The 54,752-nt window shown below is 60.9% G+C and carries 64 protein-coding genes and 1 tRNA gene (2 of these 65 only partly in view); 42 read left to right on the top strand and 23 right to left on the bottom strand.

Annotated features, from left to right (window positions below; all coding sequences use genetic code 11):
- Together CHC01_RS03080 and CHC01_RS03075 are read left to right on the top strand one after the other, a co-directional pair.
- A protein-coding gene (locus CHC01_RS03080; protein ID WP_089262355.1) for an efflux RND transporter permease subunit crosses the window boundary here: on the top strand, positions 1-1,562 show its final stretch. Its footprint begins 1,636 nt before the window's first position; only the last 1,562 of its 3,198 coding nucleotides appear in the window; the start codon falls outside the window, past its left edge; its stop codon occupies positions 1,560-1,562.
- On the top strand, positions 1,552-2,760 hold the full coding sequence (locus tag CHC01_RS03075) for an efflux RND transporter periplasmic adaptor subunit (RefSeq protein ID WP_089262353.1): 1,209 nt from the start codon (positions 1,552-1,554) through the stop codon (positions 2,758-2,760). The genes CHC01_RS03080 and CHC01_RS03075 overlap by 11 nt, the downstream gene beginning before the upstream one ends.
- A 65-nt stretch (positions 2,761-2,825) precedes the next feature.
- Here CHC01_RS03075 and CHC01_RS03070 read toward each other — a convergent pair whose 3' ends face one another.
- Genes CHC01_RS03070 through CHC01_RS03060 form a run of 3 tightly spaced genes read right to left on the bottom strand, consistent with a single transcriptional unit; the run spans position 2,826 to position 5,956 of the window.
- Positions 2,826-3,281, bottom strand: a complete 456-nt coding sequence (locus CHC01_RS03070; RefSeq protein WP_089262351.1) for a PaaI family thioesterase — start codon at positions 3,279-3,281, stop codon at positions 2,826-2,828.
- A gap of 6 nt (positions 3,282-3,287) precedes the next feature.
- The gene (locus tag CHC01_RS03065) at positions 3,288-4,805 is read right to left on the bottom strand and encodes an acetyl-CoA acetyltransferase (RefSeq protein WP_089262349.1); all 1,518 of its coding nucleotides are present in this window, start codon (positions 4,803-4,805) and stop codon (positions 3,288-3,290) included.
- A 17-nt stretch (positions 4,806-4,822) separates the two neighbouring features.
- Positions 4,823-5,956: a nitronate monooxygenase gene (locus CHC01_RS03060; protein WP_089262347.1), complete on the bottom strand. Its 1,134-nt coding sequence runs from the start codon at positions 5,954-5,956 to the stop codon at positions 4,823-4,825.
- A 211-nt stretch (positions 5,957-6,167) separates the two neighbouring features.
- Here CHC01_RS03060 and CHC01_RS03055 point away from each other — a divergent pair, with 211 nt between their 5' ends.
- The gene (locus tag CHC01_RS03055; protein WP_089262345.1) at positions 6,168-7,829 is read left to right on the top strand and encodes a flavin-containing monooxygenase; all 1,662 of its coding nucleotides are present in this window, start codon (positions 6,168-6,170) and stop codon (positions 7,827-7,829) included.
- Positions 7,830-7,952: 123 nt separating this feature from the next.
- Here CHC01_RS03055 and CHC01_RS03050 read toward each other — a convergent pair whose 3' ends face one another.
- Complete coding sequence (locus tag CHC01_RS03050) at positions 7,953-8,744, bottom strand: SDR family NAD(P)-dependent oxidoreductase (RefSeq protein ID WP_089262343.1); 792 nt, start codon at positions 8,742-8,744, stop codon at positions 7,953-7,955.
- Between the two features lie 218 nt (positions 8,745-8,962).
- Between CHC01_RS03050 and CHC01_RS03045 the strand changes: the two genes are divergently transcribed.
- From CHC01_RS03045 to CHC01_RS03035, 3 genes are read left to right on the top strand one after another with little or no spacing between them, the layout of a single operon-like run.
- Positions 8,963-9,757, top strand: a complete 795-nt coding sequence (locus CHC01_RS03045) for an enoyl-CoA hydratase/isomerase (protein WP_068733289.1) — start codon at positions 8,963-8,965, stop codon at positions 9,755-9,757.
- Positions 9,758-9,760: 3 nt separating this feature from the next.
- Positions 9,761-10,759, top strand: a complete 999-nt coding sequence (locus CHC01_RS03040; RefSeq protein WP_089262341.1) for a phosphotransferase family protein — start codon at positions 9,761-9,763, stop codon at positions 10,757-10,759.
- Between the two features lie 58 nt (positions 10,760-10,817).
- On the top strand, positions 10,818-11,192 hold the full coding sequence (locus tag CHC01_RS03035) for a DUF6285 domain-containing protein (protein WP_089262339.1): 375 nt from the start codon (positions 10,818-10,820) through the stop codon (positions 11,190-11,192).
- Between the two features lie 11 nt (positions 11,193-11,203).
- Here the strand turns inward: CHC01_RS03035 and CHC01_RS03030 are convergent, their stop codons facing one another.
- Positions 11,204-11,983, bottom strand: a complete 780-nt coding sequence (locus CHC01_RS03030; protein ID WP_089262337.1) for an enoyl-CoA hydratase-related protein — start codon at positions 11,981-11,983, stop codon at positions 11,204-11,206.
- 146 nt (positions 11,984-12,129) lie between these two features.
- Here CHC01_RS03030 and CHC01_RS03025 point away from each other — a divergent pair, with 146 nt between their 5' ends.
- Positions 12,130-13,404: an acyl-CoA dehydrogenase family protein gene (locus CHC01_RS03025; RefSeq protein ID WP_089262335.1), complete on the top strand. Its 1,275-nt coding sequence runs from the start codon at positions 12,130-12,132 to the stop codon at positions 13,402-13,404.
- 98 nt (positions 13,405-13,502) lie between these two features.
- Here CHC01_RS03025 and CHC01_RS03020 read toward each other — a convergent pair whose 3' ends face one another.
- From CHC01_RS03020 to CHC01_RS03005, 4 genes are all read right to left on the bottom strand, one after another.
- Positions 13,503-14,138, bottom strand: a complete 636-nt coding sequence (locus tag CHC01_RS03020) for an HAD family hydrolase (protein ID WP_089263623.1) — start codon at positions 14,136-14,138, stop codon at positions 13,503-13,505.
- Between the two features lie 15 nt (positions 14,139-14,153).
- A complete protein-coding gene (locus tag CHC01_RS03015) occupies positions 14,154-14,528 on the bottom strand; it encodes a TIGR02301 family protein (RefSeq protein WP_089262333.1) in 375 nt (124 codons plus the stop codon).
- Between the two features lie 79 nt (positions 14,529-14,607).
- Positions 14,608-15,030, bottom strand: coding sequence for an NUDIX hydrolase (locus CHC01_RS03010; protein WP_244558193.1), 423 nt, complete (start codon positions 15,028-15,030; stop codon positions 14,608-14,610).
- A 4-nt stretch (positions 15,031-15,034) separates the two neighbouring features.
- Positions 15,035-15,550 (bottom strand): hypothetical protein, encoded by a 516-nt coding sequence (locus CHC01_RS03005; RefSeq protein ID WP_068733299.1) that lies wholly within the window; start codon positions 15,548-15,550, stop codon positions 15,035-15,037.
- 61 nt (positions 15,551-15,611) lie between these two features.
- Between CHC01_RS03005 and CHC01_RS03000 the strand changes: the two genes are divergently transcribed.
- Entirely contained in the window at positions 15,612-16,367 is a 756-nt protein-coding gene (locus CHC01_RS03000; protein ID WP_089262329.1) for an SOS response-associated peptidase, read from the top strand.
- A 1-nt stretch (position 16,368) separates the two neighbouring features.
- Here the strand turns inward: CHC01_RS03000 and CHC01_RS02995 are convergent, their stop codons facing one another.
- From CHC01_RS02995 to CHC01_RS02985, 3 genes are read right to left on the bottom strand one after another with little or no spacing between them, the layout of a single operon-like run.
- A complete protein-coding gene (locus CHC01_RS02995; RefSeq protein ID WP_089262327.1) occupies positions 16,369-16,797 on the bottom strand; it encodes a GNAT family acetyltransferase in 429 nt (142 codons plus the stop codon).
- Positions 16,794-18,251, bottom strand: a complete 1,458-nt coding sequence (locus CHC01_RS02990; protein ID WP_089262325.1) for an FAD-binding oxidoreductase — start codon at positions 18,249-18,251, stop codon at positions 16,794-16,796. Before CHC01_RS02990 ends, CHC01_RS02995 begins: the two co-directional genes overlap by 4 nt.
- A 40-nt stretch (positions 18,252-18,291) precedes the next feature.
- A complete protein-coding gene (locus tag CHC01_RS02985; protein WP_089262323.1) occupies positions 18,292-19,287 on the bottom strand; it encodes an L-threonylcarbamoyladenylate synthase in 996 nt (331 codons plus the stop codon).
- A 93-nt stretch (positions 19,288-19,380) separates the two neighbouring features.
- Between CHC01_RS02985 and CHC01_RS02980 the strand changes: the two genes are divergently transcribed.
- Together CHC01_RS02980 and CHC01_RS02975 are read left to right on the top strand one after the other, a co-directional pair.
- Positions 19,381-19,457: transfer RNA gene (locus tag CHC01_RS02980), tRNA-Pro, on the top strand.
- Positions 19,458-19,532: 75 nt separating this feature from the next.
- A complete protein-coding gene (locus tag CHC01_RS02975) occupies positions 19,533-20,207 on the top strand; it encodes a hypothetical protein (RefSeq protein ID WP_089262321.1) in 675 nt (224 codons plus the stop codon).
- On the opposite strand, the gene CHC01_RS02970 is transcribed toward CHC01_RS02975, so the two are convergent.
- The 9 genes from CHC01_RS02970 to CHC01_RS32215 all read right to left on the bottom strand — a co-directional run bounded on the left by CHC01_RS02970 (position 20,208) and on the right by CHC01_RS32215 (position 26,119).
- Positions 20,208-21,479, bottom strand: coding sequence for a site-specific integrase (locus CHC01_RS02970; RefSeq protein ID WP_089262319.1), 1,272 nt, complete (start codon positions 21,477-21,479; stop codon positions 20,208-20,210).
- A gap of 229 nt (positions 21,480-21,708) precedes the next feature.
- Positions 21,709-22,140, bottom strand: coding sequence for a hypothetical protein (locus tag CHC01_RS02965; protein ID WP_089262317.1), 432 nt, complete (start codon positions 22,138-22,140; stop codon positions 21,709-21,711).
- Complete coding sequence (locus CHC01_RS02960) at positions 22,140-22,625, bottom strand: hypothetical protein (protein ID WP_141137036.1); 486 nt, start codon at positions 22,623-22,625, stop codon at positions 22,140-22,142. Before CHC01_RS02960 ends, CHC01_RS02965 begins: the two co-directional genes overlap by 1 nt.
- 67 nt (positions 22,626-22,692) lie before the next feature.
- Complete coding sequence (locus CHC01_RS02955) at positions 22,693-23,250, bottom strand: hypothetical protein (protein WP_089262313.1); 558 nt, start codon at positions 23,248-23,250, stop codon at positions 22,693-22,695.
- The gene (locus CHC01_RS02950) at positions 23,247-23,996 is read right to left on the bottom strand and encodes a phage regulatory protein/antirepressor Ant (protein WP_089262311.1); all 750 of its coding nucleotides are present in this window, start codon (positions 23,994-23,996) and stop codon (positions 23,247-23,249) included. The genes CHC01_RS02955 and CHC01_RS02950 overlap by 4 nt, the downstream gene beginning before the upstream one ends.
- A 79-nt stretch (positions 23,997-24,075) precedes the next feature.
- A complete protein-coding gene (locus tag CHC01_RS02945) occupies positions 24,076-24,867 on the bottom strand; it encodes a hypothetical protein (protein WP_141137035.1) in 792 nt (263 codons plus the stop codon).
- A gap of 445 nt (positions 24,868-25,312) precedes the next feature.
- Positions 25,313-25,537 carry a hypothetical protein gene (locus CHC01_RS02935; RefSeq protein WP_089262305.1) on the bottom strand — a complete coding sequence of 75 codons (225 nt, stop codon included), beginning with the start codon at positions 25,535-25,537 and terminating at the stop codon, positions 25,313-25,315.
- A gap of 89 nt (positions 25,538-25,626) precedes the next feature.
- The gene (locus tag CHC01_RS02930; RefSeq protein ID WP_089262303.1) at positions 25,627-25,845 is read right to left on the bottom strand and encodes a hypothetical protein; all 219 of its coding nucleotides are present in this window, start codon (positions 25,843-25,845) and stop codon (positions 25,627-25,629) included.
- A gap of 109 nt (positions 25,846-25,954) precedes the next feature.
- The gene (locus CHC01_RS32215) at positions 25,955-26,119 is read right to left on the bottom strand and encodes a hypothetical protein (RefSeq protein WP_176454483.1); all 165 of its coding nucleotides are present in this window, start codon (positions 26,117-26,119) and stop codon (positions 25,955-25,957) included.
- 277 nt (positions 26,120-26,396) lie between these two features.
- Here CHC01_RS32215 and CHC01_RS02925 point away from each other — a divergent pair, with 277 nt between their 5' ends.
- The 8 genes from CHC01_RS02925 (at position 26,397) to CHC01_RS31790 (ending at position 31,068) form a co-directional block, all read left to right on the top strand.
- Positions 26,397-26,810, top strand: coding sequence for a hypothetical protein (locus CHC01_RS02925; protein ID WP_141137034.1), 414 nt, complete (start codon positions 26,397-26,399; stop codon positions 26,808-26,810).
- A 56-nt stretch (positions 26,811-26,866) separates the two neighbouring features.
- Positions 26,867-27,079: a hypothetical protein gene (locus CHC01_RS31795; protein ID WP_141137033.1), complete on the top strand. Its 213-nt coding sequence runs from the start codon at positions 26,867-26,869 to the stop codon at positions 27,077-27,079.
- Positions 27,079-28,113, top strand: coding sequence for a hypothetical protein (locus CHC01_RS02920; RefSeq protein WP_089262299.1), 1,035 nt, complete (start codon positions 27,079-27,081; stop codon positions 28,111-28,113). The genes CHC01_RS31795 and CHC01_RS02920 overlap by 1 nt, the downstream gene beginning before the upstream one ends.
- Entirely contained in the window at positions 28,064-28,840 is a 777-nt protein-coding gene (locus tag CHC01_RS02915) for a hypothetical protein (RefSeq protein WP_141137032.1), read from the top strand. The genes CHC01_RS02920 and CHC01_RS02915 overlap by 50 nt, the downstream gene beginning before the upstream one ends.
- 17 nt (positions 28,841-28,857) lie before the next feature.
- Positions 28,858-29,061, top strand: coding sequence for a hypothetical protein (locus tag CHC01_RS02910; protein WP_089262295.1), 204 nt, complete (start codon positions 28,858-28,860; stop codon positions 29,059-29,061).
- Between the two features lie 68 nt (positions 29,062-29,129).
- Positions 29,130-30,029, top strand: coding sequence for a hypothetical protein (locus CHC01_RS02905; protein WP_141137031.1), 900 nt, complete (start codon positions 29,130-29,132; stop codon positions 30,027-30,029).
- Positions 30,026-30,448 (top strand): hypothetical protein, encoded by a 423-nt coding sequence (locus CHC01_RS02900; protein WP_089262291.1) that lies wholly within the window; start codon positions 30,026-30,028, stop codon positions 30,446-30,448. The genes CHC01_RS02905 and CHC01_RS02900 overlap by 4 nt, the downstream gene beginning before the upstream one ends.
- A 14-nt stretch (positions 30,449-30,462) precedes the next feature.
- Entirely contained in the window at positions 30,463-31,068 is a 606-nt protein-coding gene (locus CHC01_RS31790) for a hypothetical protein (protein ID WP_141137030.1), read from the top strand.
- A gap of 186 nt (positions 31,069-31,254) precedes the next feature.
- Here CHC01_RS31790 and CHC01_RS31785 read toward each other — a convergent pair whose 3' ends face one another.
- Positions 31,255-31,560 carry a hypothetical protein gene (locus CHC01_RS31785; RefSeq protein ID WP_141137029.1) on the bottom strand — a complete coding sequence of 102 codons (306 nt, stop codon included), beginning with the start codon at positions 31,558-31,560 and terminating at the stop codon, positions 31,255-31,257.
- A gap of 89 nt (positions 31,561-31,649) precedes the next feature.
- Between CHC01_RS31785 and CHC01_RS33430 the strand changes: the two genes are divergently transcribed.
- The 23 genes from CHC01_RS33430 to CHC01_RS02785 all read left to right on the top strand — a co-directional run bounded on the left by CHC01_RS33430 (position 31,650) and on the right by CHC01_RS02785 (position 52,539).
- The gene (locus CHC01_RS33430; protein ID WP_089262289.1) at positions 31,650-32,015 is read left to right on the top strand and encodes an HNH endonuclease signature motif containing protein; all 366 of its coding nucleotides are present in this window, start codon (positions 31,650-31,652) and stop codon (positions 32,013-32,015) included.
- A 217-nt stretch (positions 32,016-32,232) separates the two neighbouring features.
- Positions 32,233-32,676 (top strand): P27 family phage terminase small subunit, encoded by a 444-nt coding sequence (locus CHC01_RS02890; protein WP_244558245.1) that lies wholly within the window; start codon positions 32,233-32,235, stop codon positions 32,674-32,676.
- The gene (locus CHC01_RS02885; RefSeq protein ID WP_089262285.1) at positions 32,606-34,486 is read left to right on the top strand and encodes a terminase large subunit; all 1,881 of its coding nucleotides are present in this window, start codon (positions 32,606-32,608) and stop codon (positions 34,484-34,486) included. The genes CHC01_RS02890 and CHC01_RS02885 overlap by 71 nt, the downstream gene beginning before the upstream one ends.
- On the top strand, positions 34,486-35,712 hold the full coding sequence (locus CHC01_RS02880) for a phage portal protein (RefSeq protein ID WP_089262284.1): 1,227 nt from the start codon (positions 34,486-34,488) through the stop codon (positions 35,710-35,712). Before CHC01_RS02885 ends, CHC01_RS02880 begins: the two co-directional genes overlap by 1 nt.
- Complete coding sequence (locus CHC01_RS02875) at positions 35,709-36,572, top strand: head maturation protease, ClpP-related (protein ID WP_089262283.1); 864 nt, start codon at positions 35,709-35,711, stop codon at positions 36,570-36,572. Before CHC01_RS02880 ends, CHC01_RS02875 begins: the two co-directional genes overlap by 4 nt.
- A gap of 25 nt (positions 36,573-36,597) precedes the next feature.
- A complete protein-coding gene (locus tag CHC01_RS02870; protein WP_089262281.1) occupies positions 36,598-37,809 on the top strand; it encodes a phage major capsid protein in 1,212 nt (403 codons plus the stop codon).
- A gap of 61 nt (positions 37,810-37,870) precedes the next feature.
- A complete protein-coding gene (locus tag CHC01_RS02865) occupies positions 37,871-38,131 on the top strand; it encodes a hypothetical protein (RefSeq protein WP_141137028.1) in 261 nt (86 codons plus the stop codon).
- Between the two features lies 1 nt (position 38,132).
- A complete protein-coding gene (locus CHC01_RS02860; RefSeq protein WP_089262278.1) occupies positions 38,133-38,495 on the top strand; it encodes a hypothetical protein in 363 nt (120 codons plus the stop codon).
- Positions 38,496-38,501: 6 nt separating this feature from the next.
- Complete coding sequence (locus CHC01_RS02855; protein WP_089262276.1) at positions 38,502-39,020, top strand: hypothetical protein; 519 nt, start codon at positions 38,502-38,504, stop codon at positions 39,018-39,020.
- 14 nt (positions 39,021-39,034) lie between these two features.
- On the top strand, positions 39,035-39,406 hold the full coding sequence (locus tag CHC01_RS02850) for a hypothetical protein (protein ID WP_089262274.1): 372 nt from the start codon (positions 39,035-39,037) through the stop codon (positions 39,404-39,406).
- Positions 39,406-39,873, top strand: a complete 468-nt coding sequence (locus tag CHC01_RS02845) for a hypothetical protein (protein WP_089262272.1) — start codon at positions 39,406-39,408, stop codon at positions 39,871-39,873. Before CHC01_RS02850 ends, CHC01_RS02845 begins: the two co-directional genes overlap by 1 nt.
- A 30-nt stretch (positions 39,874-39,903) precedes the next feature.
- Positions 39,904-41,154, top strand: coding sequence for a phage tail tube protein (locus CHC01_RS02840; RefSeq protein ID WP_089262270.1), 1,251 nt, complete (start codon positions 39,904-39,906; stop codon positions 41,152-41,154).
- A 112-nt stretch (positions 41,155-41,266) separates the two neighbouring features.
- A complete protein-coding gene (locus tag CHC01_RS02835) occupies positions 41,267-41,746 on the top strand; it encodes a hypothetical protein (RefSeq protein WP_089262268.1) in 480 nt (159 codons plus the stop codon).
- A 44-nt stretch (positions 41,747-41,790) separates the two neighbouring features.
- Positions 41,791-42,084: a hypothetical protein gene (locus tag CHC01_RS02830; protein WP_089262266.1), complete on the top strand. Its 294-nt coding sequence runs from the start codon at positions 41,791-41,793 to the stop codon at positions 42,082-42,084.
- The gene (locus CHC01_RS02825; protein WP_089262264.1) at positions 42,084-42,812 is read left to right on the top strand and encodes a hypothetical protein; all 729 of its coding nucleotides are present in this window, start codon (positions 42,084-42,086) and stop codon (positions 42,810-42,812) included. The genes CHC01_RS02830 and CHC01_RS02825 overlap by 1 nt, the downstream gene beginning before the upstream one ends.
- Positions 42,813-46,646, top strand: coding sequence for a coiled-coil domain-containing protein (locus CHC01_RS02820; RefSeq protein ID WP_089262262.1), 3,834 nt, complete (start codon positions 42,813-42,815; stop codon positions 46,644-46,646).
- An 8-nt stretch (positions 46,647-46,654) separates the two neighbouring features.
- Positions 46,655-47,044 (top strand): phage tail fiber protein, encoded by a 390-nt coding sequence (locus CHC01_RS02815; protein ID WP_089262260.1) that lies wholly within the window; start codon positions 46,655-46,657, stop codon positions 47,042-47,044.
- A gap of 58 nt (positions 47,045-47,102) precedes the next feature.
- Positions 47,103-47,573, top strand: coding sequence for a hypothetical protein (locus CHC01_RS02810; protein ID WP_089262258.1), 471 nt, complete (start codon positions 47,103-47,105; stop codon positions 47,571-47,573).
- A gap of 5 nt (positions 47,574-47,578) precedes the next feature.
- A complete protein-coding gene (locus tag CHC01_RS02805) occupies positions 47,579-47,845 on the top strand; it encodes a hypothetical protein (RefSeq protein ID WP_089262256.1) in 267 nt (88 codons plus the stop codon).
- A 7-nt stretch (positions 47,846-47,852) separates the two neighbouring features.
- Positions 47,853-49,085: a hypothetical protein gene (locus tag CHC01_RS02800; RefSeq protein WP_089262254.1), complete on the top strand. Its 1,233-nt coding sequence runs from the start codon at positions 47,853-47,855 to the stop codon at positions 49,083-49,085.
- Between the two features lie 3 nt (positions 49,086-49,088).
- Positions 49,089-50,678: a hypothetical protein gene (locus CHC01_RS02795; protein ID WP_089262252.1), complete on the top strand. Its 1,590-nt coding sequence runs from the start codon at positions 49,089-49,091 to the stop codon at positions 50,676-50,678.
- Positions 50,678-51,415 carry a hypothetical protein gene (locus CHC01_RS02790; RefSeq protein ID WP_089262250.1) on the top strand — a complete coding sequence of 246 codons (738 nt, stop codon included), beginning with the start codon at positions 50,678-50,680 and terminating at the stop codon, positions 51,413-51,415. The genes CHC01_RS02795 and CHC01_RS02790 overlap by 1 nt, the downstream gene beginning before the upstream one ends.
- Complete coding sequence (locus CHC01_RS02785; protein WP_089262248.1) at positions 51,415-52,539, top strand: hypothetical protein; 1,125 nt, start codon at positions 51,415-51,417, stop codon at positions 52,537-52,539. Before CHC01_RS02790 ends, CHC01_RS02785 begins: the two co-directional genes overlap by 1 nt.
- 86 nt (positions 52,540-52,625) lie before the next feature.
- On the opposite strand, the gene CHC01_RS02780 is transcribed toward CHC01_RS02785, so the two are convergent.
- A complete protein-coding gene (locus CHC01_RS02780; protein ID WP_089262246.1) occupies positions 52,626-53,822 on the bottom strand; it encodes a class I SAM-dependent methyltransferase in 1,197 nt (398 codons plus the stop codon).
- Positions 53,823-54,267: 445 nt separating this feature from the next.
- On the opposite strand from CHC01_RS02780, the gene CHC01_RS02775 reads away from it, so the two are divergent.
- Positions 54,268-54,752 carry the 5' portion of an amidase gene (locus tag CHC01_RS02775; protein WP_176454481.1) on the top strand. Its footprint extends 298 nt past the window's final position, so 485 of the gene's 783 nt are visible here — the first part of the coding sequence; the start codon lies at positions 54,268-54,270; its stop codon lies beyond the right edge, outside the window.

The raw sequence follows: 54,752 nt of genomic DNA, 5'->3' as shown, positions 1-54,752 counted from the left end.
GCGTCGTCGGCGTGTCGTTTCTGCTGGTGCCGTTCCTTGGCCGCAACTTCTTCCCATCGGTCGATGGCGGCGCCATCCTGATGCATGTCCGCGCCCAGGTCGGCACCCGCATCGAGGAAACCGCGAACCAGTTCGCCGATATCACCAAGGCGGTGCGCAAGATCATCCCGCCGGATCAGATCGAGACCATGACCGATAATATCGGCATGCCCGTCTCCGGCATCAATCTCACCTATAACAACACCGGCGTGATCGGCCCGCAGGATGGTGACTTCCAGATCAAGCTGAAGGAAGGCCACAGGCCGACCGAGGAATATGTGCGGCAATTGCGCGAGCAACTGCCGCGGCAGTTCCCGGGCGTCAGCTTTGCCTTCCTGCCCGCCGACATCGTCAGCCAGATCCTGAACTTCGGCGCTCCGGCCCCGATCGACCTGCAGATCCGCGGTGCGAATCTCGCGGCGAATTTCGAATATGCCAACAAGCTGCTCGGCAAGATCCGTCGCATTCCCGGCATTGCCGATGCACGGCTCCAGCAGTCGCCGAACAATCCCGGCTTCAACATCGATGTCGACCGCACCCGTGCGCAATATGTCGGCCTGACCGAGCGCGATGTCACCAACAGCCTCGTGGTCAACCTCGCAGGTTCGTCGCAAGTCGCGCCGACCTATTATCTCAGCCCTGATAACGGCGTGTCCTATTCCATCGTGATGCAGACGCCGCAATACAAACTGGATTCGCTGGGTGCGCTGGAAACGCTGCCGATCACGGCCGTGAATGCCAGCAACAACTCCCCGATGCTCGGCGGTATTGCCAGCATCAATCGCTCGACCTCGAATGCCGTGGTGTCGCAATATGACATCCAATCGATGGTGCAAATCTATGCCACCACGCAGGGCCGCGATCTCGGCTCCGTGTCCAACGATATCTACAAGGTGCTGGAAGAAACCAAGGCGGATGTGCCGAAGGGCAGCAATGTGGCGCTGCTCGGTCAGGTGCAGACCATGAACAGTGCCTTTGCCGGCCTGTTGTTCGGCCTGCTCGGTGCCATCGTGCTGATCTATCTCTTGATCGTCGTGAACTTCCAGTCCTGGTCCGATCCGTTCGTGATCATCACCGCGCTGCCGGCGGCATTGGCCGGCATCGTCTGGATGCTGTTCACGACGCAGACCACGCTGTCGGTTCCGGCATTGACCGGTGCCATCATGTGTATGGGTGTCGCGACGGCCAATTCGGTGCTGGTGATTTCCTTTGCCCGCGAGCGCTACGCGATCCTCGGCGATCCCATCAAGGCTGCGTCCGAAGCCGGTTTCGTCCGCTTCCGCCCTGTGCTCATGACCGCTTTGGCCATGATCATCGGCATGGCGCCGATGGCGCTGGGCCTCGGCGAGGGCGGCGAGCAGAATGCGCCACTTGGCCGCGCTGTCATCGGCGGCCTGATTTTTGCTACCATCGCCACGTTGATGTTCGTGCCGGTGGTGTTCAGCATGGTTCACAAGAAACAGCAGCCCGAAAATCAGCCTGCGGCTGACGTGGCTACCTCGGAGACTTTGCATGCCCACTGAGCAGACCCCCCCGGTGTCACGCCGCAAGCTCGGCTTGGTCGGAGTGATTGGCCTGTGCGCCGCTGGCGCCATCGTCGTCACCGGCATCATGGCCCGCGCCAAGACCGAGAGCGATTTGAAGGCCTGGACCGACGATCAGGCGATCCCGACGGTCGCTGTCGCTCCGCCGGATGCCCGCGTCCTCAACGCGTCGCTCGATCTGCCCGGCCGGCTCGAAGCCTATTACCGCGCGCCGATTTTTGCCCGCGTCTCGGGCTATCTGAAGAGCTGGAGCGCCGATATCGGTGCACAGGTCAAATCCGGCCAGGTGATCGCCGAGATCGAAGCCCCGGACCTCGATCAGCAGTTGCTGCAGGCCCGTGCTGACCTTGTCAGCCAGCAGTCCAGCGCCAAACTGTCGGAAGCAACGCTGAACCGCCGCAAGACGCTGGTGGCGTCGAACTTCGTCTCGGCGCAGGAAATCGACGAACGCACCGCCGATCTGAACAACAAACGCGCCGCCGTGAATTCCGGCCAGGCCAATGTTGAGCGTCTGGAAGCGCTGGCCGGTTACAAGAAGATCACCGCGCCGTTCGATGGCGTTGTGACCCAGCGCAACACCGATGTCGGCGCGCTGATCTCGGGCGGCACCGGCACCGGCGCCGCGATGTTCGTGGTGTCCGACATCAAGAAGCTGCGCGTCTATGTCGACGTGCCGCAGAGCTATGTGCCGGCGATCAGGTTAGGTGCCAAGGCGATCATCAGCGTGCCCGATCATCCGAACAAGACGTTCCCGGCCACGGTGGAGGCCTCGTCGCAATCGGTCGATGTGGCGTCGGGCACCACGCGCATGCAGCTCGTGCTCGACAACCCCAATGGCGAATTGCTGCCGGGTGGCTATGCCAATGTGAAGATGAGCCTCGCGCGCGATTCCGCGCCGCTGCATGTGCCGGCTTCGGCGCTGATCTTCAACAAGAGCGGCCTGCGCGTCGCGACCGTTGGAGCGGACGACAAGATCCTGTTCAAGACCGTGACCATCGCCAGGGATCTCGGCCGCGACATCGAGCTCGCATCCGGCATCGCCGCCGACGACCGCATCGTCATTGCCCCGCCGGACGGCCTCAACGACGGCGACAAGGTCCGTATCACTGGCGGCAGCGGTACTCCGAAAAACGGCAAGCCGACGGCCGAGACGGACAAGAAGGAAGTGAAGGGGTAGGGCGTTGACGCCGCGCTATGCCGGACTCGTATGCCTGGCATAGCGCCCCCTCCGTTTACGATTATCTAGTGCATGATGCCTTCGCGATCGAACAGCGCCATCAAGGTGCAGCTCATTGTTGCGATCAGCTTCTCCTCGCCTTGCTCCACCGCAAAGGCCTGGCCCTCGCAAACCGTTATGGTTCTGCCGGGCTTGAGCACGCGGGCCCGAAACAGGAACTGCTCGCCGCGGGCCGGGGCCAGAAAATTGGTCTTGAATTCGACGGTCAGAACCGCGGCATTGTCGGGCATCAGCGAGAAGGCGGCATACCCGCAGGCTGTATCCAGCGCTGTCGTGATGATGCCGGCATGAATGAACCCGTGCTGCTGCGTAAAGGCGGTGTTGTACGGCATTTTGAGTTCGACTTCGCCGGCGGCCTGGCGAGCAACTTTGATGCCCAGTGTCGCCATCGCCGTTTGGCGGGCGAAGCTCGCCTGGACGCGGGCCTCGAAGTTTGCATCCTTTGGAATGAATCTGGTCATTTCGCTTTATCGCGCCTTTCGCCACTCCAGCACGCCGTCACCTGCCGTGCTGATCGGCCCCGACGCTCCCACCGGCGTCTTGTCCTGATCCATCAAAAACGCCAGCGTCGCCTGGTCCTGCACTGGCACACGCGCCAGCGCGCGTTCATTGGCCGCGGTGCGCAGGATCACCACGCCGTGTTCGATCTCGCCACCGCGGCCGTAGATCACCGTGAAGCTTTCGACAGTGCCGTTGCCCGAGGCCTCGGTGACATATGTCGGGACCGGCTTGCGGTTGCGGTCGGCGTCCGCCTGCACATTGGTGTCCTGCGCGAGCGTCTCCTTTGGTGCCTCCTTCGACACCACCAATGCGTGGTGCTTGGTGACGAAGCCGCCCTGCGCGTAGAGCAGGCCCGTCTTGGTCCCCGCGCGGATTTTGCGGACCATCGCGCAGGCGGCATGCGCCATGTAGTCGTTCAGCGGCGCGCCAAAGAAGGTGAGACCGCCGGTCACGGTTGGTTGCACGTCGCTGCCAAGGCCGAGGGTGCGGCGGGCCATCTTGGGCACGCAGGGGAAACAGCTATAGAGCTCGATGGCGCCGAAATTCTTGCCGGAGCCGCCGACCAGATCCATGGCCACCTTCAGCACCGCATTCTGCGCGTGGCTCTCCACATACTGGTCGCGGTCGAGATAGTCGCGCGGCTCCTCGGCTGAAGCGCCGCCCCAGACATGCACGATGCGATCCTCGGGCACGCCGGCAGCGCGCGCCTTGGCAAGGCTGGTGACGAGGATGGCGGCCGACTGGTTCACCATCGGATTGGCGACCATCAGCTTGGTATAGGGCCAGGCGATCAGCCGATTGTCAGGCGTCGGCGTTGTGATCTCGTCGGGCGTGAAGGCCTTCTTGTTCCACGCTTCCGGATTGGTCGCCGCGACGCCTGCATAGCGCGACCACAATTCTCCAGACTCTCGATGGGCCTCGCGCGGCGTTTGGCCCCAATGCGCGGCGGAGGCGGCTTCATAGAACGGGTAGACCGTGACCGGTTTGGCCACCCCTAGTTTGGTCGCCATCGGCTTCTGATAGTTGGCGCCGCGCAGCGGCTCCGGCGCGTCCTTGGCGAATGGTGTCCAGGGCAGATCCACCTTGGCGCGTTCAGCCTTGGTCGCGGTGCCCTGCGATTCCGCGCCCGTGATCGCCGCGACCTGAGATTCGCCGCGCGCGATACGCTTGGCTGCTTCATGAATGTAACGGATCGGGCTCTCGCCGCCGACCGGGCCGTAATAGGCGTGCTTCGGCACGATGCCGAGCTTCTCGCTGAGCTGCTTCTCCGGAGCCGTGTAGCGCCAGCTCAGGAAGTTCACGATGTCGAGCGAGTCGATATCCCCAAGCAGCTTGCCGCCTGAATCCTGTTCCGCGCGCTTCAACGCCTCAATCATCAGCGCGAGTGGCTCGAGACCTTCCGTGAGCTCCCTCGGATGATCGGAGAATTCGCCAACGCCGACGATGACGGGGATGCGGTCTTCAGCTTGGTTCGACACTGCCATTGTTCTTGCTCTTGCCTCTATTCGGAAACCAGCATGGTGAGGTGCTCTGCCGCTTCGGCAAAGTCCTCCTTGAATTCCTGCACAACTGCGCCTGCCGACTTGACGCTGTCAATCAGGCCGACGCCTTGCCCGACGAAATAGCTGACCAGATCCCGTGCCTGCGCATTGCCCGCGGCTGCGGAACGATCAATCGAGGCGAAGGCGTCGCGGCTGATCAGGCTCTGCAGTGGCATCGGCAGCGCGCCTGGGCTGTCTTCGACGCGATCCCAGGCATCGGTCCAGACCGAGCGCAATTGCCGTGCGGGCTTGCCGGTACGGCCCCTGGAACGGATCGCATCGCGCGACGAGGCGGCAATCATTTTCTCGCGAAAGATTTCGGAGGTTTCGGATTCCGTGGTCGCGAGCCACACCGAACCGGTCCAGACACCTGCCGCGCCCATCGTCATGCAGCCGGCCATCTGCCGCCCGGTCATGATGCCGCCGGCGGCGAGCACCGGGACCTCGCGCATCGGCTTGATGGCCTTGATCACCTCCGGTACCAGCACCATGGTCGAGACCTCGCCGCAATGGCCGCCGGCCTCGGTGCCCTGCGCCACGAGAATATCGACGCCGGCCGCAACCTGCCGGATCGCATGTTCCTTGGCACCGACGAGCGCCGCCACCGGCACGCCATGCGCCTTGCCCATCTCGATCATCGCCTTCGGCGGCACGCCGAGTGCATTGGCGATCAGCCGGATCGGATGATTGAAGGAGACGTCGAGCAGCCGCAGTGCAGTCTCGCCATCGAATGGCTGCGGCTGATCGGAGGAGACTTCGGTGATCTTGAGATCGACGCCGTATTTCTTCAGCAGGCTCCTGGTGAAAGCGCGATGTTCCGGCGTGATGTGGCGCTCCAGCGACTTCCAGGTGACATCCTTCTCGCCTGCGGTGGAGATGTTCTCCGGGATCAGCACGTCGATGCCGTAGGGCTTGCCGTCGACGTGATCGTCGATCCACCTCAGTTCCTGCTCTAGCGTTTCCGGCGAATGCGCGGTGGCGCCGAGCACACCGAAGCCGCCGGCGCGGCTGACGGCGGCAACCACGTCGCGGCAATGGCTGAAAGCGAGTAGCGGAAACGCGATGCCCAGCATCTCGCAGATCGGCGACTTCATCGGCGTGTCTCCCTGAATCTCTTGTGACCCGCTTCATGTGGCGAGTTCGTGATGAACGCTAGCGTATGGGGAAGGGCGATGCCAAGCGGACGAGGGGCATTCCGCCTGGCAAAATACCGGGGCAACGACGCCCGATTTCCTACTTGCGCTTTCGCGTCATGCGGGAAATGCTGCGTGTAACAAGCAAAGCAAAAACTACGGGAGTGAACGCATGGCCGGTGCACAGCCGCAATCTGTCTCACATCACAACGCACGCATCGATGTCGTGGTCGTCGGCGCCGGGTTCGCGGGGCTTTATCTGCTGCACAAGTTGCGCGGCCTCGGTCTCCATGTGAAAGTTTTCGAACAGGGCGGCGATGTCGGCGGCACTTGGTACTGGAACCGCTATCCCGGCGCGCGCTGCGACGTCGAGAGCATGCAGTATTCGTTCTCGTTCGATAACAAATTGCAGCAGGAATGGGACTGGAGCGAGCGCTATGCGCCGCAGCCCGAAATCCTGCGCTATGCCGGCCATGTTGCCGATCGTTACGATCTGCGCAGAGACATCCAGTTCAACACGACCGTCAAATCCGCAGTTTTTGATGAGCGCGCCAATCGATGGACGGTAACGACTTCCGATGGTCAGGCCACCATCGCGCAGCATGTCGTACTCGCGACGGGTTGTCTGTCGAACGCCCGCACGCCCGAATTCAGGGGCATGAAGGATTTCAAGGGCAAGGTCTATCACACCGGCAACTGGCCGCATGAGACAGTCGATTTCACCGGCCTGCGCGTCGGCGTCATCGGCACCGGATCGTCAGCAATCCAGTCGATCCCGCTGATCGCCGAGCAGGCGAGCCAGCTCACTGTGTTCCAGCGCACAGCAAATTTCAGCGTGCCGGCGCGCAACGCGCCGCTCACCGATGATGAGCGCAAATCGTTTCGCGACAATTATCCGGAAATTCGCCGGCAGGCGCGTGAGGATTTCAAGAACGGCATCGTGCAGCCGATTCCGGATCGCGGCGCGCTCGACGATCCGGAACATGAAAGGCGTGAGAAGTATCATGCGCGATGGACATCGGGCGGGCTTACCTTCATGGGCGTCTACAATAACCTGGTCCTGGATCAGCGCGCCAACGATACCGCTGCCGATTTTATCCGCGAGAGAATTTCAGAGATCGTCAGCGATCCGGTCACAGCGAAACTTCTGCAGCCGAAGGATCATCCAGTCGGATCCAAGCGTATCTGCGTCGACACAGATTACTATGCGACCTTCAATCGCCCGCATGTGACGCTGGTCGATATCAAGGCCCATCCGATCGAGCAGATTCTGCCGAATGCCGTGCGCACCGGCGGCAAGGATTACGAGGTCGACGCGCTGGTGCTCGCCACCGGCTTCGACGCGATGACCGGCTCGGTCGCCAAGATCGACATTCGCGGCCGCGGCGGCCAGACGCTGAATGACAAATGGGCAGAAGGCCCGCGAACCTATCTCGGCCTGATGAGTGCCGGCTTCCCGAATCTCTTTATCGTCACCGGTCCCGGCTCGCCCTCGGTGCTGTCAAACATGATCGTGTCCATTGAGCAGCATGTCGACTGGATCACCGACTGCCTGAGCTATATGCGCGACCGCGGCGCCGAGGTGATCGAGGCAACGCATCCCGCGGAGGACAAATGGGTCGCGCATGTCAACGAGGTGGCGGCCGGCACGCTCTATCCCCAAGCCAATTCCTGGTACATGGGTGCGAATATTCCCGGCAAGCCGCAGATATTCATGCCCTATATCGGCGGCGTCGGTGTCTACCGGCAGATCTGCAACGATATTGCCGCGAAGGACTATGAGGGATTTGCGATGACGGTGGGGGCGCGGCCAAAGGAGGCCGTGGCGTCGTAGAGGGGGCGAGAGACTGCGCTCCCCCGGTTGTCATGGCCGGGCTTGACCCGGCCATCCATCTTCATTGGCTGCAGGGGCAAAGATGGATGCCCGGATCAAGTCCGGGCATGACAGCGTTTGTGGTTAGAACGCCGTATACCCGCCATCGATCACGAACGTATCCGCCGTGTGATACGATGACGCCTTGCTCATCAGATAGACCGCGATGCCGCCGAAATCCGATGGTTCGCCGAAACGGCGCACCGGAATGCGCGGCATGACATTGGCGACGAATTTCTCGTTACCCATGATCCCGGCGGTCATGTCGCTCTTGATCCAGCCGGGCAGGATCGCATTGGCTGTCACGCCCTGACGGGCCAATTCGACGGCCAGCGCGCGCACCAGTGCATTGATCGCGGCCTTGGTCGCCGCATAGTGTTCGTTACGGGCAGTGCCGAAGATCGAGGCAAGACTCGATGTCGCAACCAGGCGGCCGAATTTGTCGCCGGCCTCCGCGCGTTCGGTCATATGCCGTGCGGCCACCTGGAAGGCATGGAAGACGCCGTCCAGATTGGTCGCGAACATGGTGCGCCACTGCTCTTCGGTGCGGTCGATGAAATTGTGCCGGCCGCCGCCGCCGATGCCGGCATTGGCGAAGCAGCCATCGACACGGCCGAATGTCTTGAGCGTGGCATCCATCGCCGACTTCACCGAGGCGGTGTCGGTCACGTCGCAGACCAGCGTATCGACCATGCCAGTGCAGTCCGCCATGGTGGCAGCTGCGCTCTTGTTCTTCTCGGCGTTGCGGCCCCAGATCGAGACGTTGCAACCGGCGGTGGCCAGCGCCTGCGCGATGCCGAGGCCAATACCGCCATTGCCGCCGGTGATGACGGCCACGCGGCCGCTGAGGTCGAATATCTGTGTAGACGTTGCCATGTCAGCGTTTCCATGTTTGGCGCACGTTATGCCGTGCGTCCGTCGGTGGGCTGGTGTTCCCCAGGAAGCATGGACAAGCGCGTCCGAAAAATCAAATATGCCGCCTGACATACAATCGCATGATCCCGAAAAGTGGATGCCGCTTTTCGGATCAGATCATGCCCAGACAGAGCTTCCACACCGCGGAATAAACACGCGGATCATCCCGTGAGGAAACCATGCAGTTCAAACACGTCACGCTCGATTTCGACGGTAATGTCGCCATCCTGAAGCTCGATCATCAGGAGGTCATGAACGCGGTGTCGGTCGACATGCTCGGCGGCCTCGGCGAAGCGCTGGACGAGATCGATGATCGCAAGGCGGACGTGCGCTGCGTGGTCCTCACCGGCGCCGGCCGTGCCTTCTGCACGGGCGCCAATCTTCAGGGGCGCAACAATCAGCTCACAAAGGCGCGCAGCAACGCCGGCGCCACGCTGGAGACTGCCTTCCATCCGTTCCTGCGCCGGCTGCAGAACCTGCATTGCCCGATCGTTACTGCGGTGAATGGTCCCGCCGCCGGCGCCGGCATGAGCTTCGCGCTGATGGGAGATCTCATTTTGTGCGCGCGCTCGTCCTATTTTCTGCAGGCGTTCCGTCGTATCGGGCTGGTGCCGGATTGCGGCTCGACCTGGATCCTGCCGCGCTTGATCGGCAAGGCGCGTTCGGTCGAACTGTCGTTGCTTGGTGAAAAGCTGCCGGCCGAGAAGGCGCTGGAATGGGGCCTCGTCAATCGCGTCTATGACGATGCGGCGCTGATGGATGAAGCCATGAAGCTCGCCCATGAACTCGCCAACGGCCCGACCATCGCACTGTCGTTGATCCGCAAGCTCTACTGGGAAAGCCCGGAGAATTCCTTCGAGGACCAGATCAATCTCGAGGTCAAATCGCAGCGCGCCGCCGGTGCTTCGCCGGACTTCAAGGAAGGCGTCGCGGCGTTCCTGGAAAAACGTCCGGCCAAGTTCACGGGCCAGTAAGCCTTGAGCACGGCGTCCGTCGCGGAGCTTTTGGCGCGCAGTGCGGCGGCGTGGTGTCCCGGCGCGGCGGGCGTGACATCCGCAGCGCGGCTGTCCGGCGGCGCTAGTCAGGAGACGTGGTCGTTCGATATCACGCATCCCGATGGTGCCATCGGCGCCATCCTGCGTCGCGCGCCGTCGGGTTATGGCGCTGCGCCCGGCCGTGCTGCGGGCCTCGATGCGGAAGCGGTACTCATGCAACTCGCGCATGACGCCGGTCTGCCGTCGCCGAAGGTGCTTCACGTTCTCAAAGCGGATGACGATCTGGGAACGGGTTTCATCATGCAGCGAGTCGCCGGCGAAACCATCCCGCGCAAGATCTTGCGTGACGATGAATTCGCCGACGCGCGGCCCAAACTTGCCCGGCAATGCGGGGAGATCCTCGCCGGGATCCACGGACTGCGTGCTGCGAGCCTGCCGCAGCTTCGTCGCATGACTGCCGCAGCAGAAATCGCCGAATTACAGCGCGAGATCGACGGCTTCGACTGGCCGCGCCCGGTGTTCCAGCTGGCTTTGCGCTGGCTGCGCGATCACGATCCCGGCCCGTCAGAGCGCGTCACTTTGGTGCATGGCGATTTCCGACATGGCAATCTGATGATCGGTCCTGACGGCATCCGCGCGGTGCTGGATTGGGAGCTGGCGCATCTCGGCGATCCCATGGAGGATCTCGGCTGGATCTGCGTCAATTCCTGGCGCTTCGGAGCGATCGACAAACCGGTCGGCGGTTTTGGTACCTATGAAGAATTGTTCACTGGCTACGAAGCGGCCAGCGGCATCGCCGTCGATGTGGCACGCGTGAAATTCTGGGAAGTGATGGGTACGCTACGTTGGGGCGTGATGTGCGTTGGGATGATGCAGCGATTTCGTTTGGGGCCGGATCATTCGATGGAGCGTGCGATGATCGGACGGCGCTCGTCGGAGACGGAGATCGATCTGTTACGGCTATTGGCGCCGCGCGCATGATCCCGAAAAGTGGTGACCGGTTTTCGGATCAGATCATGCGCAAAAACAAGGTGATGACATGCAGGACGAACCGAGGCCCGATGAACTGGTGAAGGCCGTCGCGGATTTTCTCCGCAACGACATTGCGCCTCAGATCTCAGGCCATGCCGCCTTCAAGCTGCGTGTCGCGATCAACGCTCTCGATCTGGTGAGCCGGCAACTGACGTTCGCCGGCGACAGCGATGCCGCCGAGCTGCATGGATTGACAATGCTGCTCGGTGTTCACGGCACGCTGGAGGGATTGAACCAGGATCTCGCCGACTGTATCGCGCAAGGTGATGTCGATCTGACAACACCCGGTGTGAAGGAGCATCTGTGGCAGACGACACTGGCGAAGCTCGCCGTCGATCAGCCGAACTACGGTTCCTACAAGCGCGAGCTGGAACCGAAGTAAGCGCCGCGGCGCTACTTCCCCTTCCAGTTCGGCTTGCGCTTCTCCGAAAACGCCTTCGGACCTTCCACATAATCCTCCGACGCCGCCATCGCCTTCACCGCCGGATATTCGCGCTGCTCGGTGATCGCCTGTTCCAGAGACTCCGCCATGCCCTTCTGGATCGCCTGCTTGGAGGCGCGGATCGACATCGGCGAGTTCTGGCAGATGGTCTCGGCCCAGCGCAGCGCGGCATTCAGGGCCTCGCCCTGCGGTACCACTTCATTGACGAAGCCGAGTTCATAGCCTTCCTGCGGCTTCACATGACGTGCGGTGAGGATCATGCCCATGGCGCGCTTCATGCCGATCTGGCGCGGCAGGCGCTGTAGGCCGCCAGCGAGTGCGGCGAGGCCGACGCGAGGCTCGGGCAGGGCAAAGGTCGCATTTTCCGCAGCGATGATGAGGTCGCAGGCCAGCGCAATCTCGAAGCCGCCGCCCATGGCGACGCCGTTCACCGCAGCGATGATCGGCTTGTCACAATCGAAGCGCGCGGTGAGGCCGGCGAAGCCCGACGTGTTCCAGCCGCGCTTGCCGCCGGCGGCCTGCCATTTGAGGTCATTACCAGCGCAGAACGCTTTGTCGCCGGCGCCGGTGACGATCGCAACCCATTGGTCGGGATCACTGGCGAAGTCGTTGAACACCTCGTGCAACTCGTTATGCGCGTCGGTGTGCAGTGCGTTGTAAACTTCCGGACGCGACAGCGTCACGATGGTGATCGGTCCCTTGCGGGTCACAGTTGAGAATTGCAGAGCCATCGCGGCCTCCCTTTTGTTTTTCGTTACGCAGAATTTATGACGCCAAAGCGTACTTGACTTGCCGCGCTTGACTTGATCGGACGATGCCATCTTAATCGCTCGATTAACAAGAGCAACAAAGCTCGGAAAACAATCGGGAGAGCGCCTTGGATTTTTCCCTGCCGGCCGATCTGGTCGCCTATCTCGCTGAACTCGATTCATTCATCCTGCGCGAGATCAAGCCGCTCGAAGAGCGGGATGACAATATCCGTTTCTTCGATCATCGCCGCGAATGGGCGCGCACCGATTTCGACAATGGCGGGCTGCCGCGACATGAATGGGAAGCGCTACTACGTCAGGCGAAGAATCTCGCCGACGGCGCCGGCCATCTGCGCTTTGCAATCCCAAAGCGCTATGGCGGCAAAGATGGCAGCAATCTCTGGATGGCTGTCATCCGCGAACATTTCGCCGCCAAAGGCCTCGGCCTGCACAACGATCTGCAGAACGAACATTCCATTGTCGGCAATCTGCCGCTGGTGACGATGCTGGATCGCTATGGTCGCGATGATCAGAAGGAAATGATCGAAGGATCAATCACCGGAAAATATCGCATCACCTTTGGGTTGACCGAGCCCGAGCACGGCTCCGATGCCACGCATATGGAGACGACGGCCGTCGAGGCGACGCGTGCCGGCGTCAAGGGCTGGGTCATCAATGGCGAGAAGATGTGGACCACCGGCATGCATGTGGCCACGCATTGCGCGCTGTTCGCGCGCACGTCGGGGGACGACGGCGATGCGCGCGGCATCACCTGTTTCCTGGTGCCGGCTAAGGCCGCAGGCGTAAAGATCGAAGAATATATGTGGACCTTCAACATGCCCACGGACCATCCGCGCGTGTCATTCACCGATGTGTTCGTGCCGGATGATGCACTGTTCGGCGAGATCGGTCGCGGTTTGTCACTGGCGCAGTGCTTCGTGCATGAGAACCGCATCCGTCAGGCGGCGAGCTCACTCGGCGCCGCAGTCTATTGCATCAATGAAAGCGTGAAATATGCGCGCGAGCGAAAACCGTTCGGCGAGGAGCTGGCGCGCAACCAGGGAATTCAGTTTCCGTTGGTCGAGCTGGCGACGCAGGCGGAGATGCTACGGCTCCTGATCCGCAAGACCGCATGGGAGATGGACCAGCTCACCCAGGCGCAGGTCGAACACACGCTGTCCGACAAGGTGTCGATGTGTAACTACTGGGCCAACCGGCTGTGCTGCGAGTCCGCCGATCGCGCGATGCAGGTGCATGGCGGCATGGGCTATTCACGCCATAAGCCGTTCGAGCACATTTATCGCCATCACCGCCGCTACCGCATCACCGAAGGCAGCGAGGAAATCCAGAAGCGCAAGGTCGCGGGATTCCTGTTTGGCTATATGGGCGCGGGGAAGCATTGAAATCGCGATTATCGTAGGATGGGTAGAGCGCAGCGAAACCCATCTTTTTGTCGTGTGTGATTGATGGGTTTCGCGAAGACGCTCTACCCATCCTACGACTAGTTGATATGACCCGGAATCTCCGCAGGCGAAGCCACCAGATGCTTCGCCCCGGCGCTCGTCAGTTCCTCGCGGCCGCCATAGCCATAGAGCACGCCAATCCCCGGAATGCCGTTATTCGCTGCGCCGATGATGTCGTGCTTGCGGTCGCCGATCATGATCGCACGTGCGGGATCGGTCGAGGTTTCATCGAGCGCGTAGCGCAGCAGGTCGCTTTTGTCGACGCGGGTACCGTCGAGTTCCGAGCCGAACACGCGCGTGAAGTATTTGCGCAGGCCAAAGTGGTCGACGATGCGATTGGCGAACACATGCGGCTTGCTGGTTGCAACGAACAGCCGTCGTCCCGGCGCGGTCACCGCCGTTAGCGTGTCTGCGATGCCGGGATAGAGTGTGTTCTCGAAAAGGCCGATGGTGCCAAAGCGCTCGCGATAGAGTTCGACACCGCGATCGGCATCCTTCTCGCCGCCGAGCAGCGCCACGAAGCTGGCACGCAGCGGCGGGCCGATGCACCAGGTCAGTTCGTCCTGTGTCGGGACGGGAAGCCCGAGCTTGCCGAGCGCGTACTGGATTGAGCCCGTGATGCCGATCTTGGGATCGGTGAGCGTCCCGTCGAGATCGAAGAAGATGGTGTCGATCGCATGTGGTTTCATCTAGTTCGCATACCTTGCGGTGAGGTCGCGCGAGATCCGCGAGCCTTCGTCGATATAGCGGCGGATTGCGATGGTGGCGGCAGGCGTGCAGGTCCGGTAGGTCTGCTGGAAACCGTTATAGCCGCGGTTGAAACCGGCGATCATACGGGTGCGGCGCTCGCCCGACGGCGTCTCGGCATCGACCAGCGCCTGCATCTCGTTGCGCCACTTGTTGCCTTCGTTATTGCCGCAGATGCCGCGCAGGTAATGCAGCGCGCCGAGAATCTCCGACATCCGCTGCAGGTCATTGTCGAACGGCGCAGCCGCATCCTGCGCCCGGGCAGAGCCAGCGCCGATCGTCACAACCGTCAGAATGATGAGCAGATGCTTCAACATGAATGGTCCCTGAACCCGGCTGATATGCCTTTTCAAGGCGTCTGAAGCAAGGCGGGCTGCTGATATGCCAAGGTGCTGCCTATGGTCCAACCAGATCTTCCGCCATGGCGAGGATCGGACCGAGGCCATCGGTGGTCTTGAAGGCGCCGAGATCGTCCGGCGCGACCCACTGGAAATCGTCAAGTTCGTCATTCAGCTCGGGCTCGCCAGCCACCCAGCGCGCGGCAAAGGCCATGATCAGGTAGTGGCCGGCCACCTTGTCGTTCGGCAGCACTTCGCGAAAGCCGGATAGGCCGACAATGTCTATGGTCAGTCCGGTTTCCTCCATCACCTCGCGCGCGAGCGCGACGGCGAGGGATTCGCCGAATTCCACGCGTCCGCCGGGCAGTGAATAGAAGCCCTTGCCCGGCGAACGGGCGCGACGGACCAGCAGCACCTTGCCGTCCCGGAAGATGGCGGCGCTGGTGGCGAGTTGCGGATGGGCGGGAGGCGTGTCGGTCACGAGGTCATTGCGCCATGATGCTGTCGACGTCGGATTCCTGATCACGGCCATTGATGATGCCGCCGGCCGTTCCGACCATGGGCTTGACCCAGCCGGCGGCCTGTTCGGCCAGCATGGCACGGGTCCGGTCCTGCTGCACGGTGCGCATGGCTTCGCCGACAGTCGTCAGGATTTGCGTCATGTTCGCGACCAGCGCATCGAATTCCGCGCGGATGGCCGGGCGTGCAGCCTCATAGGATGCGATGGCGAGATCGCGTGCCTTGAAGTTGGATTTGATGAAGTGCTCGGCATAGCTAAGCGGCTGCCATTCCAGAAACAGCTCATAGCAGTCCGGCATGTCCGGGATCAGCTCGAGCAACATGATGGCTTCATTGAAGTGATTGAGATAGTCGGTCGCCAGACCCGTGCGTGGATTGATATTGGCGGCCATCAGCTCGGCAGCGGACGCAACGGGGCCGGCACCGGCACTGGCCAGATCGTGATGGTCATGCTGCGCCGGTTGTATGGCCGTCAGGGTCATATGTCGCACTGTTGGTGTTTTGGGTTAAAACCGCCTGAAGAGGCAGGATTGCGGATCGAGAATGTGCGGGCGGTTTGTCATTACATCAGCGCCGGAAGCGTTACGGCAGGTATTCAGTTATATCGAGCAACCGAATTTTCCTGCGAGGTACAATATTGCGCCGACGCAGCCGGTTCCTGTTGTCATCGTTGAAAACGGATCCCGGCATTTCCGTCTAATGCGATGGGGCCTTTTGCCCTCCTGGGTCAAGGACCCGCGGAAGTTTACGCTTCTGATTAATGCACGTGCCGAGACGGTGCAAGAAAAGCCGGCCTTCAAAAACGCGATTCGCCGCCGCCGCTGTCTGATTCCGGCCGATGGTTATTACGAATGGCAAAATCGCGGTGAACGCAAACAGCCGTATTTTATCCACCCAAGCGCAGGCGGGCCGATGGGCTTTGCGGGCCTGGCCGAGACCTGGATGGGACCGAACGGCGAAGAAGTCGACACGGTTGCGCTCATCACCGCAGAAGCCAGCACGGGCATGTCGGTACTGCACCATCGCGTGCCAGTGACGATCGCACCCGATCATTTCGGCCAGTGGCTCGATTGCAGTTCGGATAGCGCGTCCGACGTGATGACGATGCTCGCTGCGCCCGCAGACGGCACCTTCGCCTGGCATCCGGTGGCGATGGCCGTCAACAAGGTGGCCAATGACGATGCGCAACTGATCCTGCCGATCTCGGCGGAAGAAGCTGCCGTGGAGCAGGTGAAGCCGACGAGGGCGCCGCGCAAGGTTGTGGTGAGCGAGGACGACGGGCAGGGCTCGTTGTTCTAGCTCACGGCGTCAGCGGCCGGCCATCGAGCCACTTGGCATAGATCACGCGCTTCTGTTCGCCATAGCCGAGCGACTCGTAGAACGCCTGCACCTTGGTGTTATCCGAGCGCACCATGAGCTGCATCTTCTCGATGCCGCGCTCGCGCAGCCAGTCTTCGGCTGCACCCATGATGCCACGGCCGAAATCCTGGCGCTGGTGCTCGGGATCGACCGAGACGTAATAGACCCAGCCGCGATGGCCATCATGGCCGACCAGCACGGAGGCGACAATGGTCCTTCCCTTGCGACCGACCAGGACATCAGCATTGGTGCCTGCGCGCGCCAGCCTGATATCGGCCTCCGGATCGTTCCAGGGCCGGACCAGTCCGCAGCGCAGCCAGAGCTGGACGACCGCTTGAATGTCGGTGTCGACGAGCCGGGCAACTTTCAATGTTGCACCGGCAGCAGCACTTTGCCGGGATTGAGGATGTTCAGCGGATCCAGCATCGCCTTCAGGCTGCGCATCAGTTCGATGGCGACGGGGTCCTTCACCGAGGGCAGCTCAGCCGCCTTCATCTGGCCGATGCCATGTTCGGCGGAGATCGAACCGCCCATGCGCAGAACGACGTCGAAGACGACTTCGTTGACGTCGTGCCAGCGCGCCAGGAATTTCTCGCGGCCGTCGCTGTCGCCGAGCGTCTCCTTGGGCTGCGTGACATTGTAGTGGATGTTGCCGTCGCCGAGATGGCCGAACGGCACCGGACGTGCGCCGGGCATCAGCTTCACGACAGCCGCATTGGCTTCGGCGATGAAGGCAGGCACGGAAGCGACCGGCACCGAGATATCGTGCTTGATCGATCCGCCTTCCGGCTTCTGCGCCGGCGAGATTTCCTCACGCAGTTTCCAGAACGCCTGACGGTGGGCGATATTCTCGGCGATCACGGCGTCATCCACGATGCCGTCTTCAAAGCCGCGTTCGAGAATCGCCTCCAATGTCGCGCGGGCATCGTCGCGTCCCGACGACAATTCCATCAGTACATACCAGGCGTGTTTGCTGGAGAGCGGGTCGCGAATGCCGATGCCGTGGCGGACGCTGAAATCCACGGCGATATCGGCGATCAGTTCGAAACTGGTGATGTTGCCGCCGGCCTCGGAGCGGGAGATGCTGAGCAGCTTCAGTGCATCGTCCGGCGACTTCAGGCCGACAAAGGCGGTCTCGACCGCGCGCGGCTTCGGAAACAGCTTCAGCGTTGCCGCAGTAATGATGCCGAGCGAGCCTTCGGCACCGATGAAGATATTGCGCAGGTCGTAACCGGTATTGTCCTTCTTCAGCTTGGACAGGCCATTGAGAATGCGGCCATCGGCCAGCACCACTTCGAGGCCGAGCGCCATTTCGCGCGCGACGCCGTAGGCGAGGGCGGTCGTGCCGCCGGCATTGCTGGAGAGATTGCCGCCGATGGTGCAGCTGCCTTCGGAGCCCAGCGACAGCGGAAACAGCCGGTCGGCTTCCGCGGCGCGCTGCTGCGCAACCTGCAGCACGAGGCCAGCTTCCACCGTCATGGTGTTGGACGAGGTGTCCAGATCGCGCACTCTGTCCATCCGGCGCATCGACAGCACCACTTCACCGCCATATGGCGTTTGCCCGCCGACGAGGCCGGTATTGCCGCCTTGCGGCACCAGTGCGGTGCGGGTCTCGGTGGCGAGCTTGCAGATCGCGGCGACTTCGGCGGTCGAGCCCGGGCGCAGCACCAGCGGCGAGGTGCCGAAAAACAGGTTGCGATCCTCGGTGACGTATTGGTGCACGTCGGCCTGATCGGTGATGGCGTATTTGTCGCCAACGATGGCCCGGAAGCGCGCGATGGTTTCGGGGGAGAGCGTGGGCGGCTTCGGCTGGACGATATTCATAACTATTCCCTAAAGCGCGTTTCTTGGTCTTGCGTTCGCGTTACACGGCGGCGCGGCGCAGCCGGTCATTGATGGCTTCGCCGAGCCCGTGGTTCGGCACCGGCATTACCGCGATGCAGCTCGCGCCCGAAGCTATAGCAGCGGCGTCGAGCGCGCGAAGATAGCCGAAAAGATTGGTGGCGGCTTCCCCGAGATCGCCCTGTTCGGACAAATTCAGGACAGCGGCGGCCGCCTCGATGCCCGGCAGCGGGGCCGATCCGAAGGCCAGTAGCGCCTCGCCGGGATTCACGGCCTCAGCCAGCAGCCGCACCCGTGTCCGCGGCGCATAATGCGAGGCCAGCATGCCCGGCGCCAGCGGCTGGTTGGTATCGCTTGCGGGCTCGTCCGGCGGATTCGCCAGTGACTGGCCCAACACCCGTTCGATCGCCTCGCGCGGCAGGCCACCGGGGCGGAGCAGCATCGGCGTGTCGAAACAACCGACGATGGTGGATTCAACGCCCACTTCAACCGGTCCGCCATCGAGAATCATGTCGATCCGGCCATCCAGATCGCTCAGCACGTGGGCTGCGGTGGTCGGCGAGACATGCCCGGAGATATTGGCTGACGGCGCCACCACGGCACCGCCAAAGGCCTGCAGGAGCGCGTGGGCCACGGGATGGGCCGGCACACGAATGGCAATGGTGTCGAGGCCGGCGGTGGCCAGATCGGCCACCGGGCAGTCCGCCGCCTTGGGCAGCACCAGCGTCAGCGGCCCCGGCCAGAACGCCTCGGCAAGCGCCAACGCGCGCGCATCGAATCGGGCAATGCGCCGGGCGGCGGCGAGATCGGCCACATGGGCGATCAGGGGATTGAAGGACGGCCGGCCCTTGGCCTCATAGATCCCCGCTACGGCGCGCGGATTGGCCGCATCGGCGCCGAGCCCGTAGACCGTCTCGGTCGGGAACGCCAGCAGCCCGCCAGCGCGCAGGCAGCGCGCCGCCTCCGCGATATGGGCGGCGTCGGCAGGGCTCATCCGGGTCGTCAGGCCTACGGCCATACGGGGCAGATCCTTGTCTTCAAAATTGGTCAGGCTTCTTTACCGGGGTTCTTGCAGGATGCGAAACCCAAGGCTATAAGCCGCGCTCTTAGTCGGAGTGTGGCTCAGCCCGGTAGAGCACTGCGTTCGGGACGCAGGGGTCGCAGGTTCGAATCCTGCCACTCCGACCATGATTTCAAAGACTTAGGGATTTCCCGCCCGGCTCGGGCAACGAAATGGGCAACGAATTGCGCCCTTGGTGACCGGTGTCGGATTTCATCGATCAGGTTCATCTCCTCCTTACGACAGCGTGGAAGCCATTCCTGCTGTGCCTTGCGGCCCTTGTTACCGCGACTTGGTTCATCAGCAGCAAGTTCTATGATCGGGAGATCGCGACGCTAAGGACGGAACGAGATAGCGCGCGCTCCGAAGTAAGCGAGCTGAAGGCGAAGGCCAAAACCGGCCAACCTACCAGTGCAGCGCCCGCGGACGATGAAGGACCGCTGGTCTGGTTCGCGAATATCTCTATGGAAGGCGGTCCCTTAACCGGCAGGAACGTGTTCGCCCTCACGATTTTTGGGCAGAACAAGTCTGCGGGGCCAGTGAAGCTCAAAACGGCTAAGCTGGTGTCAGGGGTGGATGGGACGGCGGTGGACCTTGAGATTCTTGCTGGCGATGAGCTCCTGTCGCTCGACCGCGTCGGCCTCATCCCATCCCGTGCGCCAATAAGGCTGATTGCCAAATTCGGGCCGCCGGATCCAAAAGCGCCTGGCAAGATACTCGGCCTTGAACCGAAAGCCTTTGCCGAGAAGTGGCGGAACTTCACTTTCAAAGCGGAAGACGAAAAACGGACCTACGAATTCCCGGTTTCCGAAGATCTTATGGCGACCTTTCTTCCGAGCATAGTTGGCCCGCGCGTCACCAAAATCAGTCCTCAATGATCACCGCCTTGAGCTGAACGCTTCGGCAGCCTCTTCCTGGAAGTCCGGATGGTGGTGGCCGTAATTGTCCTGCAGCTGCTCCAGTGTCATGCCGAGCCAGCCAGCGGCCTGCCAAGGATCCGTGCCCTTCTGCATGACCCACGTCGCCGCCGTGTGTCGCAGGATATGGCGGACGACATCGGCGCCGAGCCCGGCGTCCTCGACGATGCTGTCCCAGGCCGATTTGATCTTCTCCGCATACTGCTCGCCGTCAGCGCGGTGAATGACGAACAGAACAGGCTTGCGAAGTTCGTTCGCCAGAGCGGTATCGAGTCTGTGCCAGCGTGCAAGGTGTGGGCGCAGACGGGTCGCGACTTTTGCCGGCGGCCGCCGCTTCTTCGTCTGAAGCTCGTCCGGACCGCGACCGTGATAGACCCATCGATTGCAGTCCATCCATGGATGAGTTGTCGTCGCCATCCATTGTGTGCGTCGAATCGTTTCTTCGCGGCGTGCGCTATAGACGCCCATGAGGAAGAAGCGAGCGGTGGGCCGGCGGCGGGTGATGACCCAACTGGGGCGGCGATCGAGCCCGCCATTTTCTTTACGCTTCCAGGTGTCCCGTTCGCGATCCCATATAAATCCTAGGGCGGCGCCTAGCAGTCGAGCAGCTTCGGAACGAAGCAGCCAACGCTCGCGGCCTTTCCGCTTCTCGGGAAGAGTGATTTTGGGCACAGCATCGAGGGTGTATTCGGCATGATATACGTTGATCGCTGAGCGCAGATCCTCAAGGTGACGCCGTGCTGTCTGGTCGGAGATGACTCGGCGCTTGTCGAGATCGCGCTTCTTGTTGCGATCATTCTCCTCGCCGATGCACCAATCGACGTAGTCACGGCACAACTCGCCCTTGATCTCCCCGACCTTGTAGCGGCCGAAGAACATATTGATGCTCGACAGGCGAATGACGAGTTCGTCGTGCCGGCGGACGATCTTGCGCTCGTCGTTCGAAATGGGCTGGCCGGCTTCGATGCGACCCTTCAGTTCATCGAACCGCTTCGGCAGCTTCGCCTCTTCGTAATAGCCGACAACGTCGGCGATCAGGAGGGCAGTGGGATTGCGAGTGCCGACTGTGGAGGTATGCTTGTTTGCGAGATAGGCTTCGAGCGCGCGCGCCGCTCCTTCAGTTTCGTCGCGAGCGCAGCCTGTGCCGCTTTGCCGTCCCCGATCGAGGATGTACCAGTAGCCCTTGTCGGGTCGGTAGAAGAGTCGGGGAGGACTCGCTTTTCGGCCAGGCATGGTCTCACCAGGGCTTTCACGGCACGAGGGGTCGTCAAATCTTTCCCTGCGACCTTGGCCACGGCCAGCTTGCCGGTCCGGATCGCGGTACGCAGGGAAGAGAGGGTTAACGGCCCCTCAGGAAAGAACAGCTGGATCGCCTCCGCAAGGGTCATAGCCTCATCGTCCGCCCAATCGGACAGATTTGGGCGGCTTTTGACCCGAGAAAGGCGATCCCTGGCCCTTCGCATTACGCGCTCGCGCGCCGACTGGGCGAGCTAGCCGTAAGCCCATCTACTTCATTAGCGTCGGCACAGTGCTCTTCGGGCTCAGGAAACGTGTGGTCTCCGGCAGACGCCGCCGCCTCCCACTCGTCGCGGAGGGCCAGCGCTTTCTGCTCGACCTCGTAGACCATGAACATCAGTTGGTCGCCGGTCTTCTTCAATTCCGCCATGGCCTGCTTTGCAGTCCATGCCGTTTTCTCGACGTTGATGGCCTGGTTGCCGTAGCTTTCAACCAGAGTGCCGGCGATCGAGGTCAACTGCACTAGATCGGCAAGGCCGTATTCCAGCCGCTTCATCGCGGCCAGCACTGCCATGTCACCGGCCAGTATCTGAGCGGCGGTCCGTGAGACCTTCCGGGGATGGCCGATCGATGAGTCCTTTTCGGGTAATTGCAGCATCAGCGCACCCCCTTGATGGGATCGGTTTCAGGCATCGCGGCCACCGCTTCAACGACCGAGATGGATTCTTGCAGCTTGTGCCCCATCATGATGGCACACGAGAATAACGCTTCGGCCATGAACTGTTTTTCGATGTGATTGGTCGGCTGCATTGACTTCAGGTGATCGGCGACCAAATACGCCTTGCTCCACGCCCTGGCATATTCGTCTTCCAGTATCTGGACCTGATCAACGTAGGGCTGGTTCATCATTCGAATGAACAGCTCGGCAACGTCTTTGTACGCAGTGAACAGCGCTACCATTCCACGAACGTCGTTGGCAGAGCGCAGGCGGAATACCTCAGCCAACAGGTCAGGCTCGAAGCCGAGCGGCCCGATGTTAGAATCGATGAGATCGAGAGAAGAGGACGTTATTTGCGAAGATAGGCGATGACTTCTTGGAGCCATCGGAGTGATCTGCGGCGGGTTTGCCGATTGCTGAAGCATCAGGGTAACCTCCGACGGCGCGCGGCCGTCACGCTCCGCTGAATTGCGGATTTTGAAGCGACGGCGATTAGTGGCGGTCGAAGATACTGGCGTTCGGATCGTGGAAGAGTGTGCTGCGGCTGGCTCCGCGGAGTAGATTTCCGTTCTCAAGCTGCTCGACGAACTTTGCGCTGAGATCAGATTCCGGCTGCTTGATTGCCGCTGCCGCGATGGCAATGCCGACGATCACAGACTGCAGGCAATCGCCGATCTGCATCATGAAGCCGAGCGCAATGTTATCGATGCCCCGCGAGGTCTTCGGGGTCTTTCCGGGATCACGACCAGCCTTCGCCATATCAGAAATGATAGTTGCGAGTGACGACGCGCCTGCGTTGAACATCAACATTGGAAGAAAGTCGCGAGCATAGGCCTGGCCGGTTGCTAGATCGGTCGCATAGTCACCAGTCGGTGTGACATTCCACCATGAGGTGGGCTCGGCGCCTTGTCCATTTTTGAAGAAGGGGAGGGCGTCGCGTAGCTGTTGTAGTTCAGAGTCCTTTGCCTTGCGGCGGGGCTTCGGGATTGCGGTTTGGCCTGCGAAGTCGATGATGGGCGTCTCGGTAGCGGATGCGTGGATACTAGTCATGTCTGTTTTCCCCTTGTTGATATCGCGCGGATGTCCCGACCGAATTTCAGGGCGAGGTGAGTGAGACCCTTGGGTGTCAGGTGGACCTGTTCCTTCAGAACCTCACTCCCATCGTCCTGCCGGACGGGGTGATACTTATGCACGAGCAAGCTGGCGGCGATCTTGTCAGCGTAGCCGATGTCGCGCTTGGAGCCGCCGCGGCGGAAGATCCAACGGTGGGTGCGGAGCCAGGCGAACAGGTCTTTGATTGGCATTTGCAGCTGCTTGGCCGCGTCGCTGATCAGGATCATGCCGTCGGTGTCGGCAAGGAGGTCCAGCGCGACAGCCTTCGGCGCCATCGTGCCGATCAGCGCTTCCTGCACTTCGATTGTCTCGACGGCAGCGGCGAGCTCGCGCAGCGCCGCCGAATAATTGGCGGGAAGGCGAGGGGAGCCGGCCTCGAGCTCCATCCAACGATCGATGATTTTGGCGCGTACATCGGCGTTGTAGCCGGAGACGACGACTAGCGTGTCACGCTTGGTCAAGTCATAGACGGCGGTGGGACGGCCACCGCCCTCAGGGCGATGTTGTCGCGTAGTTTTACGACTTTCCCGTAAAACTCCGGTGGCAAAGAGGCGCTCAATCGTCTCGACCACGTCGTTATGCCGGGCGCCGCAGATCTCGGCGATATCCCGGCTCGACATGGTCGGCGCGCCGGTGGCGCGGCTCGTTAGGCTGGCGGTAACGGCTGGAAGGTGAAGCGACAAGGCGGCGGCTCCCGTTTGAGTGGAAGCAAATTAGCGCCGCTAAAAGAAATGTAAAGAGCTAATTTGCTCTTTTTGTCTTTCATAGCCTGGAATGGTTTTGGATGCTTCCCGTAATTATGCCCAGCGGGCGCTTCAATGGTGGCAATGCATTGAAATCTATATGATCTGCAGGACCTAAGTGTACCTCGGGAATACCGCTGTCGCCGTTGATGGGCACTATCCACAAATCTCCAAGCGGGCTATCCGCGATCCGTCGGATGGTAATTTCCACGGTGGGCTGTTCGCTCGCTCTATCGCTTTGAGTGCGCGACATCGTCACGAAGTCACCGGGCTTAGGTCTGATTAGATCTTGGTTTCTCAATATCGTGCTGATGACGACCGTGCCTTTCGGGAAGGCCGAAACAGCGTGATCGTCGTCGACTTCAAATCCAACATTTAAGAAACGGAAGTAGGGGGTGAGAATTGGGACGCGCACGTCATACAGCGGGGTTCGCCATTCGTTAAACTCGTATTTGTTGGCAGCGATACGGCCATTGACCCAGACTTGCACGAGCATCATCTCGGCGTCATGGCCTATATGTTTTGGTGTAAAGTCTGGAGACTGCTCTATGCGCCTGGCCGTGGCGACGAGCGCGCCGATCGTTCGGGCGCTTAATGTTGTTTCATCGCTGGACCGGAGAAAGCGGTTGACGGTCGATGCCGCAAGTCCGGATGCTTTGGAAAGCTCAGTCGGCGGTACTCCCAAATAGGCGCAAGTCATCTGCACCCAATTCCGCAGGCCTGTGGGTGTGTGGTCGCGCGGTTCCACAACACCGGAAGGCGTTGGCGGTATGGACCAATCCGGCGTTTTGCCTTCGTGGAACTTGTTCAAAGTATCGTCTCCAGGTCTCTTAGAGAGCGTTAGCACGAGGTTGGGTGGGTCTGCGCATTCAAATTAGCTCTTGCAAAAGATCTTTAAAGAGCTAATTTGCTCCAATGCGCGATTTTCAAAGGGCAATGGTTACGATTGAGGAAACGGCGCGCGCCGCGCGCGTGCCGATCAAAGACCTGTGCCGTGACGCAGGCATCGCCACGTCCAATTGGAGCCGCTGGAAGCGGGGCACCAGCCCAACCTTTTCAAAGTGGGAAAAGGTCCAAGCGGCAGTCGCCCGACTCATGCCCGTCGCCAATGCTGCCCCCGCCCCGACTTCCGCGGATAGTCCAGGCCAAGCGGTTGGACCATCGCCCGATCCCATTTTCGAAGCCGAACATCCGTCTTCGCCCGCCGAACCCGAACAAGCGGGGGCGGCATGATCCAAGGTGCTCTCAAGTTCGATCTACCGAAACTTCTTGGAGAGATCGGCCACCATTTTGCGGGCTTTGGCCTGTGCATCGTCGAGGCCTTTAAACAGCTTCTTGGCGTCCGGGCGTATCGTTTTGCCGCAGCCGGAGCAGTCATACTCCGTATCACTTCGAAGGGACGCGAGACTTCTAGTCGCTTTCTCGCCGCAGTCCGGGCAGGGAATTTCAATCGACTGGCCTTCGAACAGGTCTTTGGACATAGCTTAAACTCCCATGGTGCCGCATGAGCGGGCATCTAACGATTTCACTGGACGCATCGCCGTTCAGGGGCGCACTGCGCGAACTCACGCTACTTCTTGTCGAACGCCCCAAGGACATTCTGCCAGGCCTCGTCGAGGTTCTCCATGTCCCGCTTCGACTCTGCGTGATCGAATGCGATGTGCTCCCCGCAGCCCTCACAGGCCATGCCCGTTTGGTCATGAAACCATCCGAGCGTCTTCTGATGCTCGTGGCTGCATGCAGGACAGGGAAGGATGATGTCGGCGTCGTCGAAAATCTTCTCGGGCATAACACAGTCTCCGTTGGTTCGGTTGGCACCACCAACGAGGGGTGTAAGCCGGGTGAGTCGCAAGGCTCATCCGGCGAACGTCCCGGTAATACACATGGGCGCTGCAGCATCAGTGAAGCGTCCAGCCCATCTCTTTGTAGTACAGCGGACCGTGTAGCCGGATCATCTCCTGATCCCATGCCTGATACCGCGCGACGGCAGCCAGGGTGTGACCCTCGGCGGCCAGCGTCCGAATCCGGGCGGGCGGTGTGATGACCAGTCGTCGCAATGTCACAAGCTTCTCCTTTGCCACCCGGCGACGGACAGACGCGCCGGGGTGGTGCGCGCCTGTCCGCCCTCGTGCGCCTGGTAGGGCCGGGGCTCACCCTGCAGGCAACAGTTTCCCGATCGCAGGATGGCTTACGCCGCTGCGGTGGGGCTCTTCTGAATTCTCGTGTTCCTCAGCAGCTGCCGTCGCTGTCGCCAAACTTTGTCGGCGTGCTGCCTGATCGCTTGTTTAGTTCGTGTTGCGTTTCGTAGCGCCTTTCGTCCCAGACATAGGGACACAAGGCATGTCGGAAAAATCCGAAAAGTCGTCGGAAGCCATGGGTGAACTGCTTTTAGCCGAAGCCTCAGATCTATTACGGCAAGTCGCCGGCGATCGCCGTGCCGACGAGTCGATGAAGGCCGTGCTTCGGCGGGTAGGCCGGGACGTCAAAGACTGGACGGCATCTCGCATCAAGGACGTTTGGTATCGCGACCCGCGCGTCAGAATTCGCGCAAACGAGGTCGAATATTTACGAGCGCTGGTTTCTGAGCGCCAAGAACCGAAAGCGGAAGTTGATGAACTGGTTACGCTCCGCACGCGCATCGATCGGCTGGAAAGCCTCCTCGCGGCAACCGCTCCGGCGAACGCTCGCCCGCGCGTGTCTGCGCCTCGGCAGCAATTCCGCGCAATGGGCGGAGAGCCTGGCCTTGTGGATTGATCCGACAATAGAAGCTGAAGCGTCCGCCAAGCGCGGGACGGTGGAGGACGCGGACAATGAGTGAATCGAGCAAACCCGCCGGTAAGGTGATTCATCTTCGATGCAGCGAGGCTGTCGCCGTCGCACTCGGAGCTGTAGGCGCGTCAATTTCAGTGAAGGATCTTCAACGAGAGTGTTGGGCCCGGCGCATATCGCACACGGTGATCGCCATCTTCACCGATGCTGGCAACGACTACTTTTGGCATTGCGATGCGGAGCAGAAAGCCTGATGGCTCGAATCCGCAGTGTATTCCCTGGGCTGTTTACCGACGAGGCGTTCGCCCCGCTGTCGGATGCTGCGCAGATCATGCTGATCGGTCTCTGGACCGAGGCAGACGACAACGGCGTGTTCGAATGGAAGCCTGTCGGCTTGCGCATGCGCCTGCGCCCGTCGAAGGACGGTTCGATCGAGCCCATGCTCGCGGAGCTCGCCGAGGCCAACGTCATCATGGCGTTCGAAGTGAGCGGCAAGCGCTACGGCGCAGTGCGGAATTTCAAAAAGTATCAACGGCCCAAGAGTCCGAAGGCCATTTATCCGTGCCCGGACCACATCAACGACTATGTGAGTGGAAGTGGTCACGCATCAGCCGTGACGGAAGGAATGGATTTCCCTCGCGATGCAACCGCGGCGGAGCGAAAAGCACGCCAGCGCAAGAAAGAGAAACGGGAGAACCGTGACGACGGCGGAAATAGTCACGCTTCATCCGTGACGGACGTAGAGGAATGTCACGGTCCAGCCGTGACTGATTCCGTAGATCAGGAAGTTGTCACGGTCCAGCCGTTACCAATTCCACAAAATGGAGAAGTGTCACGCCAGAGGGAGGAGGGAGGAGATAAAGGTAAAGGGAAAGAAAGTAAGACCCCCAAATCCCCTTCGGGGATTTCTCCCCCAATCGAAAAAAATGTGGTCGCGAAATCGAAGCGGGCAGCGAAGACGGACGTCCCCACGGACGCAAACCTCACGACCCTCAGCGAATACTTCCTCGCGTATGCCCTTCGGCAACAGGTGCCAGATGGCCCCGGCGAGCTAGAGCAATTCCTCGATCACCACCGCAAGCACGCCAACGTATTTGCGGATTGGGAGGCGGCAGCGCGCACATGGCTGCGCAACAGCCCCAAATTCCGAAAGCCCGGCCGGAGCCTCGCCACCGGTGGCCAGCGGCAAGACGGCGGTTTCACAGATTTCATCATCAAACAGCACGCGGAGCGGTCCAATGGCGCAAACACCATCGATCACGACGATCTCGAATTCGCCCCCCGTTGACCACGAGGTGGCGCGGGTGATCACCGCGTTGCGCTCGTCGATGCGCGACGGCAATTGCCTGACCGAACCGCTGTCGCTGACGACACGAGGAAGGCTCAGCCATCGGTTGGCGCTGCTCCAGGCATGCACGGAGCAGGCCAGCGGCGATCAAATCCGGCTGGAGATTGCGAAGCTGATGGCATCGTACCCATCGCTGCGAGGAGCATCAGCCAACGATGCCGCTGCGATGGTCTTCCAGTATTCTGAGGCGCTCGCCGGCGTGCCGCTGTGGGCAGTTCGGGACGCATGCGGAGCCATCGCGCGCGGCTCCGTGAAGGATGTGAATCCGGACTTTGCCCCGACATCCGCACGGCTGCGTCAGATCGTAGACGGCATCACGACGGCGGCGCACCTGGAGGCCAAGCAGATCGGGGTCATCCTCGAAGCGCCTGTGGTGTTGCCGGACGATGATGAAAAGGCCGAGGCGGTGCGGAAGGGCGTCGGCGACGCCATGCGGGCTCGGGCAAACGAGATGCGCGAAGCCGATGAAGCGCTGCGCCGTCCGGTGTTGGTGCCGGAGGGCGGCGGCTTCAAGGCACCTTCGCCAAAAGACCTCTCCGAAATTTACAAGACGCGCCGGTTACCGGGCCTCCCTGTCCGTAACGTTACGCGTAACGACGACCGTAACGGTCATGCAACGGTCGACGAGGAATACGCCGACCACCTGCGCGATGCGGTGGGCCAATGAGCGACCCTAAGATTTCGATGGATGATGCCACGCGCCTTAAGCGCATGATCAACGACTGTGCTGACCTTCTGATCGAGGAGGGCTTCGCAGCCGTTCATATCGGCACCGTGATGGCCGCTGTGGGTGCGGCGATGGTCAAGGCGAGCGGCGGCGACGTCGACAAGGTCGTCGAGGATCTGCGCCAGGCAGTAGCGGACGATCGGAAGAGCAATTTGCAATGAACGGGCCAGCAAAGATGAAGCAAACGGCTAGCAATACTACGCGGGTGAAGACGCCGATTGACGTCGAATTGGCGCTGCGCTGGGCCTGGCGCGACGAGCTGTCGAAGCGCGCGACCTCTGCGGCTGAGAGCGTTTGGGACCGGATAGAGGACCTCGGCCGGCATGGTGGCGTCGATGTCGACGATAGCAAAGCTTCATCGCAACGTTATGCCCACATCGGCGAGCCGGATCCTGACGCGCTGGCACTGGAACAAGCTGTGGCCAAGCTCGAACCCGTAGTCATTGATTGGTCGAAGAGCCTGGATGCTATCGCCGGGCCTCTGGCTGGATTGGTCTCGGTCAACGACTTCAAGCGCCATCAGCCGCGCACGCCTAAGGCTGGCTGGGGCAAAGCCGGTGATCGTGCGCTTCGTGGCTGGTTCGGGCCCGGTGGCGAGCGTCCGCTGAAGGATCGCCCGCGCGACATCATGATGATCGGCACGTTCCAACCGAAAACTTTGCTGACGGTGCATGCTGCAGGTGCCAGCCGGCCGGATTGGAGCGACGAAGAGCCAAAGCCGACCCGCGTACTCTCGACCAATGGCAAGAACGCCAAGGTCGAAGGCAAGTGCGAAGCTCGGGATCGGTATTCGCTCGGAGCGTTCTGTCCGCTCGAATGGGACCCGTCTCCGACGTCTGTGATCCTTGCGCGCGCGGACTACGTCGTCTGGTGGGAAGCGCTGCGGCAAATTGCCGAGACGGTGGAGTTGACGAGGTTCACGCTGCTGCCGCCGTCCGCGCCAGCAGAGCCATGGTTTGGGGAACTGGACAACGTAGGCGACGTGATCACCGTGCCGCCCGAGGGGCCCGTGCTGCATCTGCCGCTCACGCCGACGCGCGGCCGGATGTTGGCCCCGTTCAGGCGCCCAGCTGCCGGGCCGGTGTATCACCTGATGGAAAACGGAAAGTTTCGGGAGGGCGCTCAATGAACAAGCCACGTCAGCCGCTGCTTTTGCGCCTCGAGTTCAATTTTGAGATCGAGCACGCGGGATATGCCCTGAAGCCGATTGAGCGCTCGATCTATCGTGATTTCTGGAAATGCTCCCATGGGAAGCGCTCCGTCGTGTTTGTGATTGTCACGCAGGAATCGTCGCGCGAACTGGTCACCAGGCTGAAGCTCGACGAGGTCACGGCCTTGGAGGACTATTGCTGCCACGTCGCACCGATCGGCGCCATCAGCAAGCACGGCGGCATGAGCACATTACACGATGCGCTCAGGAAAGCTTGGGCCGATGTCGGCGAACGGCGGTCTCTTGCCTATCGCGACCAGCGAAAGCGCTTCAACCCTCGGACAGAGACTAGGTTTGATGACCGAGAATATGGCGCTTTGCGCAAGAAGAGGGTCTAGTATGAGCGGCAGCGATGCAGATGGCGGATCGTTCTGTCAGAAAAAATCGAAGGGCTGCAGTAATGATCGATCTAAACTGGCTTTCCAAAGAGGCAGAAGCTTTAATCAAAAAGGCTGAATGCAGCTTTCTGAGACGCGTTGATGGGTATCAACGTCATGGCGTGAGATTCAACGTAAAGGGCCCCCGACTATGGGTTGAGGGATCTGATGTCTGGATTGAGATAGCAGAATCTGTGTGTGCCTACCCAGATCAAGCGCTATTCCAGTTGGGTCACGAAGTGATCCATTCATTATCGCCGTCTCATACAAACGATGCGTCATTGCTTGAGGAAGGTCTTGCTGTTTGGTTTAGCTTGCATGGACCGTCATATCAAAACGCTGGCTATAAATCGATAGCGACCAGTTACATCGAGACAGACAAAGAGGCGGAATCTTACCGCGAAGCTTTGCACCTTTACAACGAGGCTCAACTTTACACTTCGTCTGAATGTGTGAAGGCGATTCGCAGTGAAGACATCAACCTCCAGAATTTGACGTTGTCATCTTTGCAGAAAGCGTGCCCAAAAATACCATCGCCTTTAGCCGAGCGCTTGTGTAAACGAGTGCGCCTGCGGGCTTAGTATCCGCTGCTGGATAAAAAATTGGATATATTAACAGGGTTGACTTGCGGTCTCCTCCTTGACATCAGTTCAATCATCGGAATTCCGTAAGTCAACAGCCCGCCCGCTGCACCTGCAGCGAGGCGGGTTTCGCGTTTATGCGCGAACAATTCCTGCGCCGCTGGCGTCGATTTGCATTGGCACCGGTTAGTATTTTGGATCAAACCGAACCACAGGTTGGCCATTGGCGCAGGACCCCGCGGCAATCGGACCGCTGAAATAGGCCTTCTCGATGCTTGTTGAGCCGCCTCCGAAGCATGCAGACGGAAGGTTTTGACTGAAGCTTCCGCACCAATCCTTACCGCAGTCCCGCATAAATTGGCGCTGGGTGTAAAGTGGAACGCCAGTCAATTTATGCTTTCGTTTTGCAGCGGCTGCTTGTTGGGGAAGAGACAATGCTATGGCTATCCCGAGCAAGGGCAGCAAGATTTTATTGGTGTCGGTCCGCTTCATCTTAGTCTCCGGTCTTTTGAGGCCTGCGGGCATCATGCAACAATGGCTGCCGCGCTTCCTCAAGAAAACCTAATACCCACGCAATTTTGATGCCGCGGTCCCGCACTCGTCGCTGTCACAATCGAGAGCCTGAGCCCGGTCGCCTTCGTGGTCGCCGTGGCGTAGCCCAGCGAGCTCGGCGCCTTGCTTCCGAACCGCTCTGTCGTGATTGCTACGCGAACGGCATTCTCACGCCTTCGACGGTGCCGGATCACATCGTGCCATTTGCGTGCGGTGGCACTGATGACGATAGCAACATCCGCTGTCTCTGCGCAGCATGCCACAAGATCAGGACAGCGGAGCAGTTCGGCCAGCGTGTCGTTCACGGTACCGACGAGAAGGGCAGGCCTCTTGATCCCGACCATCCATGGAATCGTCGACCACCCCCTGGGGCGGTCAAAAAGTCTGGAGCTTAGGGAGCGGACACCGACATGGGAGGTCCCTTCGCACTGAGACCAAAAATCAAAGGGGACCCATCGCAATTGGGCATCAGGTGATCTGATATCACGTTGAAATTACGTCGATATCTCGCCTGTTTGAATTCGCTGGAAATCAAACATTATGCCAAGAGGCGGTAAGCGCGAGGGGGCGGGGCGAAAGCCGAAGGAAAATGCGGCGCCCCCGTTGAAATTGGTGCCGCCCGTTCCAGCATCGATGCAGCCCGATCCGTTGATTGTCGACGGTATGACAGAGCCGCAGTGGTCCGCTCAGTTCACCGACGAACTTGATCAGGATCTGGCCCGCCGGCAGTGGCGCATCATCGTCGGCGAGCTGCGGCAGTCCGACAAGTTGGCCAATGCTAACGAGCGCCAGGTCAAGCGCCTCGTCGACGCCTACGTGCTTTATGAAATCGCGATGCGCCACGTCGCGGATGAGGGAGCGGTGTTCCCGCGAAAGGGCAAGAAGCAGCCCGCCTACAATCCGTGGTTCACAATCATGAAGGACGCGAACGCGATGGCGTCGGCCGCTGAGGCAGAGCTGACGATCACGCCGCGCCGGCGCAACAATGGCGGAAAAGTCCAGAAGCAAAAGCAACCGTCGTTCGGTGGCGGCTTCCTCAAAGCGGTTCCCAAGTGATCCGACCACGCAATATGCGCGTGATGTCGTCGACGGAAAGATCGTATCCGGAGAGCTAGCTTGCTACGCCGCCGAGCGGCACCTGAAAGATATTCTTGAGGGGTCGCTTCGCGATCTCTATTGGGCGCCGGAGCGCGCTCAACATGCCTTCGACTTCTATCCGAGTGTCTTGTCGATCACCGAAGGTGCGGCGGATCTGGTCGGAAAGCCGTTCAATTTACTGCCCTGGCACATGTTCAGTGCTGGCAACCTCTTCGGCTGGCGACGGTCGAGCGGGCGCATGCGCTTTCGATCTGGCTGGCTGGAAACTGGAAAGGGACAAGCGAAGTCACCGTTCATGGCGGGCACAGGCCTGTACATGATGGGCTACTACGGCATTCCCCGCGCCAAAGTGTTTGCCATCGGCCAGGACAAGGCAACCGCGAACGTTCTGTTCAAGGATGCCGCGGCAATGTGCCGGGCGCCGATCCCGGGCAGCCATCCGGAAGATGGGCACACACTGGAATCCCTCGGTGAGGTGATCATCCGCGGTTTCCTTGATAACGCGTTCAAGATCGAGCATCCGTCGACCAAATCGGTTTTTCAGTCGCTGGCGAATGGCGATGCGATCTCGGGTCCGAAGCCCACGCTGGTATCTGCCGACGAGATTCACGAATTCAAGAGCAACGCGTCTCTAGAAACGTGGATGGCGGCAATCGCGAAAATGCCCGGCGACGCGCTGATGCTGATGGGCACGAACACGCCAGCGTCGACGCAGCTCGTCGGAACTGAATACTCGACGTTCTACCAGAGCGTTTTGAAAGGCGAGTTCATCGACGACCAGGCCTTCGGGTTCATCGCGCGCGTCGACAAGGCCGACCACGATAAAGTCTTCGAGAACGAGGCGTGCTGGGTCAAGTCGCTGCCGGCCCTTGGCATCACTTTCCCGGTCGAGAATATCCGCGGCGAGGTGAACACGGCGCGCAAACGAACGTCCAAAGCGATGTCCGTGAAGCGTCTCTATTTCGGCATCCCGATCGGTGCCGTCTCGTTCTGGATGGACAACGAGGAAGCCTGGGCCGCGGTGCAAGCGCCGGTCGACCCTGCCGACCACAAGGGCGAGAAGTGCTGGCTGTCGCTGGATCTGTCGAAGAAGAACGACCTGACCGCGCTGTCCGCGTGCTGGGAAGGGATGAAAGATGGTGAGCGCCATCTCTTCGTCAAGACCTGGTACTGGACCGTTCAGGATGGTCTCGCTGATCGCGCCCGCCGGGATCTCGCGAAGTATGTTGAGTGGGCCGCCGATCCAGACATCGACTTTACCGCGGTGCCCGGCGCTACGATCGACAAAACGTTCGCCGCCGCTGAAGTTGCAACGCTCGTCGCCGAACATGATGTGCAGTTCCTCGCCTTCGACGTCGCCGGCATGGCCGACTTCATCGCGGCGTGCGAGACCACAGGGTTGCCAGTCTGGAAATTTGAGGGGCCGGATAAGCCTGAGGGTTACGGCCTCAAACTCGTGTCGCATGCGCAGGGAAAGCGTCGCGTTTTCGAAGAGAAGCAGCTCACCATGCCAACCTCGGTCGAAAAGCTCGAGGACAACGTGCTGGACGGAACGATCACGATCGACGACTCGCCGGTGACCTATATGTGCGCGGCCAACGCCTACGTTGATCGAGACGGGCAGGACAATCGTTGCTTCGATAAATCAAAATCGCGAGGCCGTATCGACGGGCTGGTGACGACGGCAATGGTTGTTGGCGCCGCCAGCGGTGATTTCAAGGAAGGCAACGACTTGGGCGACTTCCTCAAAAACGCGGTCACGGCATAATGGGTTTCTGGAACCGCTGGTTTGGTCGCACTTTCAGCGCCAAAGACCGCGAACTTTACGACATGCTGGGCCACGGCGAGACCTGGGCTGGCGAACGCGTGTCGGACGACGGTGCCATGAAGTTGTCGGCCTGGATGGCTGGCGTCAGGGTGAAATCGCAAACCGTCGCCAGCTTGTCGTTCGATGTGATGGAGAAGCAGGCCGACGGGTCGAAGGTTCGCGTCGCCGACCACCCGCTGCAAGACCTTCTCGACGCAAGCCCGAATGCGGATCAGACCGCCATCGAGTTTTGGGAAGGCCGTATGCTCGGTCTCTCAACCAGGGGAAATGGCTTTGCAGAGAAAGTCGAGAACCGCGGCCAGTTGGTAGCTTTAAACGCGATGCCGTCGAACACTTTCGCGGATCGAAACACCGACGGCGAGCTGATTTACACCTTTATGGATCGAGGCAAGCAAGAGAAGCTGCCAGAGGAGAAGGTTTTTCACATTAAGGGGTTTGGCGACGGCGACATGGGTATGTCTCCGATAGAGTATGCTCGACAAACGCTGAGCCTGACGATTGCGACAGAGAAGTTCGCGGGGCAGACCTATTCGCGCGGTGGGCGGGTTAAGGGCTTCTTTGTGATGCCGCCAGGCTCAAAGCAGTTGACGCAGGATCAGCGAGACGAGGCCAAAAAGTCGTTGGTCGAAGCAAACGCTGGGCCAAACGCGCCATGGGCGGGCATTCTGGAGGGCGGTGTCGACTTCAAACAGGTGTCGCTAACCATGCGCGATGCCGAGATGATCCTGAATCGTCGCTTCAACATCGAGGAAGTCTGTCGTTGGATCGGCGTTCCACCGATCATCATAGGCCACTCCGCCGAAGGGCAGACGATGTGGGGGACCGGTGTCTCCGCGATCATGCAGTCCTGGTACACGTTGGGCCTGCGTACTGACTTGAAGCGCATCGAGCAGGCGATATCGAAGCGCATTCTCACGCCAGCGCAGCGGCTGCGATACTCAGTCAAAATCAATTACGAGGATCTGCTGCGCGGTGACAGCGCAGCGCGGGCCGCCTTCTACAAGGCGATGCTGGACGCTGGCGTCTTCACCATCAATCACGTCCGGAAACTGGAAGGTTTGCCGCCGATCGAAGGTGGCGACGTGCCTCGCATGCAGATGCAGAACGTTCCTATCACAGAAGCGGCAGGCAATCTCAGTCTGCCTCCTGGAGCCGAAACGAAATGACCATCCGTGAGCTGCCAGAACTGCATCGGCCGAACGCGCCGCAGGCATCATTCGTATTGAATGAGAAGGCAGTGCAAGCATGGTCGCCAGATCTCCTGCCGACGGCCGCTGCAGGCGATAACTCGGTTATCAGCATCCTTGACGTCATCGGCGTCGACTTCTGGACGGGCGAAGGTGTCACCTCAAAGCGCATCGCGGGTGCGCTGCGTTCGATCGGCGAGAAGCCTGTCACCGTGCAGATCAATTCGCCCGGCGGCGACTTTTTCGAAGGCGTCACGATTTACAACATGCTCCGCCAGCATCCGGCTGAGGTGACAGTTCAAATCCTCGGTATCGCCGCGTCGGCAGCCTCGGTCATCGCCATGGCTGGCGACAAGGTCGAAATCGGCAAGACCGCCTTTATCATGACGCACAACACCCAGTGGGTTGCGGTCGGCGATCGTCATGTGATGCGCGACACTGGCGACATCATGGAAACCTTTGACACAACGATGAACCAGATGTTCGCCGATCGCACGGGCCAGACGCTGGAGACTATCGCTGCTTGGAATGACGCCGAGCACTGGATCGCCGGCCAGAAGGCGATCGACGAGGGCTTTGCGGACGCATTGCTCGAGGCCGACATCAAGGAGGGATCCGGCGGTGCGAAGAACAGCGCACCAACCCTTTACCGCGTCGAAGCCGCGCTGGCCCGTCAAGGAATGCCGCGCGCTGAGCGCCGCCGCATCATGAAAGAGATCACCGAGGGCACGCCGGGCGCTGCTTCGGACGTCACGCCGAGCGCTGACATCGACGAGGCCGACGACGGTCTCAATTCCCTCCGCCTTGCGGCGGCTCGAATGAGCCTGCTCAGGGCATAGCAAACCAAAAACTTTAGGAGCTACCATGGCCGATGATATCCGCGACCTGCTCAAGCAGGTCACGAACGACCTGTCGCGCGTGAACGACGAGTTTTCGAAGAAGGCAGAGGAGACCCTGACCGAGGTCAAAAACACCGGCAAGATGTCGGAGCAGACCAAGGCCGAGGTCGACAAGCTGGCGACCAGCCAGACCGAGCTCTCGGGGAAGCTGGAAGAGGTCACCGCGCGTCTCGCCGACGTGGAGCAGAAGAAGGCCCGTCGCGGCGGTGGCGAAGCCGTCCAGTCGTGGGGTGCCCAGGCTGTTGCCTCCGACAAGCTGAAGGGCCTGACGTCGTCGACGGTGCATTCCGGCCAGCGCATCAGTGCGCCGGTGAAGAACGTGCTGATCAGCTCGGGTGTGGCCGAGGGCGTCGTCGAACCTCAGCGCTTGCCTGGCATCGACACGCTTCCGAAGCAGCGTCTGTTCATCCGCGACCTGATTGCGCCGGGCCAGACCACGTCGCCGGCGATCTTCTGGGTGCAGCAAACCGGCTTCACCAACAATGCGGCTGTCGTTCCCGAGAATACGACTAAGCCGTATTCGAATATCACGTTCGCGACGAAGATCACCCCGGTGGTCACCATTGCGCATCTGTTCAAGGCGTCGAAGCAGATCCTCGACGACTTCGCGCAGCTGCAGTCCACCATCGACGCGGAAATGCGGTATGGCCTGAAGTATGTCGAAGAGCAGGAATTCCTCTTCGGCGTGGGTGGCGCAGGCAACATTGAGGGCATCATCCCGCAGGCCAGCCCTTTCGCCCCGGCTTTCGAGCCGGATGCGCGCACAAATATCGACGATCTGCGCCTGGCTATCCTGCAGTCGCAGCTCGCTCGACTACCGTGTGACGGTTTCGTCATTCACTCGACGGATTGGGCCGCGGTGGAACTGACCAAGGATGCGAACGGCGGCTATATCCTGGCTAATCCGCTCCGCATCGCTGGTCCCACGCTGTGGGGCAAGCCGGTGGTCGAAACCGAAATCCCGGAGTTCGAAGGTGAGTTCCTCGCCGGTGCATTCCGCACGGGTGCGCAGTTGTTCGACCGCGAAGATGCGAACGTCGTCATCTCGACCGAAAACGCCGATGACTTCGAGAAAAATATGATCACCGTCCGCTGCGAAGAGCGCACAGCGCTCGCCGTCAAGCGCCCGGAAGCATTCGTTACGGGCGCGTTCGGCACCGCCGCGGCCGGCGGCTGATCCTCCGCTGCAATCGACCGTCGCGAATAGTCGCGGCGGTCACTCCCGCAGGAATCCCATGATGAAACTGAGAGCGATGCGGTCGTTCCGTCACGGAACGATGACCTTCGGTCGCGGCGCTGCCGTCGACGTCACCGAGCCGGTCGCGCGTGACCTGATCAAGCGCGGACTGGTGGCCGAAGAGGGCGCCGAGCCGCCGAAGCAGATGGAGCGGCCGACGCAAGTCGACCGGACCAAGCATAAACCGGCAAGCGCCGGTAACCAGCGGCGCGACGACAAGTCCGCCACAACCGGCCGAGCGGCCGATCGAAAGGAAGACTGATATGCGTCGCCAGAAAGTTGTTGTCACCACCGCTACAGATGGCTCTGCCACTGCATACAGCCCGCGCTTGTCGGGCAAGATCCACAGCATCCAGTACGTCAAGACTGACTACGCGGACACCGTGGACTTCACGATCACTGCCGAACAGACCGGGGAAAATCTCTGGACCGAGGCGAACGTGACCGCTTCCAAGGCCTGCTATCCGCGCGCACCGACGCATTCTCAGGCTGGTGTTGCGGCGCTTTATGCGGCGTCCGGCACGGCCGTGAGTGACAAGCCCGGCATCGCCAACGATCGCGTCAAGATCGTTCTGGCAGCTGGCGGCGCCAGCAAGTCCGGCACCTTCCACATCCTGGTCGACTGATCGAACATGCCCGTCGTCGTCATCGAACCGCCGGAACTCGTAGTCACCGCCGGAGAGGCGAGGACCGCGCGCGTCTTCACGGAAGATGACGACGACGAGTACGTCGAACACTTGCTAGAGATTGCTCAGTCTGAGATTGACGGGCCGCCAGGTTGGCTCGGACGATCGATCGGGGTTCAGACGCTGCAGCTTACCCTTCCATTTTGCGCAAATATCCGTCCCGAATGCCTCCCATATCGCCCGGTGATCGAAATCCTCAGCGATGTTCTCTCCGAGGACGGCTGCCATCGTATTGTTGAGTATCGAGCAGGGCAGGAGATCGACGATGTTCCCCGCCGGATTAAGCACGCCATCATCATGATGGCTGGCACCTTGCGGGATGCCACACCGGACGAGGGCGGCACGCTCAAGAAGAAGACCGTCGATGGGGTTGGGTCGCGTGAATACACGCTTCCGGATGGTGCAGCCGATGCAATGAAGAATGCGGCGGAGAGGTTGCTGGCCACATATCAGGTTTACGCGTGAGTAGCGCTGCGGAAATGTTGGAGGATCACCGCGAGTTCCTGGCCGATGACGGCGAGGACATCCTGATCCGCCGCTACACGGGGTCTGGTCCTGTGCGTCCCAAGACCGAGGCCAAGGTGCGCGCACGCGTATCGGGGCTGGAATCGGCGACGCTGATTGGTGCCATCGTCCAAGGCAAGTGCCAGATCATTGCGGTGAACGACCCGGAGGCGGTTGTCCCGAGCGGCATGGTCGCGCTGAGCGCGCTGCTGCCGATCACCACCAACGACAAGGCAGTGCTGCTGCGCGACGGTCGTGAAAAGGAATTGAGCATAGAGGCGGCCGACGACAACACGCGGCGCGTAGGTGGCACGCTGATTGCCCTTCAAATCCAGGCGTCAGGCTGATGACGACGACAAGCCAGGCGCTTGCGGTGGTTAAGGGGCTAATCGAAGCCAACCCGCAGATCCATCCCGAGAGCGGCGATGCGCTTCCGTTCTACTGGCAGGGCGACGACGCGCCGCTCCTTCCCGAAACGCCCTCGCCATTCATCTACACGTTCTTCGAGGCGATGAGATCGGACACCATCGAGATCGGCGGTGGTCGTGGAAGAAACCGGCATCGGAATCCCGGTGCCGCGACGATCTTCGTGTTCGTCCCGATCGGCTGGGGTCTTCAATACGGGACCGATTACGCCGAGGCGCTCGCTACACCGCTCCGGTCCTACCGCCAGAATGGCGTGACCGTCGAGGGGGTAACCGTCTATCCGGGTGGTCCCGGCTCGGAGATTGCCGTCCCCGGCATGGATAACGAGGCCAAGAACTACTTTTGGTCGGGCCTCGATGTTGAGTTTTACCACGACCTGATCGGCTGAGCCGACAATCCATCACACAGGAGAATTACCATGGCCGGTCTTGCGGAAAGCGTATCCGAACGCCTCGTTCTGAAGCTGTATTCGACGGATGTCATCGACTCCGAAACTGAACCGTTGGCCGCAACCGATCCAGGATCGAGCGGCGGTCAGGTGCTGCGGCACGTCTCGCACAATCTCGGTCTGACGAAGGACAACTATCGTCCGAACGAAAAGAAGCAGGATGCCCAGCAGTCGATGGGCAAGCACGGAAGCCGCACAATTGCCGGAACCATCAATGGATTCCTGAGTCCCGGCACCCACGCCATCCCGTTCGCTGCGGTGATGCGGTCGGAATGGTCTGAGCCGATCGACCTGGACGAGTCCGATCTGACCAGCGCAGCTTTCGATGCAGCAGCGAAGACGGTCACGTTTGCCAGCGGCGATCCCGTCGCGCTCGGTGCACGCGTCGGCATGATGTGCGAGTTTGCCAACCTGGCGACCGCAGGTAACAACCGATACTTCGTCATCCTCGGATTCAGCGGCTCGAACAATCGAATCGTTAAAGTCTATCCCGAGCCGACGACGCAGATCGCGGATACAGCGTTCTCGCTCTCGCTGTTTCCGAAGATTACGAACCCGCCCACACAGGCCGAGCGCACGAACTACAAGGCTGCGCTTGAGGTCCATAACCCCGACATCGATCTTTCGCGCTTTTACTCTGAGGTGCGGTTCGGCGGTTTCGATCTCTCGGTCGGTGTCAATGCCAACGTGGGTTTGAACTTCACGGTTCTGGGCCGCAATCGCACCATCCTGGCTGGGGCACAGGCGCCGTTTTTCACGGCACCCGCGCCGGAAACTACCACAGATATCCCGACGTCGATGCAGGGGCTGTTGCTGGTCGATGATGCTGTGATTGGCGTTATCACCGGCCTGAACCTGAAGGTCGATCTTGGGCCGGAAGCGGCGAAGGCCGTCAATTCCGAGGGCCTGACGGCCGGTATCCTGCTCGGTGATTTCGTCGGCTCCGGCGACTTCACCGTGTTCCTGACCGATGGCACGATGTTGAGCGCTTATGACAACGAGACGGAGATGAAGCTGTTGGCATTCCTCCCTTCGTCGAAGGCGCCGACCGCACCGGCAAACGTGTTCTTCATGCCCCGGATCAAGATCAATTCGAACAATGAGTCCGAGGTGAACAAAGCCAAGGCCATTCAGTGCCAGTTCGAAATTGGGCGCTACTTCGGCAACGCCGTGGGTGTCGAGAGCACGTCGCTGCAGATCGCCGATACCGAAATCGTCTAATCGCCATCCCTGCCGCTACGGGGAAACCCACTCGGCATGCGCCGGGTGATTGCGCAATCGGATCGGAGGGGCTGGCGGGCCTCTCCGATCTACCTCCGCCAAGGAAAACACCATGAGCAACAAATTCGGATCACTGGTCGCCGACGTCGCGAAGCCGTTTCGCGTCGAACTGATCGACCCGACGACAGAAGACGTTATCCGCGACAAGGCCGGCCGGGCTGCCTATATCGACGTCTGGGCTGCGGACAGCGACCAGGCCCGGCAATACGGCAAGCAGAAGCGCAAGGAACTGAACCTGCGTATCAAGCAGTCGCGCAACGGCAAGGTGGAGCCCGACGATGCGTTCGAGGCTAACATCGCCATGTGCGCTGTCATCACGGCCGACTGGTACCTGGTTGATCGCCTGTCTCGCGAACCGATCGATGTGCCATGCACGCCCGAGAACGCCGCCGATCTGTATTCGCCGTCCGGCATGAGCTGGATTTTCGTTCAGGTGTGGTCGGAAGCTAACAACGCTGCGAATTTTTTGCAGAAGCCGCCGACGACCTCGCCAGCTACGCCGAAGCTTTCTTCCGATCTACTGCCCAAGTAGGTGCATTCGGCACCGAGGGCGACCATGCCGAGCTGGCAAGCGACGTGTTCGCCAAGCTCGGCATCAAGCCAAAGCCGATCGCGGCGCTCGAACCGTTCCCGCCGTTCCCTTGGGCGCTCGCTTACGTCTGGGACTGGCTTCAGGAATTCTCGATCGGCCTGAAGGCGACCGGCATGGCGCCCATCATGGCCGGCTGGGATGACGTCCAATACTGGACGCAAGCGATGCGGCTGGATCTGGAGCCGTGGGAAAAGCGGCTGCTCGTTCGGCTCGCCAACCTTCGCGCCTCGGTGCAGGCGGAAGGCGACGCCGAGAAAACCAAGGGAAAGAATAGGTGATGGCGGTCAGGACGCGTATCGATAGCATTGCTTCCGATATCAACCTGATCGTCAACGATCTTCTTTCACCGGAAGCGCAAAGCAAGGCCGTCGCGGAGTTCGCACGCGGCGCCATCGCCCAGGCGGACGAAACAAACCGTTCGGTGCTCGGCCGCGTACCTCCTCGCATTATCACTGTCGATGGCAATCCCGGTGCTCCGCTCGAAGCGGTGAGACCAGCGGGCGGGTCGATCATCGTTGAATGGGAGTTGATCGGTGACGTCATGGTGTGGATCGGCCAGATGCTGCGCGGTCGCTCTCCGGTTGGTCCGTCTGGTGAATATAGAGATTCCCACACGTTGTTCGCCGATAGTAAAGAAGTGCCAATCGGCGCGGACGTGCCTTTTGCTGACGAATATGTGTTCCTGAATCCAGTGCCCTATGCTCGGCGCGTCGAAATCGGGAAAACAAAAGCGGGTCGGGATTTCGTCATCTCGGTGCCAAACCGCATTTATGAGCGCACGGCGAGTGACGCCAAATCGCGATTTGGCAATATCGCGAACATTAAGTTTTCATACCGAGCGCCCGAGGATTTCTCGATCCTCGCTTATGTGCCGATCGTGCGGACTGTCGTCCGAAATAAACAGGGTCGGTTTGAGCCCGGTTTCAGCAAAGGCAACAGGCGGGCAGCTGCTCACGAGCGGTCGTTGCGCGTCCCCGCCATCGTCATCACTATGAGAGCCGCCTAAATGGCATCGGTCATAGACGCAATTCGCCGCCTGGTTATCCAGGCGAGCGCGCCGGGCGCCGCACAAGCGACCGCGGAGCTGAACGCGCTTGCCGCGGCGCAGGGTGGCGTAGCCGTGGCATCGGCCGTCACCGAGCGAGCGACCACGTCGCTAGATTCAAAGTTTGCGGCGATCGAGCGGCGATATAATTCGGCGCTGCGGAACCAGCAGGAATATGCGAAAATCCAGCGCGATGTAAACGCTGCCGTGGCTCAAAATCCTGCGTTGCAGGACCGCGCCAACGCAGTCCTTGCGTCTGCTGCCGACCGGCTTGGGCAGGTGAGTGGTGCGCAGAAGGCTTTTGGCATCGCCACCCAGACGGCAAATCTGCAGATAGCGGCCTTTGCATCCGGGCTTGGTTTGACCGGTCAGGTGTTGTCGGCATTCGGTCCTGCAGGTTTCGGGGCGGCAGTTGCGCTAGGCGCCGTACAGGCGGCCCTGACGCTGGCGTCCGATAAAGCGCACGAGATGGCGCAGAAGTCGAAGGAGATATTCGAGTTCTCCGAAGCGACCGGTCTATCAACGCGCCAATTTCAGGCGTTGCGCTCTGAGGCCGGAAAATTCGGCATTGATTCAGAGTCGTTGGCGACCGGTCTGACGAAGTTCACAGCCGGCTTCGAAAATCTGCGCCTGGGCAGTGGGGACCTGTTAACTCAGATCCGGCGCATCAATCCGGCTATCGCCGAGCAGATGCAGCAAACGACGGATGCAGCCACTGCATTCACGCTGTTCGGAAGAGCGGTTGAGCAGACCGACAACATCTTCCAGCGCAATGCGCTGCTGAAGGCGGGCATGGGGCGGGGCGCGGCGACCTTTGGTGCATTCTTCGAGAGTGCTCCTGACGTCGCGAAGCTCACAGCTGCTTTTGATGCGGCCGGCCGCGGTATCGACGCCAATCTGATCGTCAAGCTGAAGCAGCTGCAGATTGACATCGATAAGACGAAGAGCGCGACGAACACCGTGTTCGCCGGCATGTTCGGGACTGCCACACTCGAAGGGGAAAAAGCTTTCGCCGAGGGGTTGCTGGAATTGGCGAAGTATGCTGCCAGCTTCAAGCTGTCGGACGATTTCCGGAAGTACATTGATTTCAAGATGAGCCCGGCCGCAACGACTGCGCTCAACATCACAGCGGGTGCCGGTGCGGGGATCCTCGCAGGCGGCGCGACGGGCGCTGTGACCGGCGCGACCATCGGAGCGTTCGGCGGCCCGATCGGGCTGGGTGCCGGCGCCGCGATTGGCGCGCTTGGCGGTGCCATCGTGGGCGCCATATATTCGGCGGTGCAGGAGATCAAGCCCGGATCGTTGGTTGGTGCTACGGCTCCATCCATGGCGAACTTTCGCTCGCCGGCGAATTCCTATTCGACGTTTCAGGCGCCGGCGACGCCCGCTGTAGCGAAGACGCCGCAAGCTGAACTCGCTGACATGGAAAAGCGAGTTGCTCTTCTGGGTGCAGCCGCAACCGCAACTGAAAAGTACGACGCTGCGCTCGCAAAGCTCAAGCTTGGGCAGGACGGCGTGACCCTGTCCGGCAAGGATCTTGACCGGGCGACGGCGGCGCTTGGTCTGGAAAAAGCGACGGCCATGGTGGCCGCCCATAATAGCGCGCTTGGTATGTCGTTGCCGGTGCAGGATGCTGTCAACGCGAAGACCCTAGAACTACAGCGGTTGCAGCAGCAGGGCGCCGGGTTGACCTCAAAGCAAATTGAGGATCAGCGATCGATGGCCCGTGAGCAGGCGCTGGGAACATCGCAGATCAAAGCGCAGATCGACGCGATCACCGTTCAGTCGGCAACGGCCGGCATGTCTGCAGGTGCGGCAGCGGCGTACACCGCCAAGCAGTCATTGCTCAACGATGCCATTCGAAACCATAAGGATCTGACTACGCAGGATCGTGCGGAAATAGACAAGCAGGCTGAGGCCTATGGTCGTGTCGTCGCCGCTGCTGAAAAGCAGCGCGTTGCTGGGCAGATATCTTTCGATCGACAGACAGCGTTTTTGTCACCTCAGGATGTTCAGATTGCGCAGCAGCTGCGCGGCATCTATGGCGACGACGTTCCGCGCGCGCTCAAGTCAGCTGAGGCTGAGGCCATCCGGCTGAACGATTCCTTCAAGGGCATCAACGATACGATTCGCGATGCCGCGCAGTCGCTGACGAAGGACTTTGTGTCCGGGTTGGCGTCCGGCAAGTCGATGATGTCGGCGCTTGGCGATGCGGCCTCGAACCTGTCGGCGAAGCTGACCGATAAGGCGATCACGTCGCTATTCTCCGGCGACCTGGTCGGCGCGGCGGTATCCGGTTTTGGCGCGCTCATCTCGGGGATCTTCGGCAACAATTCGAAGAAGCGCGAACAGGAAGAAAAAGACACCAAGGCGGCGATGGAGCGCATGATCCAGTATCAGCAGCGCGCCACGCTGGCGAGCCTGGACACCAATACCCGCGAGGGCTCGCTCGCCGCGCAGGAAGCGAACTTTCAGGCGGAGCGTCTGCAGGAAGCCCAGAACGGCAACCGCGCCCTAGACTCGCTGTTGACGGCGCAGAACGCCGAGCGGCTCGCATTGCAAAAGCAGTGGGATGACAAGGAAATCGAGGCGGCCAAGGCGAAGGCTGACGCCATCGCGCAGCGGACCCTGTCGGCGCAGGATCGCCTGTTCACGGCGATGAATGATAACACCACGCTTGAGGGTCAGCTTGCGGCGGCCGATCGGCAGTATGCGCGCGAGCGGCTCGACGAAATGAAGACCGGCGGCGAAGCGCTGCTCGACCTGGTCGCGGCGCAGGAAGCCGAGCGCGCCGACATCATCAAGAAGTACAACGAGGAATTGCTGACCTTTGTCCAGGGCGTCGCCAAGACGATCAGGGATTATCTGCAGGGCCTCAAAACCAGCTCGAACTCGACACTGTCGCCGCAGCAGCAGCTCGCGGCCGCGCAGTCAAATTTCGCGGCCCAGCTGGCGCTGGCGCAAGGCGGCGATCGCGACGCGCTGACCGGCATCACGCAGGTGGCACAGACCCTGCTGGATCAGGCCAAGTCGTTCTACGCGTCGTCGGGCGGTTACACCGATATTTACAATCAGGTCACCGCGGCCTTGACCGGCCTCGCCAACATCAGCGCCGGCACCGTCAGCGATGCCGATCGGATCGTGGCCGCGGTGAACGACTCCAAGACGGCCACGACCGGCACGATCACGACCACCAGCCTGCAGGAACAGTCGCTGCTCAACGCCATGAACCTGGTGCTGGGCGCGATCAACACGCTGGCGGATCGCTTCGTCAACGCTATCAATGGTCTCGGTGCGCTGACGTCGACCATTGGATCAAATCAATCCTACTGGCTCGCGCAGATCTATGCGGCAACGGCCAAGTCGGCGGCGAACAGCGGCGGCTCGTTCTGGAGCTGGCTTGGCTTTCAGGATGGCGGCCGCATTCCCGGTTATGCCGGCGGCGGCATGGTCGGTAACGGCATGTACAACGTCGATAGCGTCGTCGCGCGCTATGCCGGCGGCGGCGACATCGCGCTTGCGGGCGGCGAGTTCGTCAATCGGGCGACCAGCGTCAACGCCGCCACGATGCCGATGCTGCAGTTCATCAACGACAACGGCCGCCTGCCGGCACAGGGCAGCGACTCGGCAGCTCGCGAGAATGCACGCGCGATCGCGCAGTCGAACCGTGCCGATGCCGACCGTGTCATCGCCAAGCTGGATGAGCTGATCGACGCCATCAACGATACGCCGGCGAAAAACTCTGCGGCAACGCGGCGGCTGGTCGAAGGCCTCAAGCAACGCGCGGCATCCTAGGAGATCACATGTCCGGCCTGTCCCTCTATGCGCACAAGATCGTCGGCGATCAGATCCTTATTCTGGGACGCTGGATGGCTCTGCATATCGCAGATCCGACAGACGTCGGCTCGGATAGCAACGAAGTCCCGACCATCGGCACGAATTACAGCCGCGTCGATCTGCAGGGCAAGATGTCGCCTTTCGACCTTGCGACCGGCCGATCGACGCTGATCGCCGACGTCAATGTCGGCCCGGCCTTTATCGATTGGGGCCTGCTGACCTGGGCGTCGTTCTGGGATGCGCAGGATGGCGGCCACATGATCATGAGCGGTCCGCTGCAGACTGCGCAGGATACACCGGCCGGCAAGCAGTTTCAGCTGCTGGCGGGCCAGTTCTCTATCGGCAAGACGCCGTAACCCATGCCGGCGACGGGCGCCCGCGTCGCAATCTCTCACCTCACCAAAAGGAGCTACCATGCCCGACTACTCGGCATCTAACGAACTCGCCGGCACCAAGCAGGCGATCGCGACCACCCACAAGACCTTGCTCGGCATCTCCGTGGCGAGTGCCGTCGCGCTGCGCCGACCGCGCATCTTCGACGTGATCTTCGGCGTTGAAGGTACGCCGTCCGACCAGGCCATCGTGTGGGACGCATCGCGCACCACAACCGTAGGCACCGGCTCTGCCGCTACGCCGAACCCGCTGGATCCTGCAGATCCGGCCGCTCTCACTGTGGCCACGGCCAACATGACCGTGGAGCCGACCGTCACAGCGAATTCGAACCTGTTGCCGGCCGCCGTCAACCAGCGTGCCACCATTCGCTGGGTGCCGACGCCGGGCAAGGAGCTGGTGATCCCGGCGACCAATCTGGCCGGTATCGCATTCCGTGCCAAGTCGGCCGGCTATGTCGGCTTCGCCAACGTCACCGCGATGTTTAACGAGTAATCATCATGCTTCGTCCGGACGGCGTGTTCATCTGCACCGATGCCGCAGGCAAGGAAACCCACATTGATTCTTATCAGTGCGGGCATTGCGGGCTGCACAACGCCGTCCGGACCAAGACGCGCGACGCCGACATCGGCGGCTGGTGCCGGGTCTGCACCAGCAATGTCTGCCCGGCGTGCCTGGTCTCAGGGCGCTGCGATCCCTTCGAGAAGGCGATCGAGCGCGTCGAAGCGCGGGGCAGGGCTCTGCGCTCCTATGGATTAGCGGACTAAACACAGCATGCTCGGGGGCCACTCATTCGGCGGCGGCGCGTTCGGCGATCTCGGCAACGAGGTGGCGGTCGTTCGGCCGATCTTTGCCGATAGCTGGCATCCGCAATATCCGCAGCCGTCGCGGTCCCGCGTTGTCGCGGCCGCACGCGTGGCGGCCGTCGCATGGGCGGCCTTCGTCGCAGATCCCGGCGCGCTCACCAGGCCGGAAGCAACGGCGCCCGATCGCTGGTTTGTCGATCTGCAGCAACCGCAGCGGTTCCGGCCGGCTCTCCGCACCGTCGAGCAGCAGTTCGCAGCTTTCGTGCAGGCCGAACCATTTGCAGAAGCCTCGCACACCGAGGGCTGGTCACCGGCGCTATCGGAGCCGCTTCGCTTCCGCCGTGCCATCAAGGCCCGCGACCAGCAATTCGCGGCGTTCGTCCAGGCCGCGCCGTTCAATGAGCGGATTGATGCCGACCGATGGGTGCCTCCGCTCTCGGAGCCGCTCCGGTTCCGGCGCGCCATCAAGGTTAGCGAGCAGCAGTTCGCGGCCTATACGACCTTCGAGGCATTCTGGACGCCGCCGCTGGCCGAGCCGCAGCGCTTCCGGCCGGCGCTGCGCGCCACGCTGCAGCAGCATGTGGCCTTCACGGGCTTTGCTCCCTTCACTGAGGCCTCGCATGCTGACGCGTGGATGCCGCAGTTGTCTGAGCCGCTGCGTTTCAGGCGGGCTCTGTTGGCCTATAAGCAGCAGTTCGCGGCCTTCGTTCAATTTGCGCCCTTTGCCGAGGCGTCGCACACCGAGGCGTGGTCGCCGGCGCTGGCCGAGCCTGTTCGCTTCCGGCGCTCCATCAAGGCGAGCGAACAGCAGTTCGCGGCCTATACGACCTTCGAGGCATTCTGGCAGCCGCAGTTTAACGACCCGCAGCGCTTCCGGCGCGGTCTCCGCGTCAATGCGCAGCAGTGGACGGCGTTCGTTCAAGCGGGTCCGTTCGCGGAGGTTGTTCCTGTCGATCGCTGGAGTCAGGCGCTGTCGCAGCCGCCGATTTTCCGGCGCGGTCTGCGGGCCGTCGATCAGGAATTCCATTACCTCTCCGACCGCGATATCGCGCTCACCTCCGAGACGATCGCGATCACCTTCGGCTTCTCCCTGACCATGGTGCCGACCTCGGCCTATGAGCAGATGCTCGCCGACACCAAGGCGCGCTTCGCTTACTCTGCGGTGATCTCGCCGTGGGTGCTGTCGGACCGCGGGAGCTGATCGATGTTCTCGGGCCATCCCTTCGGCGGCCGCGCGTTCTCCGATGAGAAGCGCGGCAGCAGCACCATCAATATCTTTTTCGGTTTCGGTGTCCGCATCGATCTCGAATATCGCATCTATGTGGCGACAGAAGAATTCATCACCGACGCAACTGACACGCCGCCGTCGCAGCCTTATTCGGGCGTGCTTGATGAGCCGATGGACTTCACCTGGTCGATGCCGTCTGCGGCTGGCTTCGGCGGCTTCATCACGGGCCGTGGATCGACCGTGATCAACAATATGGATGCGCGCTTCGACGTGCTGACCCAGCGCTACACCACGGACGGCCAGCCGGTCGAAGTCCGGCTTGGCAAGGTCGGAACGCCGCAGACGTCGTGGCCGATCGTATTCCGTGGTCTGTCGTCGGGCGAGTTCATCGACGATGCCAGCTTCGAGATCTCGACGGAAGACAACGGCTATAAATTCGACGTGCCGGTGCAGGCCAATGTCTATGCCGGCACCGGCGGCCTCGACGGCAATTCGGATCTGGCGGGTAAGCCGCGACCGCTGTGTTTCGGATGGTGCGAGGGCAACCTAACGCCGGCGATGGTTATCCCCGGCGAGTTGCTGTTTCAGGTCCATGACGGCCGCGTGCAGGCGATCTCGGCCGTCTATGACAAGGGCGCGGCGCTGGCGCTCGATCAAGATTATCCGACCGTGGCGGCGTTGCGGGCTGCGACCGTGCCGCCGAGCAAATATGCGACCTGCCTGGCGGACGGTTACTTCCGTGTAGCGTTCCTCGATCTGCAGGCCGGCGCCATCACAGCCGACGTGCAGGGCGATGTCACCGGCGGCCAATTCGCCGAGACGACCGTGGCGATCGTGCGTGCGGTGATCGAGCGCTCGACGGCGCTGCGGGTGCCCGCCGACATCTATCTGCCGTCGCTAACGGTGCTGGATCTGCAGCAGCCGGCGCCGGTCGGCATCTTTGTCAGCCACAACGATACGGTGAGCGTTGCCGACGTGATCGGCAAGCTGATGGTGGGGATCGGCGGCTTTGCCGGCTTCCGGCGTGAAGGCAAGTTCTATGTCGGTCGCGTCGATGCGCCGATGGGGCCGCCGACCAAGCGGTTCGACAAGTACAATTTCGATCCGAATCCGCAAAAGCAGCGGCTGCCGGACGGCATCTGGCCGCCGCCGGCGAAATGGCTGGTCGGCTACGGCAGAAACTACACGGTGCAGACCGACGTCGCCGGCGTCGTCACCGACGATAGGCGCAGCTGGCTCGCGGCCGAGTATCGCTATGCGACCGCCGCGGCGCCGGCGATCAAAGTGGATCATCCCTTCGGCAAGGATCCTGACCCGGTGCCGGCTTACTTCCGCGACAAGTCCGATGCTGACGCGGAAGCGGCACGGCGCCTGGCGCTGTATCGCGCCTCGCGCGGCCTCTACAGCTTCGGCGCTTCCGATCGCGACGTCGCGCTGATGAATGTCGGCGAGCAGAACTGGATTCGCCACACGCGCGGGGATCTCATTTTGGGGCGATACATGATCATTACGTCGATCCAGCACAAGGCCGGCGACAACGCCGCCACCATTCAGGCGTTCGGCTGATGGCAAACGCGCGCATTGGCTACGTTAACAAGGCCGACATCGCGGCGCTGTCGGTGTCGTCGCAGAACCTGCTGGCGCCGATCGCGCGGCTGCAGGATCCGCATATCGGCGTGCAATGGCAGGGCACCATCAATGCCGAATGGTTTGTTGCCGATCTCGGCTCTGTGCAGGCGATCGATTGCGTGCGGCTGATGGGGCTCACCGCAGCGACAGCCCGGATCCGATATTCAACCGCAGATCCCGGCACCGGCGACGTCTTCGACACCGGCGTGCTGCCCATCGACCAGGCGCTGCTGACGCTCACGAATCTGCGCTCGGTCAGCGCGCGTTACGTCCGTGTCGATCTCGCCGGCGATGCGGTCTGTGCTGCCGGCCGGCTGTTCATCGGCCAGCTCGAAACCTTCGGCGTGAATTACTCTTGGGGCTGGACGCGCAAGCGGGTCGATCCCAGCGACCGCAAGAAAACTGAGGGCGGGCAGACGCGGATCAACCGCCGCCAGAAGTATCGGGTCTTTGCGGTCAGTTTCGAATTCCTCTCCGATGCCGAGGCAAACGGCTTCACCGACGATATAGATCGGATCAACGGTCTGACCGATGACGTTCTTTTCATTCCGGTCCCCGACAGCGCGAACCTCGAACAGGATTCGATCTGGGGCCTGATGACGGATCTCGCGCCAGTGTCGCAACAGTTCATCGACCGATGGACGAAACCCCTCACGATTGAACAGAGGCTATAATGGCAGACCTTAAATATGCCGGCCGCGTTGCAGAAACTGCTGTAACTTACGGTGCGACCGGTGGCGCTGGGATGGGCGATATCTTTCTGTCCGGCGCCATCGACACCGATCATTCGGCCTTTTCGGCCAAGTTTGCCGATGGCGATCTGATCCCGGTCTCCGTTTATGGAGGCGGGAAGTGGCTGGAAATCGAGGGTACCTATAATCTCGGTGCCAACAGCATCTCTCGCACTACGTTCCGGGATTCCTCGACGGGGGTGAACCTGGCTCTGTCCGGCACAATGACAGTTCTGTGTGGCTGGGGTGCAGCAGACGCGCGCGCCATGATCCGTAACGACCGGGCGCAGTCATTCAACGCGACACAAAAGAACCAAGCCCTCGCGAACGTCGGCGGCGTCGGAACGGACAGCGCTCAATCGTTGTCGGGAGCGCAAAAGGACCAAGCCAGCGTCAACATCGGAACAGTGCGCGCCGTCCGGGTTCAGAAATTCGTTTATACCGGCATTGCACAAACCTACACACCGGACCCAAATCTGCTTTATGCGATTGCTGAGGGCATAGCAGGCGGTGGTGGCGGCGCTGGCGTTCCGGGGCCAGGTGCGAGCCAAATTACTGTCGGCGGCGGAGGTCAGGCGGGTTCATATGCCCGTCGTCTCCTCACAGCGGTACAGATTGGTGCCTCTCAAACCGCGACCGTTGGCAACGGCGGCAATGGAGGAAGTGGCGCTGCTAACGGCTCGACGGGCGGTTCTACTTCACTCGGTTCGCTGCTCTCTGCCGGTGGCGGCGGAGGTGGCGCGACGATGGGCGCGGGCGCGGGCATTTATGCGATTCAGGGCGGCTCGGGGGGCGTTGCTACCGTGGGGGACGTTTTGGTCCATGGCGAACCGGGATTGCCCGGCATCGGTGTCTATCCGATGATCACCGGAGGACAAGGAGGGTCGTCCAATTTTGGTGCAGGCGGCGCGGCTGTTGTCGCGGTCGGGGTGGCCTCAAACGGGAATAGCGCTCCCGGCTTTGGAGGCGGCGGTAGCGGCTCTGGTTCGGCATCTGCCGGCGGTGGCGGGACGGGTGGCAGTGGCGGCAGCGGCCTGCTGGTGATCACCGAGTTCTGTAGCAAGTAGTGTGCTTAAAGCAGGCCGAGCAGCCGCTCGACGCAGCGCGCTATTGTGGCTCGACCGTCGTAGCCTTTGACCCTCTTGAGGGGGCGTTACTTGCTTCGGACGGCAGTAAGTAAAGCTCTCCAGAACTCTTCATCAAAATAGCCATCGCATCTGACTGGGACAGCGGTTTCTTCCGGAAGGTTTTCAACAGACAGCCCGTAGTGGCCGAAGACAAGGTCGGCAACAGGCGACCAGTTTACGGCAATACCTATGTCCTGCATCTGCTTGCCTGCGGCGACCAAAGCGCTTCGATCGGTCATTGCCAAGAGGTCGAGGCAGGAAAAAAGCTGCCGCCAAACATCCGTGAGGAGCAGCGGCTTCTGCTTCAGTGTCGCGGCGTAAAGTTCTTTTGCGTGTTCGCCTTGATGAATCTGACGAGCATAAAGGGCGTTCTTGAAGTTTTCGGTAAGAACACCGTGCGCTTCAACCGCCTTTGGTTCGATAGGTGTGGAGACCGGCTGTTTCTCCGCTACGAAGAACACAAAGTTCGTGGTGACGTTTTTAAAGACTGCAGCAGTTGGATCAGCGACGCTTCGATTAAGGTGCCGAAGTGAAAAAAGCGGATAAATCACCCGTTTCATAAACTCGTCGTCGACAATCCCAGTTTCGTGGGCGTCCACGAAGCTTGAATCGTAATATACGCCTACGCAGAGGCGGCCTCCGGGTTTGAGAACACGATGCATCTCAATAGCGGCTGCGACAGGGTTGCTGAAATGATCGAGAGCGTTGCGGCAGTAGACAACATCAACACTATTTGAAGCGAAGGGCAGATGTTCCGCCCAACACGATACAAAGGTTGTGTCTTGAGCGGCGATTACGGATTCGAGCACGCTGATATATGCGTGTGCAAAAAGATCGACATTGAATTTATGGCCCTTAGTGACATGAGGAATGTCATCGACGAATGAGCCGCCAACGCAAACTATTCTATCTTGATCCGCGATGATGTCGTCGTTGAGCCATGGGGTCACCCAGGCAGCCGCGGCGGTTTGCTTAGGAGATCCGACGTAGCTGGCCATAAAGTCTGCGGTCTGTTTGAGCTCGTCCTGCCATTGCTCTGACGGGTTCAAATTCGAAAACACAGGTACGCCGCTTACCCAGGGGATTACCCGCGACGCTGACCTTAGTTGTTCTCCATCGGCCGTGAGTGGTAAGAAGGTTTTCGGTTCGACCAAGTGTTCGGCCAAGTAGGAAGCTGAGGCGTGTCGCACCGTTTTCTCCTGAGATAAGTCGCGTTTCTTCATCAATCATACGCTGATTGAAACGTCAAAAAAGCCCGCCCCAGCCGCCCTTCCGGGCGCCTTTCCTTGTTGCGAGCGGTCAATCTTCGTCGAGCTTCGTCTGATTTAGCCTTGAATGGTAGCGGCGGTGTCGTATCTCGCTGAACCACCTCACGGCCGCTGCGATAAGCATCGCGGCGATGCTCAGCAGCAATATGATTTGGAAGGCCTCTACCATCGGGTGGGGATAGCACAACGCCCCACTGTTCCCAAAGTGGCGCCGTCGCATCGCATCGCGGATGGCTTACGCGGCCGAATAATTCCCATAACCGGAGAACCACCATGACCATCGCTGCCCTTGTGGCGGGGGGACCCGTGGTCGTGGCCTGAAATCATTGACATAACTGGAGAACGACCCATGTCCGCGATCCCTATCGTCGGGAAATGCTTCCCCACGGCCGACGGCTTTATGGCCTATCTCGACACGATCAAATTCGGTGCTTGGACGCCAAAATTTATCACCATGCACCACACCGGCGGCCCCAGCTTGACGACCTGGAAAACCTACGCGCACGGAAGCCGGAAGGTGCCGATCACCGACGCGCAGTGGATGAAGAATCTGGCCGGGTATTACGGCGGCGAGATGGGCTGGAGCGCTGGGCCGCATTTCTTTTTCACGCCGGACAATTTCTGCGTTCTCTCACTGCCCGAGAAGCGAGGTGTGCACGCCGTCTCGTTCAATGCGAATTCGTGGGGCGTTGAGTGCGTGGGTGACTTCGATGCAGAACCGTTCACCGACGAGTTAAAGGATCGATACGCGGAGGGCTTGGCCTGCCTGTATCTGGCGATTGGGCTCAGCCCCGAGAACTTCGTCAAGGGCGTCCGTGGCCTGCATTTCCATCGCGACGATCCCAAGACGACCAAAACCTGTCCGGGCAAGCATGTCAGTAAGGA

Source organism: Tardiphaga sp. OK246, from assembly GCF_900188215.1.
Lineage (GTDB): Bacteria > Pseudomonadota > Alphaproteobacteria > Rhizobiales > Xanthobacteraceae > Tardiphaga > Tardiphaga robiniae.
This window is presented reverse-complemented; position numbering and strand designations above follow the sequence as displayed.

Excerpts from the sequence above, each read along its gene's own strand:
- CHC01_RS03000 (WP_089262329.1), top strand. The coding sequence starts at position 15,612 with ATGTGCGGGCGGTTTGTCATTACATCAGCGCCGGAAGCGTTACGGCAG.
- CHC01_RS02825 (WP_089262264.1), top strand. The coding sequence starts at position 42,084 with ATGGCGGTCAGGACGCGTATCGATAGCATTGCTTCCGATATCAACCTG.
- CHC01_RS02870 (WP_089262281.1), top strand. The coding sequence starts at position 36,598 with ATGGCCGATGATATCCGCGACCTGCTCAAGCAGGTCACGAACGACCTG.
- CHC01_RS02805 (WP_089262256.1), top strand. The coding sequence starts at position 47,579 with ATGCTTCGTCCGGACGGCGTGTTCATCTGCACCGATGCCGCAGGCAAG.
- CHC01_RS03015 (WP_089262333.1), bottom strand. The coding sequence starts at position 14,528 with ATGTTGAAGCATCTGCTCATCATTCTGACGGTTGTGACGATCGGCGCT.
- CHC01_RS03060 (WP_089262347.1), bottom strand. The coding sequence starts at position 5,956 with ATGAAGTCGCCGATCTGCGAGATGCTGGGCATCGCGTTTCCGCTACTC.
- CHC01_RS03035 (WP_089262339.1), top strand. The coding sequence starts at position 10,818 with ATGCAGGACGAACCGAGGCCCGATGAACTGGTGAAGGCCGTCGCGGAT.
- CHC01_RS02965 (WP_089262317.1), bottom strand. The coding sequence starts at position 22,140 with ATGCTGCAATTACCCGAAAAGGACTCATCGATCGGCCATCCCCGGAAG.
- CHC01_RS02880 (WP_089262284.1), top strand. The coding sequence starts at position 34,486 with ATGGGTTTCTGGAACCGCTGGTTTGGTCGCACTTTCAGCGCCAAAGAC.
- CHC01_RS31785 (WP_141137029.1), bottom strand. The coding sequence starts at position 31,560 with ATGAAGCGGACCGACACCAATAAAATCTTGCTGCCCTTGCTCGGGATA.
- CHC01_RS03065 (WP_089262349.1), bottom strand. The coding sequence starts at position 4,805 with ATGGCAGTGTCGAACCAAGCTGAAGACCGCATCCCCGTCATCGTCGGC.
- CHC01_RS02795 (WP_089262252.1), top strand. The coding sequence starts at position 49,089 with ATGTTCTCGGGCCATCCCTTCGGCGGCCGCGCGTTCTCCGATGAGAAG.
- CHC01_RS02955 (WP_089262313.1), bottom strand. The coding sequence starts at position 23,250 with ATGACTAGTATCCACGCATCCGCTACCGAGACGCCCATCATCGACTTC.
- CHC01_RS02990 (WP_089262325.1), bottom strand. The coding sequence starts at position 18,251 with ATGAATATCGTCCAGCCGAAGCCGCCCACGCTCTCCCCCGAAACCATC.
- CHC01_RS02960 (WP_141137036.1), bottom strand. The coding sequence starts at position 22,625 with ATGCTTCAGCAATCGGCAAACCCGCCGCAGATCACTCCGATGGCTCCA.
- CHC01_RS02910 (WP_089262295.1), top strand. The coding sequence starts at position 28,858 with ATGGATGATGCCACGCGCCTTAAGCGCATGATCAACGACTGTGCTGAC.
- CHC01_RS02815 (WP_089262260.1), top strand. The coding sequence starts at position 46,655 with ATGTCCGGCCTGTCCCTCTATGCGCACAAGATCGTCGGCGATCAGATC.
- CHC01_RS02780 (WP_089262246.1), bottom strand. The coding sequence starts at position 53,822 with ATGAAGAAACGCGACTTATCTCAGGAGAAAACGGTGCGACACGCCTCA.
- CHC01_RS02865 (WP_141137028.1), top strand. The coding sequence starts at position 37,871 with ATGAAACTGAGAGCGATGCGGTCGTTCCGTCACGGAACGATGACCTTC.
- CHC01_RS02860 (WP_089262278.1), top strand. The coding sequence starts at position 38,133 with ATGCGTCGCCAGAAAGTTGTTGTCACCACCGCTACAGATGGCTCTGCC.
- CHC01_RS03045 (WP_068733289.1), top strand. The coding sequence starts at position 8,963 with ATGCAGTTCAAACACGTCACGCTCGATTTCGACGGTAATGTCGCCATC.
- CHC01_RS02800 (WP_089262254.1), top strand. The coding sequence starts at position 47,853 with ATGCTCGGGGGCCACTCATTCGGCGGCGGCGCGTTCGGCGATCTCGGC.
- CHC01_RS02840 (WP_089262270.1), top strand. The coding sequence starts at position 39,904 with ATGGCCGGTCTTGCGGAAAGCGTATCCGAACGCCTCGTTCTGAAGCTG.
- CHC01_RS02875 (WP_089262283.1), top strand. The coding sequence starts at position 35,709 with ATGACCATCCGTGAGCTGCCAGAACTGCATCGGCCGAACGCGCCGCAG.
- CHC01_RS03075 (WP_089262353.1), top strand. The coding sequence starts at position 1,552 with ATGCCCACTGAGCAGACCCCCCCGGTGTCACGCCGCAAGCTCGGCTTG.
- CHC01_RS02915 (WP_141137032.1), top strand. The coding sequence starts at position 28,064 with ATGGCGCAAACACCATCGATCACGACGATCTCGAATTCGCCCCCCGTT.
- CHC01_RS02885 (WP_089262285.1), top strand. The coding sequence starts at position 32,606 with ATGGCGGAAAAGTCCAGAAGCAAAAGCAACCGTCGTTCGGTGGCGGCT.
- CHC01_RS03005 (WP_068733299.1), bottom strand. The coding sequence starts at position 15,550 with ATGACCCTGACGGCCATACAACCGGCGCAGCATGACCATCACGATCTG.
- CHC01_RS02900 (WP_089262291.1), top strand. The coding sequence starts at position 30,026 with ATGAACAAGCCACGTCAGCCGCTGCTTTTGCGCCTCGAGTTCAATTTT.
- CHC01_RS02850 (WP_089262274.1), top strand. The coding sequence starts at position 39,035 with ATGTTGGAGGATCACCGCGAGTTCCTGGCCGATGACGGCGAGGACATC.
- CHC01_RS02845 (WP_089262272.1), top strand. The coding sequence starts at position 39,406 with ATGACGACGACAAGCCAGGCGCTTGCGGTGGTTAAGGGGCTAATCGAA.
- CHC01_RS02935 (WP_089262305.1), bottom strand. The coding sequence starts at position 25,537 with ATGTCCAAAGACCTGTTCGAAGGCCAGTCGATTGAAATTCCCTGCCCG.
- CHC01_RS03055 (WP_089262345.1), top strand. The coding sequence starts at position 6,168 with ATGGCCGGTGCACAGCCGCAATCTGTCTCACATCACAACGCACGCATC.
- CHC01_RS02920 (WP_089262299.1), top strand. The coding sequence starts at position 27,079 with ATGGCTCGAATCCGCAGTGTATTCCCTGGGCTGTTTACCGACGAGGCG.
- CHC01_RS31790 (WP_141137030.1), top strand. The coding sequence starts at position 30,463 with ATGCAGATGGCGGATCGTTCTGTCAGAAAAAATCGAAGGGCTGCAGTA.
- CHC01_RS02930 (WP_089262303.1), bottom strand. The coding sequence starts at position 25,845 with ATGCCCGAGAAGATTTTCGACGACGCCGACATCATCCTTCCCTGTCCT.
- CHC01_RS02855 (WP_089262276.1), top strand. The coding sequence starts at position 38,502 with ATGCCCGTCGTCGTCATCGAACCGCCGGAACTCGTAGTCACCGCCGGA.
- CHC01_RS02970 (WP_089262319.1), bottom strand. The coding sequence starts at position 21,479 with ATGCCTGGCCGAAAAGCGAGTCCTCCCCGACTCTTCTACCGACCCGAC.
- CHC01_RS02835 (WP_089262268.1), top strand. The coding sequence starts at position 41,267 with ATGAGCAACAAATTCGGATCACTGGTCGCCGACGTCGCGAAGCCGTTT.
- CHC01_RS02925 (WP_141137034.1), top strand. The coding sequence starts at position 26,397 with ATGTCGGAAAAATCCGAAAAGTCGTCGGAAGCCATGGGTGAACTGCTT.
- CHC01_RS33430 (WP_089262289.1), top strand. The coding sequence starts at position 31,650 with ATGCCGCGGTCCCGCACTCGTCGCTGTCACAATCGAGAGCCTGAGCCC.
- CHC01_RS03050 (WP_089262343.1), bottom strand. The coding sequence starts at position 8,744 with ATGGCAACGTCTACACAGATATTCGACCTCAGCGGCCGCGTGGCCGTC.
- CHC01_RS31795 (WP_141137033.1), top strand. The coding sequence starts at position 26,867 with ATGAGTGAATCGAGCAAACCCGCCGGTAAGGTGATTCATCTTCGATGC.
- CHC01_RS02790 (WP_089262250.1), top strand. The coding sequence starts at position 50,678 with ATGGCAAACGCGCGCATTGGCTACGTTAACAAGGCCGACATCGCGGCG.
- CHC01_RS03030 (WP_089262337.1), bottom strand. The coding sequence starts at position 11,983 with ATGGCTCTGCAATTCTCAACTGTGACCCGCAAGGGACCGATCACCATC.
- CHC01_RS03070 (WP_089262351.1), bottom strand. The coding sequence starts at position 3,281 with ATGACCAGATTCATTCCAAAGGATGCAAACTTCGAGGCCCGCGTCCAG.
- CHC01_RS02820 (WP_089262262.1), top strand. The coding sequence starts at position 42,813 with ATGGCATCGGTCATAGACGCAATTCGCCGCCTGGTTATCCAGGCGAGC.
- CHC01_RS02985 (WP_089262323.1), bottom strand. The coding sequence starts at position 19,287 with ATGGCCGTAGGCCTGACGACCCGGATGAGCCCTGCCGACGCCGCCCAT.
- CHC01_RS02810 (WP_089262258.1), top strand. The coding sequence starts at position 47,103 with ATGCCCGACTACTCGGCATCTAACGAACTCGCCGGCACCAAGCAGGCG.
- CHC01_RS02785 (WP_089262248.1), top strand. The coding sequence starts at position 51,415 with ATGGCAGACCTTAAATATGCCGGCCGCGTTGCAGAAACTGCTGTAACT.